44 protein-coding genes and 1 pseudogene (2 of these 45 only partly in view) are annotated in these 57,671 nt (G+C 73.6%); 28 read left to right on the top strand and 17 right to left on the bottom strand.

The annotated features are described in order from the left end of the window. A protein-coding gene (locus RQM47_RS03985; RefSeq protein WP_311661281.1) for a YceI family protein crosses the window boundary here: on the top strand, window positions 1-614 show its 3' portion. 58 nt of this gene lie to the left of the window's left edge; the window shows 614 of its 672 coding nt (coding positions 59-672); its start codon lies off the left edge, out of view; it ends in the stop codon at window positions 612-614. A gap of 163 nt (window positions 615-777) precedes the next feature. After that, window positions 778-1,338, top strand: a complete 561-nt coding sequence (locus RQM47_RS03980; protein ID WP_311661279.1) for a hypothetical protein — start codon at window positions 778-780, stop codon at window positions 1,336-1,338. Here the strand turns inward: RQM47_RS03980 and RQM47_RS03975 are convergent. After that, the gene (locus RQM47_RS03975; RefSeq protein WP_314007480.1) at window positions 1,335-1,532 is read right to left on the bottom strand and encodes a DUF2256 domain-containing protein; all 198 of its coding nucleotides are present in this window, start codon (window positions 1,530-1,532) and stop codon (window positions 1,335-1,337) included. The two genes, RQM47_RS03980 and RQM47_RS03975, sit on opposite strands and share 4 nt — an antisense overlap. A 196-nt stretch (window positions 1,533-1,728) precedes the next feature. Between RQM47_RS03975 and RQM47_RS03970 the strand changes: the two genes are divergently transcribed. Genes RQM47_RS03970 through RQM47_RS03960 form a run of 3 tightly spaced genes read left to right on the top strand, consistent with a single transcriptional unit; the run spans window position 1,729 to window position 3,852 of the window. After that, the gene (locus RQM47_RS03970) at window positions 1,729-2,418 is read left to right on the top strand and encodes an esterase (protein WP_311661276.1); all 690 of its coding nucleotides are present in this window, start codon (window positions 1,729-1,731) and stop codon (window positions 2,416-2,418) included. Beyond that, entirely contained in the window at window positions 2,419-3,435 is a 1,017-nt protein-coding gene (gluQRS, locus tag RQM47_RS03965) for a tRNA glutamyl-Q(34) synthetase GluQRS (protein ID WP_311661275.1), read from the top strand. Between the two features lie 12 nt (window positions 3,436-3,447). Further along, window positions 3,448-3,852 carry a hypothetical protein gene (locus tag RQM47_RS03960; protein ID WP_311661274.1) on the top strand — a complete coding sequence of 135 codons (405 nt, stop codon included), beginning with the start codon at window positions 3,448-3,450 and terminating at the stop codon, window positions 3,850-3,852. Window positions 3,853-3,937: 85 nt separating this feature from the next. On the opposite strand, the gene RQM47_RS03955 is transcribed toward RQM47_RS03960, so the two are convergent. From RQM47_RS03955 to RQM47_RS03920, 8 genes and pseudogenes are all read right to left on the bottom strand, one after another. Beyond that, window positions 3,938-5,701, bottom strand: a complete 1,764-nt coding sequence (locus RQM47_RS03955) for a GWxTD domain-containing protein (protein WP_311661272.1) — start codon at window positions 5,699-5,701, stop codon at window positions 3,938-3,940. 90 nt (window positions 5,702-5,791) lie between these two features. Then, window positions 5,792-6,100 (bottom strand): annotated as a pseudogene (locus RQM47_RS03950) (DUF6196 family protein); the annotation flags it as partial. Window positions 6,101-6,139: 39 nt separating this feature from the next. Then, a complete protein-coding gene (murF, locus tag RQM47_RS03945; protein ID WP_311661270.1) occupies window positions 6,140-7,444 on the bottom strand; it encodes a UDP-N-acetylmuramoyl-tripeptide--D-alanyl-D-alanine ligase in 1,305 nt (434 codons plus the stop codon). Between the two features lie 152 nt (window positions 7,445-7,596). Then, window positions 7,597-8,685 carry a D-alanine--D-alanine ligase family protein gene (locus RQM47_RS03940; RefSeq protein WP_311661269.1) on the bottom strand — a complete coding sequence of 363 codons (1,089 nt, stop codon included), beginning with the start codon at window positions 8,683-8,685 and terminating at the stop codon, window positions 7,597-7,599. Window positions 8,686-8,743: 58 nt separating this feature from the next. Next, on the bottom strand, window positions 8,744-9,397 hold the full coding sequence (locus tag RQM47_RS03935; protein ID WP_311661268.1) for an outer membrane beta-barrel protein: 654 nt from the start codon (window positions 9,395-9,397) through the stop codon (window positions 8,744-8,746). A 230-nt stretch (window positions 9,398-9,627) separates the two neighbouring features. After that, the gene (locus tag RQM47_RS03930) at window positions 9,628-10,467 is read right to left on the bottom strand and encodes an RNA polymerase sigma factor RpoD/SigA (RefSeq protein WP_311661267.1); all 840 of its coding nucleotides are present in this window, start codon (window positions 10,465-10,467) and stop codon (window positions 9,628-9,630) included. 315 nt (window positions 10,468-10,782) lie between these two features. After that, window positions 10,783-11,979, bottom strand: coding sequence for a trans-sulfuration enzyme family protein (locus tag RQM47_RS03925; RefSeq protein WP_311661266.1), 1,197 nt, complete (start codon window positions 11,977-11,979; stop codon window positions 10,783-10,785). A gap of 194 nt (window positions 11,980-12,173) precedes the next feature. Then, window positions 12,174-12,998, bottom strand: a complete 825-nt coding sequence (locus tag RQM47_RS03920; protein WP_311661264.1) for a type II CAAX prenyl endopeptidase Rce1 family protein — start codon at window positions 12,996-12,998, stop codon at window positions 12,174-12,176. Window positions 12,999-13,314: 316 nt separating this feature from the next. Here RQM47_RS03920 and RQM47_RS03915 point away from each other — a divergent pair, with 316 nt between their 5' ends. The 22 genes from RQM47_RS03915 to RQM47_RS03810 all read left to right on the top strand — a co-directional run bounded on the left by RQM47_RS03915 (window position 13,315) and on the right by RQM47_RS03810 (window position 45,198). Continuing rightward, on the top strand, window positions 13,315-15,237 hold the full coding sequence (locus RQM47_RS03915; protein ID WP_314007475.1) for a glycoside hydrolase family 13 protein: 1,923 nt from the start codon (window positions 13,315-13,317) through the stop codon (window positions 15,235-15,237). 218 nt (window positions 15,238-15,455) lie between these two features. After that, the gene (locus RQM47_RS03910; RefSeq protein ID WP_314007472.1) at window positions 15,456-17,084 is read left to right on the top strand and encodes an alpha-amylase family glycosyl hydrolase; all 1,629 of its coding nucleotides are present in this window, start codon (window positions 15,456-15,458) and stop codon (window positions 17,082-17,084) included. A 115-nt stretch (window positions 17,085-17,199) separates the two neighbouring features. Then, window positions 17,200-17,646 carry a TonB-dependent receptor plug domain-containing protein gene (locus RQM47_RS03905; protein ID WP_311661259.1) on the top strand — a complete coding sequence of 149 codons (447 nt, stop codon included), beginning with the start codon at window positions 17,200-17,202 and terminating at the stop codon, window positions 17,644-17,646. A 443-nt stretch (window positions 17,647-18,089) separates the two neighbouring features. Then, a complete protein-coding gene (locus RQM47_RS03900; protein WP_314007469.1) occupies window positions 18,090-21,341 on the top strand; it encodes a TonB-dependent receptor in 3,252 nt (1,083 codons plus the stop codon). A gap of 53 nt (window positions 21,342-21,394) precedes the next feature. Then, window positions 21,395-22,996, top strand: a complete 1,602-nt coding sequence (locus tag RQM47_RS03895; RefSeq protein WP_314007467.1) for a RagB/SusD family nutrient uptake outer membrane protein — start codon at window positions 21,395-21,397, stop codon at window positions 22,994-22,996. Window positions 22,997-23,150: 154 nt separating this feature from the next. Beyond that, entirely contained in the window at window positions 23,151-26,567 is a 3,417-nt protein-coding gene (locus tag RQM47_RS03890; RefSeq protein ID WP_314007462.1) for a VCBS repeat-containing protein, read from the top strand. Window positions 26,568-26,890: 323 nt separating this feature from the next. After that, on the top strand, window positions 26,891-27,295 hold the full coding sequence (locus tag RQM47_RS03885; RefSeq protein ID WP_311661253.1) for a GIY-YIG nuclease family protein: 405 nt from the start codon (window positions 26,891-26,893) through the stop codon (window positions 27,293-27,295). An 81-nt stretch (window positions 27,296-27,376) separates the two neighbouring features. Continuing rightward, window positions 27,377-30,775, top strand: a complete 3,399-nt coding sequence (locus tag RQM47_RS03880; RefSeq protein ID WP_314007460.1) for a VCBS repeat-containing protein — start codon at window positions 27,377-27,379, stop codon at window positions 30,773-30,775. Window positions 30,776-30,933: 158 nt separating this feature from the next. Further along, on the top strand, window positions 30,934-32,319 hold the full coding sequence (locus RQM47_RS03875; RefSeq protein ID WP_314007457.1) for a vanadium-dependent haloperoxidase: 1,386 nt from the start codon (window positions 30,934-30,936) through the stop codon (window positions 32,317-32,319). A gap of 39 nt (window positions 32,320-32,358) precedes the next feature. Next, window positions 32,359-32,778, top strand: a complete 420-nt coding sequence (locus tag RQM47_RS03870) for a hypothetical protein (protein WP_314007454.1) — start codon at window positions 32,359-32,361, stop codon at window positions 32,776-32,778. 100 nt (window positions 32,779-32,878) lie between these two features. After that, window positions 32,879-33,592 carry a DUF1080 domain-containing protein gene (locus tag RQM47_RS03865; protein ID WP_314007451.1) on the top strand — a complete coding sequence of 238 codons (714 nt, stop codon included), beginning with the start codon at window positions 32,879-32,881 and terminating at the stop codon, window positions 33,590-33,592. A gap of 142 nt (window positions 33,593-33,734) precedes the next feature. Then, complete coding sequence (locus RQM47_RS03860) at window positions 33,735-35,051, top strand: MFS transporter (RefSeq protein WP_314007448.1); 1,317 nt, start codon at window positions 33,735-33,737, stop codon at window positions 35,049-35,051. A gap of 84 nt (window positions 35,052-35,135) precedes the next feature. Next, complete coding sequence (locus tag RQM47_RS03855; RefSeq protein ID WP_314007445.1) at window positions 35,136-35,900, top strand: gluconate 2-dehydrogenase subunit 3 family protein; 765 nt, start codon at window positions 35,136-35,138, stop codon at window positions 35,898-35,900. A 97-nt stretch (window positions 35,901-35,997) separates the two neighbouring features. Further along, window positions 35,998-37,773: a GMC family oxidoreductase gene (locus RQM47_RS03850; RefSeq protein ID WP_314007442.1), complete on the top strand. Its 1,776-nt coding sequence runs from the start codon at window positions 35,998-36,000 to the stop codon at window positions 37,771-37,773. 121 nt (window positions 37,774-37,894) lie between these two features. After that, window positions 37,895-39,343 carry a Gfo/Idh/MocA family oxidoreductase gene (locus RQM47_RS03845; protein ID WP_314007440.1) on the top strand — a complete coding sequence of 483 codons (1,449 nt, stop codon included), beginning with the start codon at window positions 37,895-37,897 and terminating at the stop codon, window positions 39,341-39,343. Window positions 39,344-39,441: 98 nt separating this feature from the next. After that, complete coding sequence (locus tag RQM47_RS03840; protein WP_314007439.1) at window positions 39,442-40,329, top strand: sugar phosphate isomerase/epimerase; 888 nt, start codon at window positions 39,442-39,444, stop codon at window positions 40,327-40,329. Between the two features lie 42 nt (window positions 40,330-40,371). Then, window positions 40,372-41,238, top strand: a complete 867-nt coding sequence (locus tag RQM47_RS03835) for a hydroxypyruvate isomerase family protein (RefSeq protein WP_314007437.1) — start codon at window positions 40,372-40,374, stop codon at window positions 41,236-41,238. After that, window positions 41,226-41,969: a ThuA domain-containing protein gene (locus tag RQM47_RS03830; protein WP_314007435.1), complete on the top strand. Its 744-nt coding sequence runs from the start codon at window positions 41,226-41,228 to the stop codon at window positions 41,967-41,969. Before RQM47_RS03835 ends, RQM47_RS03830 begins: the two co-directional genes overlap by 13 nt. A gap of 148 nt (window positions 41,970-42,117) precedes the next feature. Further along, entirely contained in the window at window positions 42,118-43,308 is a 1,191-nt protein-coding gene (locus tag RQM47_RS03825; protein WP_314007432.1) for a Gfo/Idh/MocA family oxidoreductase, read from the top strand. A gap of 82 nt (window positions 43,309-43,390) precedes the next feature. Further along, entirely contained in the window at window positions 43,391-44,413 is a 1,023-nt protein-coding gene (locus RQM47_RS03820) for a sugar phosphate isomerase/epimerase family protein (protein ID WP_314007429.1), read from the top strand. A 49-nt stretch (window positions 44,414-44,462) separates the two neighbouring features. After that, window positions 44,463-44,792 (top strand): high-potential iron-sulfur protein, encoded by a 330-nt coding sequence (locus RQM47_RS03815; RefSeq protein ID WP_314007428.1) that lies wholly within the window; start codon window positions 44,463-44,465, stop codon window positions 44,790-44,792. A gap of 16 nt (window positions 44,793-44,808) precedes the next feature. Beyond that, the gene (locus tag RQM47_RS03810) at window positions 44,809-45,198 is read left to right on the top strand and encodes a VOC family protein (protein WP_311661230.1); all 390 of its coding nucleotides are present in this window, start codon (window positions 44,809-44,811) and stop codon (window positions 45,196-45,198) included. Window positions 45,199-45,288: 90 nt separating this feature from the next. On the opposite strand, the gene RQM47_RS03805 is transcribed toward RQM47_RS03810, so the two are convergent. The 5 genes from RQM47_RS03805 to RQM47_RS03785 all read right to left on the bottom strand — a co-directional run bounded on the left by RQM47_RS03805 (window position 45,289) and on the right by RQM47_RS03785 (window position 51,006). Further along, on the bottom strand, window positions 45,289-45,783 hold the full coding sequence (locus RQM47_RS03805; RefSeq protein ID WP_314007423.1) for a nucleoside deaminase: 495 nt from the start codon (window positions 45,781-45,783) through the stop codon (window positions 45,289-45,291). Window positions 45,784-45,856: 73 nt separating this feature from the next. Further along, window positions 45,857-46,585, bottom strand: a complete 729-nt coding sequence (locus RQM47_RS03800) for a hypothetical protein (protein ID WP_314007422.1) — start codon at window positions 46,583-46,585, stop codon at window positions 45,857-45,859. Between the two features lie 330 nt (window positions 46,586-46,915). Beyond that, window positions 46,916-48,508 (bottom strand): GNAT family N-acetyltransferase, encoded by a 1,593-nt coding sequence (locus RQM47_RS03795; RefSeq protein ID WP_314007420.1) that lies wholly within the window; start codon window positions 48,506-48,508, stop codon window positions 46,916-46,918. A 191-nt stretch (window positions 48,509-48,699) separates the two neighbouring features. After that, on the bottom strand, window positions 48,700-49,599 hold the full coding sequence (locus RQM47_RS03790; RefSeq protein WP_314007416.1) for an alpha/beta fold hydrolase: 900 nt from the start codon (window positions 49,597-49,599) through the stop codon (window positions 48,700-48,702). A 123-nt stretch (window positions 49,600-49,722) separates the two neighbouring features. Further along, window positions 49,723-51,006: a cation:proton antiporter gene (locus tag RQM47_RS03785; RefSeq protein ID WP_314007413.1), complete on the bottom strand. Its 1,284-nt coding sequence runs from the start codon at window positions 51,004-51,006 to the stop codon at window positions 49,723-49,725. Window positions 51,007-51,322: 316 nt separating this feature from the next. On the opposite strand from RQM47_RS03785, the gene RQM47_RS03780 reads away from it, so the two are divergent. Beyond that, window positions 51,323-54,064, top strand: a complete 2,742-nt coding sequence (locus RQM47_RS03780; protein ID WP_311661225.1) for a choice-of-anchor Q domain-containing protein — start codon at window positions 51,323-51,325, stop codon at window positions 54,062-54,064. Window positions 54,065-54,142: 78 nt separating this feature from the next. On the opposite strand, the gene RQM47_RS03775 is transcribed toward RQM47_RS03780, so the two are convergent. The 3 genes from RQM47_RS03775 to RQM47_RS03765 all read right to left on the bottom strand — a co-directional run. Continuing rightward, window positions 54,143-54,730 carry an ATP-binding protein gene (locus tag RQM47_RS03775; protein ID WP_311661224.1) on the bottom strand — a complete coding sequence of 196 codons (588 nt, stop codon included), beginning with the start codon at window positions 54,728-54,730 and terminating at the stop codon, window positions 54,143-54,145. After that, window positions 54,708-55,283 carry a nicotinamide riboside transporter PnuC gene (pnuC, locus tag RQM47_RS03770; protein ID WP_311661222.1) on the bottom strand — a complete coding sequence of 192 codons (576 nt, stop codon included), beginning with the start codon at window positions 55,281-55,283 and terminating at the stop codon, window positions 54,708-54,710. Before pnuC ends, RQM47_RS03775 begins: the two co-directional genes overlap by 23 nt. Before the next feature lie 151 nt (window positions 55,284-55,434). Next, window positions 55,435-57,671: the 3' portion of a TonB-dependent receptor gene (locus tag RQM47_RS03765; RefSeq protein ID WP_311661220.1), read on the bottom strand. The gene runs 520 nt beyond the window's last position; only the last 2,237 of its 2,757 coding nucleotides appear in the window; its start codon lies beyond the right edge, outside the window — the gene reads right to left on this strand; the stop codon is at window positions 55,435-55,437.

Raw genomic sequence — 57,671 nt, 5'->3', positions numbered from 1 at the left:
GCGACGTGGGCGACGCGCCCGTCGCCGAGACGACGGCGGTCGAGACCGCGACCACCGGCCCGATCACCTTTACCGGGTCCGCCCTCCCCATCTCGGCCACCGACAGCACGGTCCAGTGGACCGGGGCCAAGCTCACCGGCAACCACCTCGGCGGCTTCCGCACCGTCACGGGCGACGTCTACGTCGACGACGGCCAGGTGACGGGCGCCGACATCGAGATCGACATGACGACGGTCTACAGCGACGACGACCGGCTCACGGAGCACCTGTCGAGCGCCGACTTTTTCGAGGTCGAGACGTACCCCGTGGCCCAGTTCCAGTCGTCCTCGATCCGCCCGGTCACGGCGGCCGACTCGCTCCTGCCCGAGGCCGCGACGCACGTGGTGACGGGGCAGCTCACGATGCGCGACCAGACCAACCAGATCTCGTTCCCCGCCGTCATCGAGCGCACGGACGACGGCGCGACCGTCGAGGCGTCGTTCCTCATCGACCGGACCAAGTGGGGCATCACGTACCCGGGGATGCAGGACGACCTCATCAACGACCAGGTCCGGCTCGAGCTCAACGTGGCCACGGGCGACGCGGTCGCCGACGGGCCGGAGCTCGCGAGCTGACGGCTGGACGGCGGAGCGGGCCGCCCCGCTCCACGCGCCTCGTGGGGCGGCTCCGCACGGGGCCGCCCTTTTTTCGTGGCGGTTTCCGCCGCAGAGGGGTTTCGTGATGAAGGGGAACGCCGCGCGCCCTACCTTCGAGGCGTCCAGCACGCAGGTGCCTTGCATGAGCCGTCGCCAACTGACCCACAAGCAGCACGCGTTCCTCGCCTACCTCCGCGACCACGTCGAGACGCGCGAGGTGTGGCCGACGTACCGCGAGATCGTCGACCACTTCGGGTACCGCTCGCCGAACTCGGTGACGCAGAACCTCCGGGCGCTCGCGCGCAAGGGCTACCTCCACCGCGGCCGGGACGGGTACGCGCTCGCCGAGCCCGGCGACGGCGTCCACGTGCGGGGGACGTTCCTGGGCGGCCGCGTCGAGCCGGCCGCCGGGCGGCTCTCGCTCGGCGCGCTCCTCGGCGACCTCTCGGGTCTCCACGCGATCCGGCTCGACGGCGAGGCCGCCCGGACGGCCGAGCTGGGCGAGGCGCACTACGTGTTCGTCAGCGAGGAGGAGGCGGCGGAGGGCGGGGCGGTCGTCGTCACCGACGGGAGCCGCCTGTCCGTCGGCCGCGTGGGCGCTGGCGGCGACGTGGCGTGCGACGACGCCGAGGTCCGCGAGGTGCTCGGGAGCTACGTCGGCCACGCGGGGCCGTACGGGCTCGTGCGCCACGTGCCGGCCTAGGCGCCCGGTGGCCCAGGCTGGGCCGCCCCGCCCCGCCCGTCGCCGCGCCGCCCCGCCGATCCCTTGGCCCGCCGGCACCGCTCGGAGCAGTAGCGGACGGACTTCCAGTCGCGCGCCCACTTCCGGCGCCACGCGAACGGGCGCCCGCACACGGCGCAGGTCTTGGTGGGGAGCGTGGGCTTGTGGTGGGCCATCGGCGGAGGGCGGAGGGCGGAGGGCGGAGGGCGGAGGGCGGAGGGCGGAGGGCGGAAAGATGCGCCACCCCGCCCGCAACGCGCGAGGGCGGGGTGGTACAACGGGCGGGGTGGCTCCGTGCCCACCGGGCGGGGCGGCCGGCCGGTGGCGGCGGGCGGAGCGTAACCTTTCGCGACCTGCTCCCCCGCCCCGCCCATGACCGTCCGCCAGATCGCCGCCGTGAAGACCGCCCGGTACGCCGTGCTGGGGCCGGAGGACGGGCCGGTGGACGAGGTGTGGATGGCGTGCCACGGCTACGGCCAGCTCGCGACGTACTTCGCCCGCCACTTCGAGGGCGCGCTCCGGCCCGGCCGGCTCGTCGTCGTGCCCGAGGCGCTCAGCCGGTTCTACGTGACCGAAGGCGGCCGGCGCGTGGGCGAGCGCGTCGGGGCGAGCTGGATGACGCGCGAGGACCGCGAGGCCGAGATCGCCGACACCGTCCGCTACCTCGACGACGTGTTCGTGGCCGCCTGCGCCCGCGCCGACGCCGACCCGCGGGCGGTCCGCCTGGGCGGCATGGGCTTTAGCCAGGGGACCTCGACGGTCGTCCGGTGGCTGGCCTACAGCCCGCTCATTCAGAGCCGCGAGCGGCGGGCGGGGCGGCTCGTGCTGTGGGGCGGGGCGCTCCCGCACGACCTCGACCTGGGCGAGCACGCGCCGTGGCTCAACGCGGCCGACCTCCGGCTCGTGGCCGGCGACCGCGACTCGTTCGCCACACCCGGCCGCATTTTGAAGGAGGAGCGGCGCCTCACCGACGCCGGCGTCGCCTACGAGTCCACGTCGTTCTCCGGCGGCCACCGGCTCCACGACCGCCTGCTGGCCGACGTTATGCAGCCGATCGAGTAGATGCCAGACCGCCCCGCCCCGCCCTCCGACCCACGCTCGGCCGACGCCGCCCCGCCCGTCGGGCGCTTCGCACCGAGCCCGACGGGCGACCTCCACGTCGGCAGCGCGCTCGCGGCGCTCGCGGCGTGGGCGAGCGTGCGCGGGCGGGGCGGCCGGTTCGTCTGGCGCGTCGAGGACCTGGACGGGCCGCGCGCCGTGGCCGGCGCCGCCGAGCGCCAGACGGAGGACGCGCGGTGGCTGGGGCTGGACTGGGACGAGGGGCCGGGCGTGGGCGGCCCGCACGCGCCGTACTGGCAGTCCGAGCGGGGCGGGCTCTACGAGTCGGCGCTCGCGCGGCTCGCACGGGCGGGGCGGCTGTTCCCGTGCGCCGTCTCGCGGAGCGATCTCCGCGACCTCGCGAGCGCCCCGCACGGCGGGCCGGGCCTGCCGCCGTTCCCGCCGGCCCTCCGCCCCGCCCCGCCCGCGGACGGCTGGTTCGAGGACCCCGAGGCCCGCGCCGACCGCGCCCTCCGGTTCCGAGTCGACGGCGGGCCGGTCTCGTTCGACGACCGCGTCGTGGGCTTCGTCGAGGAGGACGTGCGGCAGACGACGGGCGACTTCGTGCTCCAGCGCCGCGACGGCGTAACGGCCTACCAACTCGCCGTCGTCGTGGACGACCTGGCGATGGGAGTGACCGAGGTCGTCCGCGGCCGCGACCTCCTGGACTCGACGGCCCGTCAGATCCTGCTCGCGCGGGCGCTGGGCGGGGCGGAGCCCGTCTACGCTCACGTTCCCCTCGCCGTCGGGGCGGACGGCGAGAAGCTCTCGAAGCGGGACGAGGGCCTCACGGTCCGTGCTCTCCGCGAAGCCGGCGTGGCGCCCGAGGCGCTCGTCGGCTGGCTGGCCGAGGCGCTCGGGCAGCCGGGGGCGGGGCGGCGCGCGGCGGCCGACGTCGCGGCCTCGTTCGACCTGTCCCGCGTGCGGCCCGAGCCGGTCACCGTCCCTGCCCGTCTCGCCGCACACCTCCGCGCGCGCTAGCCGCCCCGCCCGATGACGCTCCGCCTCCCCCTGCTCGCGCTCGCGCTCCTCGCCGGCCCCGCCTCGGCGCAGATGCTCCCGTCGGGGACGTGGACGGGCACGCTGGAGCACGGCGGCGACGCCCACCCCGCCCAGGCCGAGATCGAGCGGTGCACGGGCGGCTTCACGGTCGCCCTCGACGTGGCGGGGCGGCGGGCCGACGTCACCGAGGACGGCGCGGCGACGTGGGAGGGCGGCCGGCTCCGGTTCGAGACGTCGCGCGCGCGGTGGCCGGGCCTGCTGCTCCCCCGGGCGCTCGCGTGCAGCCTGGAGCAGGACACCGAGACGGGCGCGCTCGCCGGCGTCTGCCGGGCGGGGCGGACGACGTACCGGCTCCGCCTCGCGCCGCCGGCCAGCGGCTCGTTCGGCTGCAAGTAGGTCCGGGCGGGGTGCGTCGCCGCCCCGCCCCCAGCGCCGCTGCGAGACCGCCTCCTCTGGGGAGCGGGGCAGTCTGGGCGACGCGTCACCCCCCGGTGCTGGCGTAGGGGCGGGCGACCTGGAACGAGAGCGACCACTCGCCGGAGCGGCCCGTGACGAGGTCGCGGAGCACGCCGGACAGCTCGACCACGTCGCCGGGGCGAACGTCGCCCGGCGTTGGGAGCACGATGAACTCGCGGCCCGTCGACGACGACGTGCCCGAGACCGTCGCGCTCAGGCTGACGAGCTCGCGGCGCCCGTCGCGGACGGCCCAGACCGACCGCTCGACCTCGTACCGCGACCGGCCGCCCTCCGTGCCCAGGTCGTACGCCTCGACGGCGACGCCGACCGTAGCGCCGGCCACGAGGGCGGCGTACGGGTACCGCCACGCCTCGCGGGCCGCCCCGCCCGCTCCGAGCGCACGCGCCGCGCCGGAGGGGACGAGGTGCGGGAGCGGGTCGCTCACGACGAGCCCGCCCGGCCCGGCGGCCAGCGGCGCGAGCGGGCCGGCGTGCCAGACGGCGTGGCGGAGCATGGCCCCGTCGCGGTCGAGGACATCGGCCTGGACGGCGACATCGGGGCGGGCGCCGGCGGACGCGAGCGTCGCCGTGGCGACCGGCGTCGTCCGCCCCGCCCCCACCGCCTTCGGCGGAACCGCCGCCACGCGGTCGGCGGGCGGGGCGGGGCGGCCCCCGACCACGCGGAGCCGGGCCGTCGAGCGGACCACCCGGGCTACGTCTCCCAAGCCGTCGAAGGCGCCGGGCTCAGGCGCCCACGCGAGCTCAACCCGGAGACTGCCGTCGGCGCCCCGGAACCGGGCGGACCGGACAGCGAGCGGGAACGCACCAGGGAGCGGGAGCGGCGGCCCGGCCGAGGGCACGAGGTCGCGGGCGGCGACGGCCCGGCGGTGCTCAGACCGGACGAAGTCGAAGAACCCGGGGCCTATGACGCCGCCCGTCCTCCCGCCGATGAACCGCTCCCCAACCCCGAAGCCGCTCGCGAAGCGAGCGGCTCTAGACCCCGCCGCGAGCGCTCCGTTGGTGTACTCGAGGAGCGCGTCGTGGAGCTCGTTCTGGACCCGACTGTAGGCCGGGTCGTAGAGCACGAGCGTCCTGACGAAGTCGTCGAGGGCGAGGGCTGCGAGCGCGGACCACTCCGCGCTCCCCGAGCCGACCTTGGGGTAGTACAGGCCGGGGGGGAGGAGGTCGAGCGGGAACGCCTCCCGCCACCCTCCCCCGTCTTCGACGAACAGGAAGGTCGCACCGCTCGCGTAGGTCCACAGCGCGTTGGTGGGAACGAACGCGGTCAACTCCGAGATCGATGCGTCGAGCGTGTTGGACCGGAGCCACCGGGTCTGATCCGGCTCCCCGAATCGGACGTAGACGGCGCCGCGGTCGTCGTACCCCGCCCCGCCCGCGGTGCTCTCGGGCGGCGTAGGAAACCGAGCCTCGGCCTCGGCCACGCGGCGGAGGTGCTCGACGAGCCGCTCGTTGGCCTCCGTCACCGGCAGCGGGTCCTGCCCGTTCCACCACGCCACGAGGGCGACGCCGGCGCCGGGACGGAGCGAGCCGGGCGCCCCGCCGAGGCTGTCCCGGAGCGAGTCGGGCAGGACCGGCCACGCCTGCGCGACGAGCCGCCGGACGTCGGGCTTGGCGCCCGGCCCCGCCGTCACGAGCCGGTCGAGGTAGGCGTCGGCCTCGGCGCTCGCCTGCCCGTCGATGACCTGGGCGACGGGCAGGGCGGGGCGGAACGAGCCGCACCCCGCCAGACCGAGGACGATGAGCGCGGCGGCGAGGGCGGGGCGGCGCATGACGGGCGGGGGTAGCGTGCTGGACGAGCCGCGACAACGTCGGGGCAGGTAACGGTTTCCGCAATCCACCCGCCTCGCCCGTGATGCTCTCTACGCTTCGCCGCGGAGCGCGCGGACGGCCGCGAGCACGGCCGGCCCCTCGGCGAGCGGGCAGCCCCAGTAGTCGAAGATCCCGCCCCGCCCTCCGTTCTGGCCGCACACGACGAACACGCCCGTCCCCAGCTCGCGCTTGAGGTGGGAGGCGAGCCACCCGACGAACCCGCTGTTGTCGACGCCGGCCGGGAAGTGGAACCGGAAGACGGCGAACGGCTCGGCCGCCCCGCCCTCGGCCGGCACGAGCTGGCTCCACACCTCGTCGTCGCCGACGACCGCGAGCGCGCCTGGGTGGACGGCGGGCGGGGCGGAATTCGAGGGCGGGGCGGGCTCGTCGCCCCCGCGCTACTCCGTCTGCTGCCAGCTCACCGACTGCCGCGCGAGCACGTCGGCCGGGTCCACGTCGGGGTCGAGGAGCGCCGCCGCGACCCGCTCCATCCGCGCGCCCTGCGAGCCCTTGACGAGGACCGCGTCGCCCGCGCCCGGCGCGAACGGCCGCCCCGCCCGCAGGGCGTCGGCGAGGTCGGTCGACGTGGCGAAGGTCAGGACCGCCCCGCCCGGACCCGCCGAGTTCAGGAGCTCGGCGGCTCGGCCCATGATCTCGCCCACGGCCACGACGAGGTCGGCGTGCTCGCGTGCCGCGTCGAGCACGACCACGTGCTGCTCGACCTCGTCCGCCCCCAGCTCGAGCATGTCGCCCAGGAGCGCGACGTGGCGCGTCGCGTCGAGGTCGCGGAGCACGCCGAGCGCCGAGCGCGTGGCCCCGGGCGAGGCGTTGTAGGTGTCGTCGATGATCGTGCTCCCGCCCCGCCCCGGGAGCCGGACGAGCCGGCCCTTTTCGGGCTGGATCTGCGCGAGCCCGCGGTTGATGGCCGCGTCGTCGAGCCCCAGCGCGCGGCCGACGGCGGCGGCGGCGAGCGCCGTCGAGAGCGCGTGCTCGCCCAGGAGCGGGAGCGTCGCCGTCACGATGTCCGGGCCGACGTCGGCGTCTGGGGCTGCTCCGTAGAGGAGGACGCGGGCGGCCAGCCCGTCGGCCATCGCGCGGACGCGGGCGTCGTCGGCGTTGAGGACGGCCGTCCCCTCCGGCCCCAGCGCGCGCACGATCGCGCCCTTTTCGCGCGCTACGCCCTCCAGGCTCCCCAGCGTCTCCAGGTGGACGCCCTGAACGGCCGTCACGACCGAGACCGTCGGCGGGAAGAGCCGGCACAGCTCGGCGATGTCGCCGGGGATCCGGGCGCCCATCTCCAAGACGGCCACGGAGTCGGCTGCGAACGTCCGATTGAGGACCGTGAGCGCGAGCCCGAGCGGCGTGTTCAGGTTGCCCTCGGCGGCCACGACCTCGAACCGCTCGCGGAGCACGGCAATCGCGGCGTTCTTCGTCGTCGTCTTCCCCACCGAGCCCGTGATGCCGACGACGGCCGCCCCGCTCTCAGCCATCTTCTGGTGGGCGAGCGACGTCAGGTGGTCCAGCGCGCTCTCGACGCGGACCACCTCGACGCCCTCCGGCACGTCCACGTCGCGCTCGACGACGACGGCGGCCGCCCCGCCCGCGACGGCCTGCGGCACGAAGTCGTGCCCGTCGAACCGCTCGCCGCGGATCGCCACGTAGGTGTCGCCGGGCTGGAGCGTGCGCGTGTCGGTGGAGTACATCGGGTTATGGGTTACGGGTGATGAGTGACGGGCGGGGCGGCTGAGTTTGCCGCCCCGCCCTCAGGGCCGAGGGAGCACAAAGCGGGCGCTCCTGTCGGGCGGGGCGGTGCGTGAGGAAGTCTTCTTGCTCATCACTCGTCACCCGTCACCCGTCACCCGCCCCCCCACGTCGTCACCAGGGCGGCGTCGCGGCGGTGGCGCTCCAGCGCGAGGCGGACGAGCCGGTCGGCGAGCGCGGGCGGGGCGAGCCCGGTCCGCTCCCACATCACGGGGTACATGCTCCGTTCGGTGAAGCCGGGGATCGTGTTGACCTCGTTGACGAGGACGCGGCCGTCGTCGGCCACGAAAAAGTCGACGCGCGCGAGCCCCTCGCAGCCCAGCGCCGCGTACGCCTCGACGGCTAGGGCGCGGACGCGCTCGGCCACGTCGGGCGCGAGGTCGGCCGGCACCTCCATCCGCGCGGCGGCGGCGTCGACGTACTTGGCCTCGTAGTCGTAGAACGCGGCCGTCGACACGATCTCGCCCGGGACCGACGCCCGCGGCTCCTCGTTGCCCAGGACCGCGACCTCGATCTCGCGGCCCACGACGGCCTCCTCGACGAGCGCCTTGCGGTCGTACCGGAACGCCGCGTCGAGGGCGGGGCGGAGCCCATCCTCGGCCTCCACCTTCGCCACGCCCACCGACGACCCCGAGCCCGCCGGCTTCACGAAGAGCATCGGCCCGAGCCGCCCCGCCAGGTCCGCGAACGACGGGGCGGGGCGGCCCGCCCGGACCGTCACCGACGCGGCGACGGGGACGCCGGCGGCGGCGAGCAGCCGCTTGGCCGCGTCCTTGTCCATGCACACGGCCGAGGCCAGCACGTCCGGCCCGACGTACGGGAGCCCGAGCGTCTGGAGCAGCCCCTGCACGCGGCCGTCCTCGCCGTTGACGCCGTGGAGCATGGGGAACACGACGTCGACCTCGACGGGGTCGAGCGCCCCGCCCGCGCCCTCGGCGAGCAGGCGGCCCGTCGCGTCGGCGGCGAACAGGAGCGGCCGCCCCGCCCCGCCCGCGCCAGGCTCGTCCGCCAGGTCGCCGTCGGGCTCGACCGTCCACCGCCCCGCCCGGCTGATGCGGAGGGGGACGACTGTGTGGCCAGCCTCGCCGAGCGCCCGGCGCACGTTCCGCGCCGAGCGGACGGAGACCTCGTGCTCCGGCGAACGGCCCCCGAACAACAGACCAACACGAAGAGACTCACTCACAGGCGGACGGGCGGGGTGGGGAGCGGAAAGCTACACGCGCGGCCCGCCGCCCCGCCCGCTAGAAGTAGACGCTGACGCCGGCCTGCGCGCCCCGCGAGACGAGGGAGACCCCGAACTCGTTCGCGCTCTCGTTCAGCCCCTGTGGGTCCTCCGGCCCAGCCTCCCGCTCCAGGCTCCGGTAGGTGTAGGTCGCGTCGAGCGAGGCGCCGTACTCGGCGTTCAGCGAGATGGCCGAGGAGACCGGCCACTCGACGCCGATCACGCCGGCCGCTCCCAACCCCACGCCCGCGAACGACTGCTCGGCGCTCTGCTCGCCCCGGTCCGCCTCGAACCGGCTAAACTGGAACGACGCGCTGGGGCCGAGCCCGTAGTAGAGGTAGATCGGCGTCCGGGAGCGCGCGTACCGCAGAAAGAGGAGGTCGGCGCCGAGATTCACCCGCTGGCTCTCCTGATCGCCGAACGCCTCCCCGCCCCCGTCGCTGATGCTCAGGCCCGCGCCGACGGTGAGGCCAAGCCGCAGGGCGCGCTCCGCGCTCGACTGCCACTTGATCCCCAGCGCGCCCCCGTCGAGCCCGGTGAGCCCCGAGTCCAGGTTGGCGCTGAACAGCAGCGCGCGGGCGCCGGCCACGACGGGCGTGTCGTCGTCCTGGGCAAACGCGAGCGGGGCGGCGAGGGCGACGAGAAGGACGGCGGCGGAGCGAAACGGGAGCATGAGCAGGCGGTCGGTGGGGGAATGGGAGAGAGCCGCCCCGCCCCGCCCGGAAGTCACGCGGCGAGCGGCGCAAGCTTAAGGAGATGCCGCCGGGCGCGTGCGGGGCCGCCTCCACCCCCGCCTCCTGGACGACCTGCGGGCGGGGTGGCCGCCCCGCCCGCACGCAACGAGGCCCGGCCGAACAGCGTCGGCCGGGCCTCGGAACGAGTGCCTGGGGGCGGGGTGGCGCCCTAGTTCAGGTGCGCCGCCAGCTCCTCGCGGCGGTGCTTCTGGCGGAGCTTGCGGAGCGCCTTCTCCTTGATCTGGCGCACGCGCTCGCGGGTTAGGCCGAACCGCTGGCCGACCTCGACGAGCGTGAGCGGCTGCTCGTGCCCGATCCCGAAGTAGAGCCGCGTGATCTCGGCCTCGCGCGGGTGCAGCGTCGAGAGCGCCCGCTCGATGTCGATGTTCAGGCTCTCGTTCGTGAGGTCCTCGTCCGGCTGCTCGAAGTTGTCGTCGGCGAGGACGTCGAGGAGGCTGTTGCCGTCGTCGTCGTCGAACGGGGCGTCCATCGAGAGGCTGTGGCGGCTGTGCTGGAGGCCCTCGACCACCTTCTCCTCCTTCAGGTCGAGCTCGCGCGCGATCTCGTCGGGCGTCGGCTGGCGGCCGAGCTCCTGGGCGAGCCGGGCCGACGCCTTCCGCATCTTGGAGAGCGTGCCCACGCGGTTGAGCGGGAGCCGGACCGTGCGGACCTGGTCGCTCAGCGCCTTCAGGATCGACTGGCGCACCCACCAGACGGCGTACGAGATGAACTTGAACCCGCGCGTCTCGTCGAAGCGCTGGGCCGCCTTGACGAGCCCGTAGTTCCCCTCCGAGATGAGGTCGGAGAGCGAGAGGCCCTGGCCCTGGTACTTTTTGGCGACGGAGACCACGAAGCGGAGGTTGGCCCGCACCAGCTTGTGCAGCGCGAGCTGGTCGCCCTGCTTGATCTTCTGGGCGAGCTCGACCTCTTCTTCGGGCTTGAGGAGCGGGACCTGACCAATCTCTTGGAGATACTGGTCCAGCATCCGCTGACTGCGGGGGACGTACATCGGCGGCGTAGGGATGGGGGGGTGGGGGCGACGTCGGCCTCGGGAGGCGGCTCGGACGGCCCTCCAGGGGTCCGAGCGGAGTCGCAAACGGGAGTCGGGGATTACCCTGGCCCGCAATACAGCGGACCCGGATCGTAGTCGGCCCAGCGGGCGCGGGTTCCGTGCCACTCAGGTTTTCTCGTGGCCTCCGTGCAGGCGCAGGCTGAGCGTCGGAGCTTGTCTAACGGTCTGGGGTGGCCCTCCGTCTCTGCGCCCCCCGCTCTTCGCCCCGCATTAACTGGGCGGGGTGGGACCCGACGACGACGCGGCGCCCGCCTATTCCGCCGCCCCGCCCAGCGCCTGCCGGACGTCGTCCCACAGGTCGGCCTCGGCTTCGAGCCCCACCGAAACGCGGACGAGCCCCGACGCGACGCCCCCCGCCCCGCCCGCCGCGCGCTGCGTGAGCCCGGCCGGGTGCTGCGCGAGCGTGTCCGTCGAGCCCAGGCTGACGGCCGGCGTGGCCAGGCGGAGCCGGCCGAGAAAGGCCGCGGCCGCCGCGAACGCGCCCGGCCCGTCCGCCTCGCCGTCCGGCCCCAGGACCTCGAACGAGAGCATCGGCCCCGGCCCGCTCATCTGCCGCCCCGCCCCCACGAGGCCGCTGTCGACCAAGCTCGGGTGGTACACGCGGCCCACGGCGGCGTGGCGGGCGAGGCGCGCGGCGAGCGCCGTCGCCGTCGCCTGCGCGCGCTCGACGCGGAGCGGGAGCGTCGGGAGCCCGCGGTGCAGCAGGTACGCGCCGTCGGGGTGGAGCACGGCGCCGGTCAGGATGCGGACCGTGCGGAGCCGGGCGGCCCACGCCTCGGAGCACCCGACGACGCCGGCGAGCACGTCGCCGTGGCCGCCGATAAACTTGGTCGCGCTGTGCCACACGAGCGCGGCGCCCTGCGCGAGCGGGTGCTGGAGGACGGGCGTCCCGAACGTCGAGTCGACGCACACGGGCGCGGCGCCGGCCGCCTCGACCACGGCCGCCACGTCGACCAGGTCGAGCGTCGGGTTGACGGGCGTCTCGACGCACACGAGCGCCGTGTCGTCGCGGACCGCGCCCGCCACCCCGCCCGCGTCGGTCCACGTGACGTCGAGCCCCAGGAGGCCCGACGACAGCAGGCGGTCGGTCGTGCCGTACGTCGGGCGCACGCCGACGACGTGGTTTTTGCCCTCCTCGCGGGCGGCCAGGAGCGTGGCCGTGATCGCCGCCATGCCGGACGCGAACGCGACGGCCGCCTCGGCGCCCTCGACCTCGGCGTAGCCAGCCTCGAACCGGGCGACGGTCGGGCTCCAGAGGCGCGAGTACACCGCCCCGCCCGCCTCGGCCGGTCCCGCCCCGCCCATCAGGGCGTCGAGGCTGGCGACGGCGTCGTCGAGCCGCTCGAACGGGTACGTCGTCGAGAGGTCGATGGGGAGCGCGTGGACGCCGAGGGCGCGGAGGTCGCTCCGCCCGGCGTGGACGGCGACGCTGTCGGGGTCGAGGGGCATGGCAGGACTGGGGACTGGGGACTGGGGACTGGGGACTGGGGACTGGGGACTGGGGACTGGGGACTGGGGACTGGGGACTGGGGACTGGGGACTGGGGACTGGGGACTGGGGACTGAAAATGCGCTGGGCGGGGCGGGGAAGCTCGCCGACTGCCATTTCCTCGTTCCTCTTTCCCATTTCCCCCTCCCGCCCCCTCACCCGAACGAGCCCGTCACGACGAGCACGTCGTAGAGCGCGTGCGTCCAGGCGGCGAGCGCGAAGCCGCGGACGAGGAACACGGCGTTCAGCGCGAGCCCGAACAGGAACCGGAACGCGAACACGTCCAGCGTGAACGGGTCGCCCAGCGGGCCGACGTGGTGGACGAGGCTAAACACGGCGGCGCCCACGACCGCCGCGAGCGCGTAGGCCCGCCGCCGCTCGACGCCAACCGCGCGGTGGACGAGCCAGAACAGGCCGCTGACCAGGACTACGCGGAACACGAGCTCCTCGTAGAGCCCGGCCCCGATCGACAGCGCAAGCTGGAGCCCCAGCCCGAGCTCCGCCATCTGCGCGAGCGCGAGGTCGGGGAGCCACGCCGGCCACGCCCCGAACAAGGCGCCGACGACGCCGCCCACGAGAAACGCGAGCACGACGGCGTAGGCCAGCGACTCGGCCACGAGGAGCGCGAAGTAGCGCGGCACGAGCGGCGGGTGCCGGCCCCGGTCGCGCCAGAACACGACGAGCCCGACGGCCACGACCGCCGCGCCGAGCGCCATCCACCCCGCCCCGCCCAGCGCGGCGAGGAGCGTCTTGAGCCACACGTCGGCGCCTACGCGGATCTGGCCGGGGCCGCGGTTGGCGAGCAGCACGCCGACCTCGTAGAGCACGAACAGCGGGAGCGCAGCGAGGAAGCCGTACGTCGGCGTCCGCGTGACGGCGAGGTATCCGCTCGGGCGGGGCGGCGGGGCCGCCGGAGCGGGCGCGGCGGTGGGTTCCGTCTGGGCGGCGAGTCGGGCGAGTTGGTCGGCGGGGGACGACACGGGCGGACCCCAAGGCGGGGCGGCGGGACCGCTCGGGTACGCGGCGGGCGGGGCGGAGATGCGCGAGCAGCACGCGCGCCACCCCGCCCACGGCACGGGCGGGGCGGATTCGTAGGGACACCATGCATGGTGTCCGCATCGGGGGCACCGTACGCCCGCCCCGCCCGCATCGAACACGACACGTCATGTTCCTACGACGGCTCGACGTCAGGCGGGGCGGCGACCGGTGAGGCCGCCTCGCACGTTCTCCCGAGAAAGCGCTTCCACCCCGCCCCGCCCGCTCGTTTATTGGAGCCCCGCCCCGTTCCCGGCCCCTATGCACCTGCTGACTCCGCTGACCGTCCGGCTCCGCCTCGCCCTCGCCCTCCTCCTGCTCGCCCCGCTCGGCGCCCGCGCGCAGGCCATCGACCGCGTCGAGCCGGCGTCGTGGTGGGTGGGCATGGAGCACCCGGAGCTCCAGGTGCTCGTCTACGGCGACGACATCGGCCGGGCGCGCGTCGAGATGGACCCGTACCCGGGCGTCCGGCTCGACGGCGCGACGGCGGTCGAGAGCCCGAACTACCTGTTCCTCGCGCTCACCGTCGGCGAGGAGGCGCGGCCGGGCGCGCTCACGTTCCGGTTCCGCCACCCCGACGGCGACCTCGTCCGCACCTACGAGCTGAAGGCGCGCGAGCCGATGGGGCCGGACGGGCGGGGCGGGGCGGCCGGGTTCACGAGCGCCGACGTCATCTACCTCATGATGCCCGACCGCTTCGCCAACGGCGACGTCACCAACGACTCGGTCGCGGGGCTCCTGGAGGGCGCCGACCGGAGCGACCCCAATGCCCGCCACGGCGGCGACTTCGCGGGCGTGGCCGAGCGCCTGGGCTACCTCGACGCCCTCGGCCTGACGGCGCTCTGGTTCACGCCCGTCTTCGAGAACGACATGACGCCCGAGTACGGGGCCTACCACGGCTACGCGGCGACCGACATGTACAAGGTGGACCCCCGCTTCGGGACCAACGAGGAGTTCGTGGACCTCGTGGCCGCCGCCCACGACCGCGGCCTCAAGGTCATCATGGACATGATCCACAACCACGTCGGCGACCGCCACTGGTGGATGGCTGACCCGCCGACCGCCGACTGGGTCCACAGCTACGAGCGGTACGGGCAGACGAACTACGCCGTAGCGACGGCCGTCGACCCGTACGCGTCCGAGGTCGACCACAGCGGGCTCGTCGACGGGTGGTTCGTGGCCGAGATGCCCGACCTCAACCAGGACAACGAGCTGCTGGCGCAGTACCTGCTCCAGAACACGGTCTGGTGGATCGAGACGGCCCGGATCGACGGCATCCGCATGGACACCTACCCGTTCCCGGACAAGGACTACATGGCCCGGTGGGCCGAGCACGTGCTGGCCGAGTACCCCGACTTCAACATCGTGGGCGAGGCGTGGATGTACACGGTCCCGCACGAGGCGTACTGGCAGCGCGGGTTCGAGGCCGCGAGCGGCGACGGCTACGACTCGCACATCCCGTCGGTCACCGACTTCCCGCTGATGTACGCCTTCCGCGACGCCGTGGCGCCGGAGAACGGCGAGGACGGGCCGGAGCGGCTCTACCTCGCGCTCTCCCAGGACCTCCTCTACCCCGAGCCCGAGCGGCTCGTCACGTTCCTCGACAACCACGACACGGTCCGCTTCCTGAGCCGCGTGGACGAGGACGACGCCGCGCTCAAGATGGCCTACGCCGTGCTCATGACCACGCGCGGCATCCCGCAGGTGTACTACGGGACCGAGCTGGGCCTGGCCAACCTGGACCCCGCGCTGGGCGACGGCTCCAAGCGGGCCGACATGATGGGCGGCTGGCCCGGCGACGAGCGCGACGCCTTTACGCGGGCGGGGCGGACCGACCGCGAAAACGAGATCCTCGACTACGTCACCGCGCTCACGACGTGGCGCCGGACGGCTGACGTGGTCCACCACGGCCAGCTCACGCACTTCATCCCCCGCGACGGCGTCTACGTCTACGTCCGCCACCCCGCCCCCGACGCGGACGGCCCGGGCGGGGCGGCCGGCGGCTCGGTGATGGTGGCCGTCAACGCGGCGGCCGAGGCGCGGACGCTGGACATGGCCCGCTTCGCCGAGCGGCTCGACGGCTACACGACCGCGCGCGACGTGGTGACGCGCCGGTCCGCCCCGCTCGGCGCCACGCTGGACGTGCCGGCGCGGACGGCGCTCGTGCTGGAGCTCTCGCGCTAGAACACCTTCGGGGTACGGGGTACTCGGTACGGGGTACTCGGTACGGGGTACTCGGTACGGGGTACTCGGTACGGGGTACTCGGTACGGGGTACTCGGTACGGGGTACGGCCCTGGGTGGGCGTCCCGGGTCGCGTACCCGGTGCCTCGTACCCGGTACCTCGCACCCTGTACCCTCCTGCCCTCCGCTCCCGCCGCCCCGCCCCTTTCCCCTCTCCCCATGTCCCACCCCTGGTGGCAGACCCGCGTGGTCTACCAGATCTACCCCCGCTCCTTCCAGGACGCCAACGGCGACGGCATCGGCGACCTCGCGGGCGTCACCGAGCGGCTGCCCTACGTGGCCGAGACGCTCGGGATCGGGGCCGTCTGGCTCAGCCCGTTCTACCCCTCGCCCCAGGCCGACTTCGGCTACGACGTCTCGGACTACCGCGACGTGGACCCCCAGTTCGGCACGCTCGACGACTTCGACGCCCTCGCCGCGCGGTGCCACGAGCTGGACCTCAAGCTCATCGTCGACTTCGTCCCCAACCACTCCTCCGACCAGCACGCGTGGTTCCAGGAGAGCCGGGCGGGGCGGGAGAGCGCGAAGCGCGACTGGTACGTCTGGAGCGACCCGAAGCCGGACGGCTCGCCCCCGAACAACTGGCTGAGCCACTTTGGCGGCCCGGCCTGGACGCTCGACGAGGCGACGGGCCAGATGTACCTCCACAGCTTCCTCCACGAACAGCCCGACCTCAACTGGCGGAACCCCGAAGTCGAGGCCGAGATGCTCGACACGCTCCGGTTCTGGATGGACCGCGGCGTCGACGGCTTCCGCATCGACGTGGCCCACTCGATCCTGAAGGACCCCCAGATGCGCGACAACCCGCCGCGCACCGCCCCGCCCGAGGGCGCGTTCAAGTCGCTGGGCGAGTACGACACGCAGCTCCACGTCCACGACAAAGCGCACGCCGACGTCCACGACGCGTTCGCCCGCATCCGCCGGACGGTCGACGGCCACTCGGACGCCGAGCGCGTGGCGATCGGGGAGATCCACGAGTTCGACCTCGACCGCTGGGCCTCGTTCTACGGCAAACCGACGGGCGACGGGCACCTGAGCGGGCTCCACATGCCGTTCAACTTCGGCCTCCTCAACGTCGAGTGGACGGCCGCCGACGTCCGCGCGCACGTCGACGCCGTCGAGGCCGCGCTGCCGGACGGCGCCTGGCCGAACTACGTGCTGGGCAACCACGACGAGCCCCGGCTCGCGACGCGGCTGGGGCCGGAGAGCGTGCGCCTGGCCGGGCTCCTCCTGCTCACGCTCCGCGGCACGCCCACGCTGTACTACGGCGACGAGTTGGGGATGCCCGACGTGGACGTCCCGCTCGACCAGCGGAAGGACCCGTGGGCCGAGCGGAGCGGGGACCCTACGCTGAGCCGCGACGGCTGCCGCACGCCGATGGCCTGGGACGGCTCGCCGTCGGCCGGCTTCTCGACCGCCCCGCCCGACGCGCTGTGGCTCCCGCTCCACGCGTCGCACGACCGGGTCAACGTGGAGGCCGAGTTGGCGGACCCCGACTCGCACCTCGCCTTCTACCGCCGCGCGCTCGCCGTCCGTCGCGAGACGCCCGCGCTCCAGACCGGCGCCTACTCCGGGCTCGACGGCGTGCCCGACGGCGTGTTCGGCTTCACGCGCGGCGACGACGCGCTCGTCCTCCTGCACTTCGGGGGCGGGGCGGTCCACGTCGACCTCCCCGCCCGCTTCCGCGACGGCCGCGTCGCGCTCTCGACCGACGGCCGCGACGGGGGCGGGGCGGCGGGCGCGTCGCTCGCGCTGCCGGCGTGGGGCGGGGTGGTCGTCGTGCGGTAGCCCACCCGGCCCGCACCACCAAGGGGCGGGGCGGCCGCGAGTAAGTGCCGGGCACGACATACCTTGCGCGCGGGGCGGGGCGGCCTACCTTGACCGCCACCCCGCCCCCGCTGCCATGCCGCTGGTCTCGCGCCTCCGCCCCGCCCTCGTGCTGGCCGCCGTCCTCGCCGGCTGTGGCTCGTCGGAGGGCGTGCGCGAGGCGCCCGACCCCAACGTAGTCGAGGGCGACGAGATCGAGCGCCGCGACATCGCCCGGGTCGAGGAGATGCTGCGCGGCCAGGTCGCGGGTGTCGACGTGCGCCAGGGCGAGGGCGGCCTGATTGTCCGCATCCGGGGCGCCGAGGACTTCGGCCTCAGCGGGGGCGACCCGCTCTTCGTCATCGACGGACTCCCGATCGCGCAGGGCATGCGCGGCGTGCTGGTCGGCATCAACCCGCGCGACGTCCAGTCGATCCGTGTCCTCAAGAACGCGTCCGACACCGCGCTCTACGGCTCGCGCGGGGCCAACGGCGTCATCCTCATCACGACGATGCGGCCCTCGGCTCCCAGCGACGACCAGTAGAGCGGGCGGGGCGGCACGCACAGAGCGTGAGGGCGGGGCGGATGCGGGACGCCCCTACGCGGCGGACCGCCTGCGTAGGAAGGACGGACCGTCTGGAACGTCACTCCGGGAAACCACGACGCCCCTGCCGTCTCGCACGAGGCCGGAAGCGCTCCCGAAGGACGCCTCGTTTATGGGGGAGGCCTGCCGCCCGAGAGGCCCCGGCCGCACCGCTGGCTCCCCCCGGGCAGGTGAAGGGGGAGCGGAGACGAGCCCGGACGCTCCACGCTAAAAGGAGGGAGTTATTTGGTATAAAGGGCACGTCGAAGTGCCCTGTGCGGCGGGCCGGATCGGGCTCTGATCGCGTGGAAGCGCTTGCGGGAGGGGGAGCCGGAGCCTACTTTCACCGAGAAGCGAAAGCGCTTTCACTGGCTCCGCACTCCCCCACCCCGCCCCTCACCGAGATGAGTCGATCCGCTACTCTGCTCGGGCTCGTAGCCCTCCTGCTGGCGCTCGCCGCCCCGCCCGCCGCGGCCCAGTCGCAAACTGTCACCGGCGTGGTGACCGACGCCACCTCCGGCGACCCGCTCCCGTTCGTCAACATCATCATCCAGGGGACGACGCGCGGCGTCGCGACCGACGTCGACGGGAACTACTCGATCGAGGTCCCCGGCCCCGACGCCGTCCTCCTGTACCGCTTCCTCGGCTACGTCGAGCAGGCGATCACGGTGGGCTCGCAGAGCGTGATCAACGTGGGCCTGGAGGAGGACTCGAACGTCCTCGACGACATCGTCGTCGTCGGCTACGGGACGCAGCGCCGCGGCGACGTCACGGCGTCGGTCGCGACCGTCGACATCGACGACGCCAACCAGGCCGTCGCGACCGCCCCGACCGACCTCATCGAGGGCCGCGTGGCCGGCGTCAACGTGGTCGAGACGAGCGGCGAGCCGGGCGCGGGCGTGTCCATCCGCATCCGCGGCGGGACCTCGATCGCGGCCTCGAACGAGCCGCTCTACGTCGTCGACGGCATCCCGATCTCGGGCGCGAACGTGACGCCGGGCGGGTCGGGCGAGGTCGGGACGAGCCCGCCGCGGAACCCGCTCACGCTCCTCAACCCGAACGACATCGAGTCCATCACGATCCTCAAGGACGCGAGCGCGACGGCCATCTACGGCTCGCGCGGAGCCAACGGCGTCGTCCTCATCACGACCAAGTCCGGCGTCGCCGGCCAGGTCACGATCGACTACGAGGGAACGACCTCGTTCGCGACCGCGGCTCAGACGTTCGACGTCCTCTCGGCCGACCAATTCCGCGGCTTCGTCCAGAACGCCGTCGCCGACCGAGTCATCGGGTACGACGACAGGGGCAACTTGATCGACATCGTGGGCGGCTCGACGCCCGTCCCCGCCCCAACCCGGGAGAACCCCGACCGCGTGGTCTTCCCGAACGGGACGGCCGACGTGATCGACAACCTGGGCGGCGCGAACACCGACTTCAACGACGCCGTCTTCCGCACGGCCGTCTCCCAGTCGCACAACCTCTCCTTCGGGGGCGGCTCGGCCGGGTCGCAGTACCGGGCCAGCCTGAGCTACCTCAACCAGGAGGGCGTCGTGATCTCGTCCGGGCTGGAGCGCATTACGGGCCGGCTCAACGCCGAGACCCAGTTCCTCGACGACCGGCTCCGATTCGGGCTCAACCTCACGAGCGCGCTCACGAACGACGACTTTACGCCGGCCAACGCGACGGGCGGCTTCCGCGGCGGCATCTTCCAGAACGTCATCGACTTCCGCCCCGACCTCCCCGTCACGGTCGCCGACGGCGCCGACGGCGCGGCCCCGCAGTACACGGAGATCGCCGGCCAGCGCGACATCCGCAACCCCGTCGGCCTCGCCGAGCAGCTCGACGAGACAGGCCGGACTACGCGGACGCTGGGGAACGTGACGGCAGCGCTTGACCTCGTCGAGGGGCTCACGGCCCAGCTCAACCTGGGCGGCGACCGCTCGGTCGGCACACGCCGCGCGTTCTACCCGAACGCGAGCCCGGTGGGGGCCGAGTTCGGCGGGGCGGCCTTCCAGCAGACCCTGAACCAGACGTCGGTCACGCTCCAGACCTACCTCACCTACACGCGAGCGTTCGGCCAGAACAACCTCGACCTCCTCGGCGGCTACGAGTACTCCGACTTCGACCGGGACGAGAACGCGGTCCAGGGCGTCGGCTTCACGACCGACTTTACCGAGGACAACGACATCCGGGCGGCCGAGGACCTCCCGGTGGTCGGCGGCAACTACGGGCCGGGCAACTTCTCGACGCGGTCGGAGAACCTGCTCGCCTCGTTCTTTACGCGCGCCAACTACAACTTCGACCAGAAGTACTACCTCACCGGCTCGCTCCGCTACGACGGGTCCAGCCGCTTTTCCGAGGACAACCGCTACGCGCTCTTCCCCGCGGTCTCGGGCGCGTGGCGGATCTCGGAGGAGTCGTTCCTCGCGGGGAACTCGACGGTCTCCGACCTCCGCCTCCGCGCCGGCTACGGCGTGGTCGGCAACCAGGACATCGGGGACTACCTGTACCTCCCGCTCCTCGGGTACTCGGCGTCCAACTCGGCCGTCATCGACGGCGAGGTCCTGAGGGGGTACGCCCCGTTCCAGCTCGTCAACCCGGACCTCCAGTGGGAGCAGAAGGAGGAGTTCACGGTCGGCCTCGACTACCGCGTCCTCGGGGACCGGGTGTTCGGGTCGATCGAGTTTTTCCGCAACACGACGAACGACCTCCTCCTGCCGGTGACGATCCCGCAGCCGGCGGCCGTCTCGACGCAGATCCAGAACATCGGGTCGCTCCGGAACACGGGCGTCGACATCTCGCTCGACGCGTTCCTCCTGGAGACGGAGCGGAACTCGGTCTCGCTCGGCGTCACGTTCAGCACCGTGCAGAACGAGATCCTCGAGCTCGGCGGCCGTGACCAGCTCTTTACGGGCCGGGTCAGCGGGCGCGGCCAGTCCGACATCAACGCGCTCCTGCTCACGCCGGGCGAGGAGTTCCCGGTCATCTACGGGCCGGAGTTCACGGGCCGCTTCGTGCCCGAGGGCACCCTCGACGACGACGGGAACGACATCGGCGGCCTCCCCCTCTTCAACGACTACGAGGCCGAAGACCTGGACGGCGACGGCCTCATCGGACCGCTCGAGCGCACGCTCGTCGGCGAGACGCGGTCGCCGGGATCGGACGACCGCGTCAAGATCGGGAGCGCGCGGCCGGACTTCACGTACGGCATCCGGCTCAACGGCGAGTTCGGCGACTTCGCCGTCCGCGCGTTCTTCCGCGGCGAGCAGGGCCGGGACCTGTTCAACAACACGGCGCTCGTCTACGAGACGCAGAGCGCGGGCCTCCAGGGCCGCAACTTTATCGCCGGCGACTTCAGCCCGGACGAGTCCCGCCGCGCCGCGCCGATCTTCTCGTCGCGCTACGTCGAGGACGCCTCGTTCTTCCGGCTCGACCAGCTCACGCTGGAGTACGGCGTCGGCCGGTTTATCCCCCAGCTCCGCTCGGCGCGGCTGTTCCTGACGGGGAACAACCTGTTCGTGATCACGCCCTACAGCGGGCTCGACCCCGAGGTCAACACGAACGCCGCGGTGGGCCAGATCAACGCGATCGGGATCGACTACCTGAACTACCCGCGCGCCCGGACCTTCTCGATCGGCGTCAACCTCGGCCTTTAACCCTTGCTGCGTGGGCGGGGTGGTCTCGACCGCCCCGCCCCGCCCCTGCTCCTATGACTTTGCCATTCACCAAGCGGACCCGCCTCGCCGTCGGCGCGGCGCTCGTGGCGGCGCCGGCGTTCGGTCTCGCCGCCTGCACCGACCTCTCGGTCGACCCGTTCAGCTCCGTCAACCTGGAGAACTTCTACCAAACCGACGCCGAGGTTCTCGCCGCCGTGTCGCCGGTGTACTCCCAGCTCCGCGCGACGCTCTGGGAGTACCACAACCTCAGCGAGGTGTCGTCTGACGAGACGATCGTCCCGACTCGCGGGTCCGACTGGGCCGACGGCGGCCGGTGGCTGAACATGCACCGCCAGGACTGGTCGCCTACGCTGACCGATCTCAACGGGGCGTGGGTCCAGTCGTTTACCGGCATCGCGCGGGCGAACAGCGTCCTCTCGGACCTCACGGCGGTCGACGCCCCCAACGAGGACCAGATCGTGGCGGAGATCCGCGCGCTCCGGGCGTTCTACTACTACACGCTCCTGGACCTGTTCGGGAACGTGCCGATCCTGGCGCCGCCGCCGAACTCGGACCCCTCGGAGTACCTCGTGGACCCCGACAACCCGCCCGTGCAGCGCTCGCGCGCCGAGGTCTTCGACTTTATCGTGGCGGAGCTCGAGGCCTCGCGCGAGGCGCTCCCCGTGGCCGGCGCCGGCAACGGCGGCCGGTTTAGCCAGGGGGCCGTCGACGCCATCCTGGCCAACATGTACCTCAACGCCCCCGTCTTTACCGGGACGGTGACGGCCGGCGGGCTCCAGCGTGGCTCCGCCCGCTGGGCCGACGCCGAAGCCCTGGCGTCGCGCGTCATCGACAGCGGGACTTACAGCCTGGTCCAGGGCGAAGAGGAGTGGTTCGAGATGTTCTCGGCCGAGAACGAGAACAACCCCGAGCACATCTTCGTCGTCCAGCACCTCGCCGAGCAGGGGTTCGGAATGAGCTTCCCCAACCGGGGCCTCCACTACAACTCGTTCGACGGCGGCGGCTGGAACGGCTTCGCCACGATCGCCGAGACGTACAACGCGTTCGACCAGAGCGACCCGCGGATCGGCATCTTCGCTCGGGGCCAAGCCATCGACTACGACACCGGCGAGTCGATCGAGAACCGGAACGGCGACCCGCTCATCTTCACGATCGACTTCCCGGGCGGCGTCGACAACACGGACGAGGGCGGCGGCGTCCGCATCGTCAAGTTCGCGCCGGACCCGGCGCTGACGGCGGCGATCAACGGCAACCACGGCAACGACTACCCCTACTTCCGCCTCGGCGAGATGTACCTCATCCGGGCCGAGGCCCGGTTCGAGCAGGGGAACGCGGCCGGCGCGCTCGCCGACATCAACGCGATCCGCACCCGCGTCGGCGCCCCGCTCCTGACCTCGGTCGACCGCCAGGCGATCCTCAACGAGCGGCTCTTCGAGCTGACGAACGAGACCCGCCGCCGGCAGGACCTGATCCGCGCCGACGAGTCGATCCCCGAGTTCGGCGGCGGGGGCAACCTGTTCACGCGGGCGTGGTCGTTCAAGAGCGCGAGCCAGCCGTACCGCGTGCTGTTCCCGATCCCGCAGCAGCAGATCGACGCCTCCGACGGGACGCTGACGCAGAACGCGGGCTACTAAACCGCCCCGCCCCGCTCGGTCCGACGCGCCCCGCCCCCGCCGGCGGGGCGCGTTCCGTTTGGGACCGCCCCGCCCGCCCCGCCCGCTCCACACGACGGGGGCGGGGCGGGCGTTCGGGCCGGTGGGGCCGCCGCCGCCGCTCTCGATCCGCCCCATGCCCCTCCGACCGCCCCGCCCCGCCCTCCTGCTCGCCGCCGCCGTCGCGCTCGCCGCGTGCTCGGGCGGGGCGGAGGACCCGCTGTTCACGTCGCTGCCGGCGTCGGAGACCGGGCTGGCCTTCGAGAACCGCGTCGAGGAGACGCAGGCGCTCAACGTGTTCACGTTCCGCCACGTCTACAACGGGGGCGGGGTGGGGATCGGGGACCTCGACGGCGACGGGCGGCCGGACGTATACCTCACGGCCAACCTCGGCCCCAACCGGCTCTTCCTCAACCGGACCGAGCCGGGCGCCGACGGCCAGCCCGGTCCGCTCCGCTTCGTGGACGTGACCGACACGGCCGGCGTGGCGGGGCGGGGCGGCTGGAGCACCGGCGTCTCGGTCGCCGACGTGGACGGCGACGGCGACCTCGACCTCTACGTCTCGAACGCGGGCGACCCCGACGGCGGCCGCCGCGCCAACGAGCTGTTCGTCAACCTCGGGCCGGGGCCGGACGGCGTGCCGCGCTTCGAGGACCGGGCCGCGGCGTGGGGCGTGGCCGACGAGGGGACCTCGACGCAGGGCGCCTTTTTCGACTACGACGCCGACGGCGACCTCGACCTCTACGTGCTCAACAACTCGTTCCGGCCCGTGACCTCGTTCGGGCTCAAGAACACGCGCGCGCAGCGGGCCGAGCGCGACGCCGACCGGCTCTACCGGAACGAGGCCGCCCCGGGCGAGGCGCCCCGCTTCGAGGACGTCAGCGAGGCGGCCGGCATCTACGGCTCCGACATCGGCTTCGGCCTGGGCGTCACGCTGGGCGACGTGGACGACGACGGGCGCCTCGACGTCTACGTGTCGAACGACTTTTTCGAGCGCGACTACCTCTACCGCAACCGCGGCGACGGCACGTTCGACGAGGTGCTCGAGGCGTCGATGCCCGTCATCAGCCAGTCGTCGATGGGCGCCGACATGGCCGACCTCACGGGCGACGGGCTCCCCGAGGTGTTCGTCGTCGACATGCTGCCGTCGAGCGACGACCGGCTCAAGCAGTCGACGTCGTACGAGGGCTACAACCTGTACCGGGCCAAGGTGGGGCAGGGGTTCCACCACCAGCTCATGCGCAACACGCTCCAGCGCAACAACGCCGACGGCGGGGCGGGGCGGGCGCCGACGTTCGCGGACGTGGCCTCGGTGGCTGGCGTGGCCGAGACCGACTGGAGCTGGGCGCCGCTCTTCGCCGACCTCGACCTCGACGGGTGGCCCGACCTGTTCGTCGCCAACGGCGTGCTCCGCGACGTGACCGACCAGGACTACATCGCCTTCCTGGCCGACGCCCAGACGCGCGAGTCGGTCACGAGCGGGGGCGGCGTCGACTTTCTCGCGCTCACGCGCGAGATGCCCTCCACCCCGCTCGAAAACGTCGCCTTCCGCAACCTGGGCGCCTCCGCCGAGGGCGGGGCGGTGGCCTTCGAGCGGGCGCCCGAGTGGGGGCTCGGCGAGGCCGGCTTCTCGAACGGCTCGGCGGCCGCCGACCTCGACGGCGACGGCGACCTCGACCTCGTCGTCAACAACGTGAACGCGCCGGCCAGCGTCTACCTCAGCCACGCGGCCGAGCGGTTCCCGGACCGCCGGGCGCTCACGATCTCGTTGGAAGGCGAGGGCGCCAACACGCAGGGCGTCGGCGCCAAAGTCGTCGTGTGGAGCGGGGGCCGGATGCAGACGCGCGAGGCCGTCGGGGTCCACGGGTTCCAGTCGAGCGTGGCCGCCCCGCTCCACGTCGGCCTGGGCGGGGCAGCGCGTGTAGACTCGGTCGTCGTGCGGTGGCCGGACGGCCGCGTGCAGGCGCTGGCCGACGTGCCGGCCGGGCACCTGGTGCTCCGCCAGGCCGAGGCCGGGCCGCCCCGCCCGCTCGTGTTCCGGCCGGGCGGGGCGGCCCTCTTCCGCGACGTGACGGCCGAGAGCGGGCTCACATGGCGCCACGCCGAGAACCCGTACGTCGACTTCGACCGCGAGCTGCTCATGCCGTGGACCGAGTCGGACGCCGGCCCGGCCGTGGCCGTGGGCGACCTCGACGGCGACGGCCTGGACGACCTGTTCCTGGGCGGGGCGGCCGGGCAGCCGGGCGCCGTCTGGCTCCAGCGCGGCGGGCGCTTCCAGGCCACGGACCACCCCGCCCTCGACGCCGACGCGGCGGCCGAGGACGTGGGCGCCGCGCTCCTCGACGCCGACGGCGACGGCGACCTCGACGTGTACGTGGGCTCGGGCGGCTACGAGCCCGACGCCGCCGCGCCCGTCCTCCGCGACCGGCTCTACCTCAACGACGGGGCGGGGCGGCTGGTCGCGGCGCCCGCCGGCGCGCTCCCCACGACGGCCGAGGCGGTCGGCCCGGTCGTGGCGGCCGACTGGGACGGCGACGGCGACACCGACCTGTTCGTCGGCGGCCGCGTGGTGCCGGGCGCCTACGGCGTCACGCCGCGGAGCGCGCTCCTGCGCAACGACGGCCGCCCCGGCGCCCCCCGCTTCGTCGACGTCACGCGGGGCGCGGCGCCCGGGCTGGACGAGGCCGGGCTCGTCACCGGCGCCGCCTGGGGCGACCTCGACGGCGACGGCGACGCGGACCTCGTGACGGTCGGCCAGTGGGCGCCGGTCACGGTCTGGACCAACGACGGCGGCCGCTTCTCCCCCGCCCCGCTCGACGGGACCACCGGCCTGTGGGGCGGGGTGGCGCTCGCGGACGGCGACGGCGACGGCGACCTCGACGTGGTGGCCGCGAACTGGGGGCGGAACAGCCGGCTCCGCGCGAGCCCCGAGGAGCCGCTGCGCCTGCTCGTGGGCGACTTCGACCAGAACGGGCAGACCGAGCCGCTGCTCTCGGTCTACGACCGGGGCCGGAGCCTCCCGTTCGCGCTCCGCGGCGAGCTCACGAAGCAGCTCCCCATGCTCAAGCGCGACCGCCTCGCCCACCGCGACTACGTGGGCCAGTCGGTCGAGGACCTCCTGACGCCGGCCCAGCGCGCGAACGCCGTCGAGCGCGAGGCCGTCCAGCTGGCGTCCGTCTACGCCGAGAACCGCGGGGGCGGGGCGTGGGCCGTCCGCCCGCTCCCGTTCGAGGCGCAGCTCGCGCCCATGGCCGCCGTCCTCGCAGGCGACGTCGACGGCGACGGCCGCCTCGACCTCCTGCTCGCCGGCAACCGCGACGGGCTCAAACCCGACCTCGGCCGTCAGGCGGCGTCGGCCGGCGTGCTCCTGCGCGGCGACGGGCGGGGCGGGTTCGCGGCCGTGCCCGGCAGCGGGTTCCGCGTGCCGGGCCAGACGCGCGGGCTCGTCCGCGTCGAGACGCCGGGCGGCCCGCTCGTGGTGGCGGTCCGCACCGACGACGCGCCGCTCGTGTTTGCCACCCCGCCCGCGGTGGGCGGGGCGGGGCGGCGGTGACGGCGGCCGCGTGGCGGCGGGTGGGGTGGTACCCTCCCGTTCCTCCAAGTCATCCCCGCGCAGGCCGCAAGGCTGTTAGGTTCTCCTGTGGCAACGTCCCATCCACTCCGTCATTCCCGCGCAGGCGGGAATCCAGGGGCGAGGGCGGGGCGCGGGTCACCCGCAGGACGGCTTCGGACGAGCACCGCCCCCGGTGTCGAGCCCCCTCGCGCCGCCCAGAACGACGGGCTCGGGGGGCGCGTTACAATGCAACGGTCTTGCCACGCAGGCGGGGATTCGGAGATCGAGCCGCACCCCGCCCACGGCACCTCCCCACCCCGCCCGTGCCACGCCCCGGCTACGTCTACCTCCTCGCCAGCCGCCGCAACGGGACGCTCTACGTCGGCGTCACGAGCGACCTCGTCCGCCGCGTCGCCGAGCATCGGGGCGGGGCGGTCGCGGGGTTCACCGCCGACTACGCCGTCCACCGGCTCGTCTACGTCGAAGCACACGCCGACGTGCAGGACGCGATCCGGCGCGAGAAGCAGATCAAGAAGTGGCGGCGGGCGTGGAAGCTCCGGCTCATCGAGGAGAGCAACTCGGCGTGGCGGGACCTCTACGCAGACTGGTGCGAGGCGCTCACGAGGAGCCGCCCCGCCCCGCGGAACAGGCCGAGCCCCGTTCATGAAAGAGGAGCCACTCCAACGATGAAGCTCACCCCTCCTGGATTCCCGCCTGCGCGGGAATGACGGGTTGGGGTGCAGTGCGTTCAGGCCGAGCCTCCCCATGTGCCCTCTTCCGCCCGCCCCGCCCTGCCGCCTCGTCGTCCTGTGACCGCCCCGCCCCGCCCGCTCGCCCTGCTCGCCGCGCTCGTGCTCGCCGCCTGCGGGGGCGGGGCGGAGGACCCGCTGTTCGTGTCGCTCGACCCGGCCGAGACCGGCGTGGCGTTCGAGAACGCGCTCGCCGAAGGCCCCGGCTTCAACATCCTCTCCTACCTCTACTACTACAACGGGGGCGGGGTGGCAGCGGGCGACGTCGACGGCGACGGGCTCCCCGACCTCTACTTCACGTCGAACGAGGGGCCGAACGCGCTCTACCTCAACCGGACCGCGCCGGGCGGGCCGATCCGCTTCGAGGACGTGACGGACGCGGCCGGCGTGGCGGGCACGAGCGACTGGACGACCGGGGCGACGATGGCCGACGTCGACGGCGACGGCCAGCTCGACCTCTACGTCTCGGCTGTCGGCGCGTACCGCGGGCAGCGCGGGCGGAACGAGCTGTTCCTGAACGAGGGCGCCGGCCCCGACGGCGTCCCGCGCTTCCGCGAGGCGGCGGCCGAGGTGGGCCTGGACTTCGAGGGGTTCGGCACGCAGGCGGCGTTTTTCGACTACGACCGCGACGGCGACCTCGACGTGTACCTCCTCAACCACGCCGTCCACACCGACCGGACGTACGCCCGCCCCGCCCTCACGCGCCAGCGCGACGAGCGGAGCGGCGACCGGCTCTACCGGAACGACGCGGACCAGGGCGGGGCGGTCCGCTTTACCGAGGTGACCGAGGAGGCCGGCATCCTGAGCGGGATCTCGGGCTACGGCCTCTCGGTGGTCCCCACGGACGCCGACGGCGACGGGTGGCCCGACCTCTACGTGGGCAACGACTTCCACGAGCACGACTTCCTCTACCTCAACAACCGCGACGGCACGTTCCGCGAGGCGTCGCAGACGGCGTTCGCGCACACGTCGCGGTTCTCGATGGGCGCCGACGCCGCCGACCTCGACGGCGACGGCCGCCCCGAGCTCGTGGTCCTCGACATGGCCCCGCGCCGCGAGGCCGTCCGCGCCGTCTCGGCCGGCGACGACACGTACGACGTGGCCGAGCTCAAGCGCGAGATGGGCTACGGCGCCCAGATCGCCCGGAACAGCGTCCAGCTCAACCGCGGGCTCGGGCCAGACGGCACGCCCCGCTTCTCGGACGTGGCCGCGCTCGCGGGCGTCGAGGCGACCGACTGGAGCTGGTCCGCGCTCCTCGCCGACCTCGACCTCGACGGCCGCCGCGACCTCTACGTGACGAACGGGATCTGGCGCCGGCCCAACGACCTCGACTACGTCAACTACGTCTCGAGCGACGTCGTGCAGCAGGACCTCGCCGACGGCGCGAGCGACGAGAATCAGGCGCTCCTCGCCAAGATGCCGCAGGTGTCGATCCCGAACGAGGCGTTCCGCAACCTGGGCGACCTCCGCTTCGAGGACGTCGGCGCCGCCTGGGGGCTCGACCAGGAGGGGTTCTCGAACGGGGCCGCGACCGCCGACCTGGACAACGACGGCGACCTCGACCTGGTCGTCAACAACCTGGGCGGCCCGGCCTCGGTCTACCAGAACACGGCGGCCGAGCGGGGCGGGACCTCGCTCCGCATCACGCTCGTCGGCGAGGGCGCCAACACGGGCGGCGTAGGCGCGCGCGTGACGGTCGAGACGGCGGCCGGGCCGCAGACGGCCGAGGCGTTCCCCACGCGCGGCTACCTCTCATCGGTCGACCCGCGTCTCGTGTTCGGCCTGGGCGCAGCAGCGCGGGCGGGGCGGGTGCAGGTCACATGGCCCGACGGCCGCGTGCAGACGCTGGCGGACGTGCCCGCCGGCGCCCTCACGCTCCGCCAGGCCGACGCCGCCCCGCCCGACGACGCGGCCGCCCCGCCCCGCCCCGCCCGGCTCTTCGAGGACGTGACGGCCCGGAGCGGGCTCGGCTGGCGCCACGTCGAGAACGTGTTCGTCGACTTCAACCGCGAGCGGCTCATGCCGCACAAGCTCTCGACCGAGGGGCCGGCGCTCGCCGTCGGCGACGCGGACGGCGACGGCCTCGACGACGTGTTCGTGGGCGGCGCGCGCGGACAGGCCAGCGTTCTTTTCGTTCAGACCGCGAGCGGATTCCGGCAGACAGAAAACGGACCGTGGGAAGCGGACAAAGAAGGCGAGGACGTGGCCGCCACGTTCTTCGACGCCGACGGCGACGGCGACCTCGACCTCTACGTGGGCACGGCCGGCAACGAGTTCCGCGGCACCAACGAAGCCCTCCGCGACCGGCTCTACCTGAACGACGGGCGGGGCGGGTTCGAGCGCGCGCCGCGCGGCGCGCTCCCCGACCTCTTCGCCCACACCGGCGCCGTCGCGGCGGCGGACTGGGACGGCGACGGCGACACCGACCTCTTTGTCGGCGGCCGCGTCGTGCCGCGGGCGTACGGCCGCCCCGCGCAGAGCGCGCTCCTGGAGAACGACGGGGCGGGGCGGTTCCGCAACGTGACCGAGGCGAAGGCGCCCGGCCTCGCGCGTGTCGGCATGGTGTCGCGGGCGGCGTGGGTGGACCTCGACGGCGACGGCCGCGACGACCTCGTGGTCGTGGGCGAGTGGATGGCGCCGACCGTCTTCCGCAACGCGGGCCGCGCGCTGGAGGCCGCCGACGTCGGCCTGGGCGGGGCGACCGGCCGGTGGACGGCGCTCGCCGCGGCCGACCTCGACGGCGACGGCGACGCCGACCTCGCGCTGGGCAACCTGGGCCTCAACTCGCGCCTCCGCGCTACGCCCGACCACCCCGCCCGCCTGCTCCTCGCCGACTTCGACGGGAACGGCCAGGAGGACGCCCTCCTCACGACCTGGCGCGACGGGGCCGACTACCCCGTCGCGACGGTCCCGCTCCTCCAAAAGCAGTTCCCCGAGCTCCGCCAGCGGTTCCCCACCGCGACGGCGTTCGGCGCGCGGACAGCCGAGGACCTGTTCGGCCGCCGTGCCCGCAACGCCGACCGGCTGGAGGCGACCACGTTCGCGAGCGTCGTCGCCTGGAACGACGGGTCGGGGCGGTTCCGGCTGGCGCCGCTCCCTCGGCTCGCCCAGACCGAGCCGCTCTACGCCGCCCTCGCCGGCGACGTCGACGGCGACGGACGGGCCGACCTCGTGCTCGGCGGCGGACTCCTGGGCGTGCGCCCCGACGAGGGCCGCTACGACGCCGGACTCGGCCTGCTCTTGCTGGGCGGCGGCGGGCGGGGCGGACCCGACGCGCGCGGCTCGGCGGGCGGCTTCCGGGCGGCCGGGCTCGACGCCGGCCTCGCGCTCGACGGCGAGGTCCGCAACCTCGTGTTCGTCCGCCGGCCGGACGGGTCGCGGTGGCTCCTAGCGGCGGCCTCGGACGGGCCGCTCCAGGTGCTCCGCGTGGGCGGGGCGGCGGCCGTCGCGCGGCGGTAGAGCGGGCGCCACCCCGCCCGGGCACCTCAGCCCTTCTCGGTGGAGCGCGTTCGGGCGGGGCGGACGCCGAGGAAAGCCAGGGCGGGGCGGCGGAACGACTTGCGCGTGGGAGCGCTTTCATGGATCTTGTCGCGACGTGTGAGACCAGTGTGCGCCCCATGCCCCGACTCCGCCCCGCCCTCCTCGTCGCCGCCCTCGCGCTCGCCGCGTGCGCCGAGCCGGCGCTGGAGGACGTGTCGCCGGCCGCCGCCGACCCCGAGCTCCTGCACGGCTTGGTGCAGACGACGACGGAGACGATGACGCACGACATCTTCAGCCCGCCCCAGGCCGGCCGCGTCTACGCCTACCAGGCCGTCGCCGCCTACGAGGCGCTGGCGGCCGTGACGGAGGAGCGGGCGTCGCTGGCCGGCCAGCTCCGCGGGCTGGACGCCCCGCCCGCCCCGCCCGCCGAGCCGGTCCACGGGCCGGCCGCCGCGCTCTCGGCCGCGCTCGCCGTCGCCGAGGCGCTCACGTTCTCGGACGAGGCCGTCGCCGCGTACGGCGACGAGGTCGAGGCGAGGCTAGAGGAGGCCGGCGTCCGCGGCGCGCTCGCCGAGCGGTCGGCGGCCTACGGCGAGGCCGTCGCGCAGCACGTGCTGGCGTGGGCCAAGGACGACCAGTACGCCCAGACGCGGAGCGCCCCGGCCTACACCGTCACCGACGAGCCCGGCACGTGGCGGCCCACGCCGCCGGCCTACCTCGACGCCATCGAGCCCAGTTGGGGCCGGCTCCGCCCATTCGTGCTCGACTCGGCCGCCCAGTTCAAGCCGCCCCGCCCCCACGCGTACTCGCTGGCGCCCGGGAGCGCGTTCCGCCGCGAGGTCGACGAGGTGTACGAGGTCGGGGTTGGGCTGACCGACGAGCAGCGCGAGATCGCCTCGTTCTGGGACTGCAACCCGTACACGATGCACACGCGCGGCCACGCCATGTTCGCGACCAAGAAGCTGACGCCGGGCGGACACTGGATGGGCATCGCGGCCATCGCGAGCCGCCAAGCGGGCGACGACTTTGCGGGTGCCGCCGAGGCCTACGCGCGGACCGCGCTCGCGCTCTCGGACGCCTTTATCAGCGTGTGGGACGAAAAGTACCGGAGCCGGCTCATCCGCCCGGAGACCGTCATCAACGAGCACATCGACGAGGCGTGGGCGCCGCTCTTGCAGACGCCCCCGTTCCCCGAGTACTCGTCGGGCCACAGCGTGGTCTCGGCCGCCGCCGCCGAGGCGCTCACCGCCCTCTACGGTGAGCCGTTCGCGTTCGACGACACGACCGAGGTGACCTACGGTCTCCCGGTCCGCTCGTTCGCGTCGTTCCGCGCGGCGGCCGAGGAGGCCGCCATCAGCCGGCTCTACGGGGGCATCCACTACCGGATGGCCGCCGAGCACGGCGTTGAGCAGGGCCGCGGCGTCGGCCGCCTCCACGTCGACCGGCTCCAGACGCGGCCCGCCGCCGTCGCCGAGGCGCGGGGCACGCGCTCCGGCACCGGGGCGGGGCGGTCGGCGGAGTAGCTTCGGCGGCCGCCCCCACCCCGCCCTCTGGGCTCGCTCATGCCCCGCCGCCTGCTCGTCGTCCTCGCCCTTCTCGCCCCGCTCGCGCTCGCCGCGTGCGACGCCAGCGGGCCGGACCCTGTCGGCATCACGGGCACGTGGGAGGGCGTCATCAAGGACATGAACGACCCGTCGGTCGAGTACCCGGTGACGTTCCGGCTCACGGACACAGGCACCCGCGTGACGGGGTCGGGCGAGTACGCGCTCCCGGCCGAGCGCGTCGAGTTCACGGTCGTCGACGGCTCGTTCTTCCAGTCGACCGCCACCCTCGATCTCCGGTTCGCGCTCCCCCCGTTCACCGGGACGGTCGTGGCGACGTTGACGGAGACCGACCCCGGTCGCCTGCAGGGGACGTTCTCCGGGCGCGGCGGCGGCAACGGCGTCCTCGACATTGAGCTCGTCGCCCGGCGCGTGAGCTGACCGCCCCGCCCGCGCCCTGCTGCGTGGGCGGGGTGGAAGGGCTTTCACCGGGGCGGGGCGGCGGTTACATTGCCCCCGCCCTTCACGCTCCGTTAACCGCGTGCCGCCCCGCCCCGCCCTCCTCCTGACGCTGCTGCTCGCCGCCTGCGGCGCCCCGCCCGCGACCACGGGCGGGGCGGAAACGACGGGCGGGACGGAGACCGGGTGGGTCGCCCTGTTCGACGGCGAGACTCTCGACGGCTGGCGCGGCTACAACCGCGACGACGTGCCGGCGGCGTGGTCGGTCGCCGACGGCGAGATCCGCTTCGACCCGGCCGCCGAGGACCGCGGCGACCTCATGGCGGACGGCGCCTACGACGACTTCGAGCTCGAGCTCGAGTGGCAGCTCGCCGCGTGCGGCAACAGCGGCGTTTTTTACCGCGGCGAGGAGGGGCCTGCGCTCGACGCCCCGTGGCGGACGGCGCTGGAGTACCAGCTCCTCGACGACGCCTGCAACCCGGACGGCGCCTACCCCTCGCACCGGGCCGGCGCCCTCTACGACCTCTACGTCCCGGCCGACAGCGTCGCCCGCCCCGCCCAGTGGAACCGGACGCGCATCGTGGCTGACGGCCCGCGCATTGAGCACTGGCTCAACGGCGAGCGCGTGGTCGCGGCCGAGCAGGGCTCGCCCGGGTGGGACTCCCGCGTGGCCGCCTCCAAGTTCCGCGACGCCGACGCCTTCCCCGCCTACGGCACGCGCAGGGGCGGGGTGGTGGGCATCCAGGACCACGGCGACGCGCTCCGCGTCCGCGCCGTCCGCATCCGCGCCCTCTAGTGCAGCGTCGAGCCACACGTGACGAGTCGGCGGGTGTTGCGTCTGGCGTGTTGCGTCGGCCTCGGACACGCAATACGGACCACGCAACACGAGCGATTGACCCCGTCGGAACCTCGTTGAACGACCACCATCCCCTGTAGCCATGAACGGAACCGCCCCGCCCACGGCCGTCAAGGCGCGCCTCAGCGCCATGATGTTCCTGGAGTTCTTTGTCTGGGGCGCCTGGTACACGACGGTCGCCGTCTACATGGCGGCCGAGGGGCTCGGCGACCTCACGCACTGGCCGTACACCGTGAACCCGGTGGCCGCCATCGTCGCCCCGTTCTTCCTCGGGCTCGTGGCCGACCGCTACTTCGCGGCGCAGAAGGTGTTCGGCGTGCTCCACCTCGTGGGTGGGGCGCTCATGCTGCTCGCGCCCAGCCTGATCCAGAACCCGACGCTGTTTATCCTGGTGCTCCTGGGCTACAACCTGTGCTACATGCCCACGCTGGGGCTCTCGAACACGATCGCGTTCGAGCAGCTGGAGGACCAGGAAAAGGAGTTCCCCATCATCCGCGTGTTCGGGACGGTCGGGTGGATCGTGGCCGGCCTCGCCATCTCGTTCATCCTGAGCCCGGTGCTGGGCGTGACGGCCGAGGCGACGGCGTGGCCGCTCTACCTGACCGGCATCGGGAGCCTCGTGCTCGGCGTGTTCTCGTTCACGCTCCCCGACACCCCGCCCGCCGCCGCCGGCCAGCCCGTCTCGGTCCGGTCCATCGCCGGCGTCGACGCGTTTAAGCAGCTGGGGAGCCGGTCGTTCTACGTGTTTCTCGGGGCGGCGCTGCTCCTGTGCATCCCGCTCGCGGCGTACTACAACTTTACGCAGCTCTTCCTGGAGGCGACCGGCTTCGAGAACATCGCGGCCACGCAGTCGCTCGGGCAGGTGTCCGAGGTGCTGTTCATGCTCCTCATGCCGCTCCTGTTCGTCCGCTGGGGCGTCAAGTGGATGCTGGCGGCGGGCATGGTGGCGTGGGTGGTCCGCTACGCGCTCTTCGCGCTCGCCGCGCCGGAGTCGGTGACGTGGATGATCGTGGGCGGCATCGCGCTCCACGGCATCTGCTACGACTTCTTCTTCGTGACGGGCCAGATCTACGTCGAGAAAAAGTCGACGCCGGCCGTACGAGGGCAGGCGCAGGGGCTGTTCGTGCTCGTGACCTACGGGGTCGGCATGCTTATCGGCGCGCAGGTGGCCGGGGCGGTCTACAACGGGTTCCTCTCGGGCCGCGAGGTCCTCCCGCTCGCCGAGTGGACCCAGTTCTGGTGGATCCCGGCCGGCTTCGCGGCCATCGTCCTCGTCCTCTTCGTCGCCTTCTTCCACGACCGCGTCGACCGCTCGGCGGTCACCGTCACGCCCGAGGGCGACGCCCCCGACGCCTCGCTCACGCCGGCGTCCGAGGCCGGCGTCCCCGTCGTCTCCTGAGGGCGGGGTGGGCTCGGAGGGCGGGGTGGCCGCCCCCGCCCGTTCGTCCCCGCCCCGCCCGTTCGTCCCCGCCCCGCCCCCGCCATGCACGACGCCCTCTCGAACACGATCAGCCGCCGCTCGGCGCTCCGCCGGCTCTCGCTCGTCCTGGGCGGGGTGGCCACCGCCCCGCTCGCGTCCGGGCTCCTCGGCGGGTGCCGCACGCCGGCCGCCGGCGAGGCCTACGCCTACCAGACGCTGGCCGAGCCGCAGCAGCGGACGCTCGCTGCGCTCGTCGACCAGATCCTCCCGGCCACCGACACGCCCGGGGCGGCCGACGTCGGCGTGCCGCAGTTCGTCGACCTCATGCTGACGGACTGGTACGCGCCGGACGAGCGCGACGGGTTCCTCGCCGGGCTCGCCGACGTCGACGGACGGGCCGAGGGCGGCTCGTTCGCGGCGCTCGACGGCGAGGCGCAGGCGCGGCTCGTGGCCCAGATGGACGCCGAGACCTACCCGCCCGCCCCGCCCGAGGAGCCCGTCGACGGCGACGTGGCCGGGGCCGCTCAGGAGGGGACGTACAACGCCGAGGAGGAGCGCGAGCGCGAGGTGGCCGGCATGCAGGGCGAGCTCGGCGAGGCGATGAACGACGAGGCGGGCGACCAGCGCGAGCTCCAGACCGGCGAGGGCCAGGCGCACGCCGGCGCCTCCGACGACGCCCCGCCCTTTTTCCGCCAGCTCAAGGAGCTCACGCTCGCCGGCTACTACACGTCCGAGGCCGGGGCGACGGAGGAGCTCCAGTGGCTCGCCGTCCCGGGCCGCTACGACGCCGACGTCCCGCTCTCCGACGTCGGCCGCGCCTGGGCCTGACGAGTTTGGGGTTGGAGGGTTCGGAGTTCAGGGTTTTGCCTCCCCGGACTCCGACCTCTGAACCCTGAACTCACCCACTCTGAACCACCCCGCCCCCATGCAGCACGACGCACACGGCGCCCACGGCGCCCCCTTTATCGAGAAGATCCGGACGGTCCAGGTGCAGTCCGGGGCCGAGCCCTACGACGCGATCGTGATCGGGTCCGGGATCTCGGGCGGCTGGGCCGCCAAGGAGCTGACCGAGAAGGGGCTCAAGACGCTGGTCCTCGAGCGCGGCCGGAACGTCGAGCACGGGGCCGGCTACGTCACCGAGCACCGGGCGCCGTGGGAGACCCCGTTCCGCGGGCGGGGCGACCGCCGCCACGCCGAGGACCGCCAGTTCCGCCAGATGAAGGCCGGCCCGTTCAACGAGAACACGGCCCACTGGTACGTCGACGACGTGGACCACCCGTACGAGACGGGCGCCGACGACGCCCCCGACGAGTTCCTCTGGGTGAGGGGCTACCACCTCGGCGGCCGGTCGGTCATGTGGGGCCGCCAGACGTACCGGCTCGCGCCCATAGACTTCACGGCCAACGAGCGCGAGGGGCGCGGCACGCGCTGGCCCATCACCTACGCCGACGTCGAGCCGTGGTACTCGTACGTCGAGCCGTTCGTGGGCATCACGGGCGAGCCGCGCGGGTTCCGCCAGCTCCCCGACTCGGAGTTCCTGCCGGCCATGCCCATGACGGCCGTCGAGACCCACGTGAAGGACTCGATCGCCCGCGACTTCGACGGCCGCGCCATGACGATCGGGCGGGCCGCCATCCTCACGCAGCCGCTGGGCGGCCGCGCGGCGTGCCACTACTGCGGGCCGTGCGACCGGGGCTGCTCGGCCGGCGCCTACTTCTGCTCGCTCTCGTCGACGCTCCCCGCCGCCCAGGCCACGGGCAACCTCACCGTCCGGCCCGACTCCATCGTCCACTCGCTGATCTACGACGAGGACACGGACCGCGTCCGCGGCGTGCGCGTCATCGACCGCGAGACGAAGGAGCCGCTGGAGTTCTACGCCAAGGTGGTGTTCCTGAACGCGAGCGCGCTGGGCTCGGCCCAGATCCTCATGCAGACGACGACGCCGCGCTTCCCGGACGGGCTGGGCAACCAGTCGGGCCTGCTCGGCAAGGGGATCATGGACCATCACTTCAAGTGCGGGGCGAACGGCGAGGTCCCGGGCTTCGAGGACCGCTACACGTTCGGGAGCCGGCCCAACGGCATCTACATCCCGCGCTTCCAGAACCTCCCCTGGGAGCCGTCCTCGGGCCGCGACTTCGTGCGCGGCTACGGCTACCAGGGCGGGTCGGGCCGGGCGGGGTGGGGCCGCGGGGCCGGCCAGCCCGGCGTGGGCGTCGCGCTCAAGGAGTCGCTCCAGGAGCCGGGCCAGTGGTCGTTCACGATGTACCCGTTCGGCGAGACGCTGGCCTACGACGACAACCGGATCGAGCTGACCGACGAGGTCGACGCCTGGGGCATCCCGGTCCCCCGCGTCGTCGGGTCGATCCGCGACAACGAGTACCGGATGCGCGAGGGGATGAAGAACGACGGGGCCGAGATGCTCGAGGCCGCCGGCGCCACGAACGTGCAGACGTTCGACCAGCCGTACCGGCTCGGCGAGGGCATCCACGAGATGGGGACGGCGCGGATGAGCGCGACGCCCGAGACCGGGTGCGTGGACGAGTTCAACCGGGTCCACGAAGTCCCCAACCTCTACGTCACCGACGGCGCCTTTATGACGTCGGCCGGGTGCCAGAACCCGTCGCTGACCTACATGGCCATGACGGCCCGCGCCGTCGACCACGCCGTCAACGCCGTCAACCGGGGAGACCTGCGTGTGTGACGAGTGACGGGCTACGGGTGATGGGCAAAGGCCTCCACCCCGCCCGCCCGCTCGTCTGGAGCGACCCCACCCCGCCCACAGGTCCTGCTCGTCACTCATTACCCGTCACACGTTACCCGCCATGAACCGTCGAGACTTTGCCCGCACCGCGGCGTTCGCCGCCGCCGCCCCGCTCGTCGTCCCGCGCCACGTGCTGGGCGGGGCGGGCCACGTCGCCCCGAGCGACGCCGTCGTGGTCGGCGTGATCGGGGCCGGCGGGATGGGCGCCTCGAACGCCGCCGCCCTCGCCGTCCGCGACGACGTCCGCATCGCGGCGCTCGCCGACGTGGACATGGGCCGCGTGGCCGAGGCCGTCGAGGGCCGGCTCGCGTCGGACGACCCGGGCGTGCAGCGGGCGGGGCGGGCGCTCCGCGACGCCTACGCCGGGGCCGCGACGTACGCCGACTTCCGCGAGATGCTGGAGCGAGAGAGCGGGCTGGACGCCGTCGTGGTCGCCACGCCGGACCACATGCACGCGCTCGCCGCGCTCGACGCGATGGGGCGGGGCCTCCACGTCTACTGCCAGAAGCCGCTGACGTACACGGTCGAGGAGAGCCGCCTCCTGCGTGACGCCGCCACGTCGAGCGGGGTGGTGACGCAGATGGGCAACCAGGGCCACTCGGGCGACGACGGCCGCCGCGTGGTCGAGGTCGTCCGCGCCGGCGTGCTGGGGCCGGTCCACGAGGTGCTCTCGTGGACGAACCGGCCGAACGGGTGGTGGCCGCAGGGCGTCCCGCTGCCCGCGCCGGCGCCCGCCCCGCCCGGCCTCCCGTGGGACCTGTACCTGGGGCCGAACGAGGAGCAGCCGTACCGGCCGGGCATCCACCCGTTCGGGTGGCGCGGGTTCGTGGGCTTCGGCGTGGGCTCGTTAGGCGACATGGGCGCGCACCTCGTCGACTTCCCCGTGTGGGCGCTCGATCTGGGCCGCCCCGCCCGCGTCGAGACGCGGCACACGCCGTGGGGCGGCGGCGCCGACGACAAGGGGACGTACCCGCTCGCCACGATCACCGACTGGACGTTCCCCGCGGCCGGCCCGCAGGCGGGCGCGGCGGACCCGGGCGGGGAGGTCCGCATGACGTGGTACGACGGCGGGCTCCTGCCGCCGACGCCCGAGAGCGCGCCCGAGGGGTTCACGGTCGACCCGAACGGCGGCGTGATCTTCGTGGGCGAACGCGGGCTGCTCGTCCACGAGACGTACGGGCGCAACCCGCGCTTCCTCCCCGCCCAGCGGGGCGGCGACACGGCGGCGCTGGAGGCGGCCGCGGCCGCCGTGCCGCAGATGCTCCCGCGCGTCGAGGGCGACATGGGCGGCCACGAGGCCAACTGGGTCCGCGCCATCCAGGGGACGGAGCCGATCTCGTGCCCGTTCGACTACGGCGCGCACCTCAACGAGATCATGCTCCTCGGCATCGCGGCCATGAACGCCGGCAAGCCCATCACGGTGGACCCGGGCGGGGCGGTCACGAACGTGCCCGACTCGGACGCGCTCCTCTCTCGCCGCTACCGGGCGGGGTGGGAGTTGGGCGGGTGATGAGTATCGGGTGATGGCTAAAGAGCAAGAGGCCTCCCCCGCCCCGCCCCGCGTCTCCGCCCCGCCCTTTGCTCGTCCCTTATAACCCGTTACCCGCCATGCATCGCCGCCGCTTTCTCCAGTCGTCCGCCGCCGCCGTGGGCGGGGTGGTCCTCGGGCCGACCGCGCTGCGCGCGGCGGAGGCCGCTCGCCGGGCCGGCGTGCCCGACGTGCTCGGGATCCAGCTGTACACGCTCCGCGACGTGCTCCCGGGCGACGTCAACGGAGTGCTCGAGATGCTGGGCCGGTACGGCTACGGCGAGGTCGAGACGGCCGGCTACGCCGACCGCGAGCCGGCCGTGTTCATGGCCGCGCTCGACGCGCACGGCCTCGCGGCGCCGAGCGCGCACCAGATGGTGGCCGAGGTGGTCGAGGGCGCGGAGAGCATGGCGGACGCCGGGCTGCCCACGTTCGACGCGGCCCTGGAGACCGTCGCGGCGGTCGGCCACGACTACCTCGTGATCCCGTGGCTCCCGCCCGACGCGCGGCCCGACCGCGACGGCTACCTCGCGCTCGCCGACCTCCTCAACGGCCTCGGCGAGCGGGCGCGGGGCGCCGGCGTGCAGCTGGGCTACCACAACCACGACTTCGAGTTCGACACGTTCGGCGGCGACCGCCCGGCCTACTTCGACTTTGTCGAGCGCCTCGACCCGGACCTCGTCGTCCTGGAGCTCGACCTGTACTGGGCGCACGTGGCCGGCTACGACCCGGTCGAGATCTTCGAGCGCTACCCTGGGCGGTTCCCGCTGTGGCACGTCAAGGACGGGGCCGGGTCGGACATGACGCAGACGGCCGTCGGCGCGGGAGTGATCGACTGGCCCCGGATCTTCGCCGCGAGCGGGGCGGCCGGGCTGCGGCACGCGTTCGTCGAGGCCGACACGCCGCCGGCCGGCTCGCTCGCCTTCGCCGAGGGGAGCATCGACTATCTCGCGTCGCTCCGGGACTAGCCGCCCCGCCCGCGAGCCCCCCGCCCCCCACCCCGCCCGAGCATGCGCCGCCGCGACTTTGTCCGCACCGCCGGGGCCGCGCTCCCGCTGGCGGCTCTCCCCGCTGGTTTGCAGCCCGCCCCGCCCGTGGCGGCCGAGCGGGAGGCGTCGTTCCGGCACTCGGTCTGCCAGTGGCCGTTCGGCATGTGGTCGCTGGACGAGCTGTGCGCCGTCGCGGCCGACCTGGGCATCGCGTCCGTCGAGCTCGTCCAGCCCTCTAGCGCGCCGACGCTCGCGCGCCACGGGCTCACGTGCGCCATGACGGCGCAGCCCGCCAGCGTGCCCGACCCGCTCCGCCAGGGCTGGAACCGGGCCGAGCACCACGAGTGGCTCGTGCCGGCCTACCGCGAGCAGCTCGAAGCGGCGGCGGGGGCGGGGTGGTCCCAGCTCATCTGCTTCTCGGGCAACCGCGACGGCCTGGACGACGCGGCCGGGCTGGAGACGATGGCGCAGGGGCTCGAGCAGATCCTCCCGCTCGCCGAGCGCCTGGGCGTCACCGTCTGCCTGGAGCTGTTCAACTCCAAGGTCGACCACCCGGACTACCAGGCCGACTCGACGGCGTGGGGCGTCGCGCTCGTGGAGCGGCTGGGGTCGCCGCGGTTCCGGCTGCTCTACGACATCTACCACATGCAGATCATGGAGGGCGACGTGATCCGCACGCTGACCGACCACCTCGACGCCATCGCCCACGTCCACACGGCCGGCGTACCGGGGCGGCACGAGATCGACGAGTCGCAGGAGCTGTTCTACCCGGCGATTGTGCGCGCGCTCGACGCGGCCGGCTACAGCGGCTACGTGGCCCAGGAGTTCCTCCCGACCGGCGATCCCCGCCCCGCCCTCGCCGACGCCGTCCGCCGATGCACCGTCTAGCCCTCGCCCTCGCTGTCCTCGCCGCCGGCTGCGCGACGACGGAGCCGGAGCCCGCGCCGGAGCCGACTGCGGAGCCGCGCGTGCTCGTGTTCACAAAGACGGCCGGTTACCGCCACGCCTCGATCCCCGACGGCGTCGCCGCGCTCCGCGCGCTGGGCGAGGCGCGCGGCTTCGAGGTCGACGCCACCGAGGACAGCCTCGCGTTCGCGCCCGAGCGGCTGGCGCCCTACGCCGCCGTCGTCTTCCTCAACACCACGGGCGACGTGCTGGGGCCGGGCGGGGAGGCCGCGCTCCGAGCGTACGTCGAGGGCGGCGGCGGCTGGGTCGGCGTGCACGCGGCAAGCGACACCGAGTACGCGTGGCCGTGGTACGGGCGCCTCGTCGGGGCCTACTTCGAGAGCCACCCCGCCGTCCAAGAGGCCGCGCTCGCGGTCGCCGACGCCGACCACCCCGCCACGCGCGCCCTCCCCGCCCGCTGGGTGCGGACCGACGAGTGGTACACCTTCCGCGCCCCGCCCGAGAACGTCCGCGTGCTCCTCCGCCTCGACGGGGCCAGCTACGAGGGCGGGGCGGCGGGCACTCCACCGGCGGCGTGGGCGCACGAGGTCAGGCAAGGCCGCTCGGCGTACACGGCGCTCGGGCACACGTCCGAGAGCTACGCCGAGCCGCTGTTCCTGGCGCACCTGGGCGGGGCGGTCTGCTGGGCCGCCCGCCTCGACTGCGCACGCTAGACCGCCCCACCCGGGCGGGGCGGCAAGCAACGTCCCACGCGCCGCCCTGCCGTCTGCATCTTGCCCCGCCCCGCCCCGCCCCCGACCGCTCTGGGCGGGGCGGACGCGCTGACCGACCGATCCACCGATTCACTGACCCACTGACCCCGTGTCTCGTTCTCGTCCCCTCCGCATCGGCATGGTCGGCGGCGGCCCCGGCGCCTTTATCGGCGACGTCCACCGCCGGGCGATCCGGCTCGACGGCCTCGCCACGCTCGTCGCCGGCGTGTTCTCCTCGGACCCTCAGAAGTCGAAGGCGCACGCGGCCGAGTTGGGCGTCGAGCGGGCGTATGGGTCGTACGAGGAGATGGCCGAGGCCGAGGCCGCCCGCGACGACGGCATCGACGTGGTCTCGATCGTGACGCCGAACTGGCTCCACGCGCCGGTCGCCCACGCCTTCATCGCGCGCGGCATCTCGGTGATCTGCGACAAGCCGATGACGACGACGCTGGCCGACGCCGAGGCGCTCGTCCGGGCCGTCCGAGAGGCGGGCGTCGTGTTCGCGCTCACGCACAACTACACGGGCTACCCGCTCGTGAAGCAGGCCCGCGCGCTCGTCGCCGACGGCGTGATCGGCGAGGTCCGCAAGGTGGTCGCCGAGTACAGCCAGGGCTGGCTGGCGACGGCCGTCGAGCGCGAGGGCTCGAAGCAGGCCGCGTGGCGGACGGACCCCGAGAAGGCCGGGGCCGGCGCGCTGGGCGACATCGGGAGCCATGCCGAGAACCTGGCCGCCTACGTGACGGGGCTCCGCCTCGACCGGCTCTGCGCCGACGTCCGCACGTTCGTGCCGGGCCGGGCCATCGACGACGACGCCAACGTGCTCCTGCGATACGAGGGCGGGGCGGCTCAGCAGGGCGGGGCGCAGACCGCCGGGGCGGGCGGCGTCCTCCACTGCTCGCAGATCGCGGCCGGCGTCGAGAACGACCTCCGCCTCCGCGTGTCCGGCACCGAGGGCACGCTGATCTGGCGCCAGGAGGAGCCCAACGCGCTCCGGCTGCTCCCCCGCGAGGGCCAGGAGCGCGTCTACCGCCGCGGCCACGACGACCTCGCCCCGGCGGCCCGCCACGCGACGCGGCTGCCTCCGGGCCACCCCGAGGCCTTTTTCGAGGCGTTCGCCAACGTCTACGCGGGCGCCCTCCGCACGATCGCCGCCCGCCGCGACGGCCGCGAGCCTGACCCGCTCGACCTCGACTTCCCGACGGTCGAGGACGGCGCGCGCGGCGTCCACTTTATCCAGACCGCGCTCGAGAGCGGCCGCCGCGAGGCTTGGGTCGACGCGAGCTACACGCCGCCCACCTAGCACCGCCCCGCCCGCCGCCCCGCCCGCAGACTGGGGCGGGGTGGCCGTCGGCCCCCGCCCCGCCCGTTTCCCACGCCCCGCCATGCCCCGCCCCGTCACCCTCTTTACCGGCCAGTGGGCCGACATGCCGATCGCCGAGCTCGCGCCGAAGGCGGCGTCGTGGGGCTACGACGGCCTCGAACTGGCGACCTGGGGCGACCACCTCGACGTGGGCCGCGTGCTCGACGAGGACGGCTACGCCGAGCGCCAGATGGCGCTCCTGGAGGAGAACGGGCTGGGCGTGTGGGCCATCTCGTGCCACCTCGTCGGGCAGGCCGTCGCGGACGCCATCATCGACGGGCGCCACAAGGCCATCGTGCCCGCCCACGTCTGGGGCGACGGCGACGCGGAGGGCGTCCGGCAGCGGGCGGCGGCCGAGGTGGTCCGCACGGCCGAGGCGGCGGCAAAGCTCGGGCTCGACGTCGTGACCGGCTTTACGGGCTCGCCCATCTGGCACCTGTTCTACTCGTGGCCCCCGAACCTCCCCGAGGACGTCGAGGCTGGCTTCCAGGAGACCGCCCGCCGGTGGACGCCCGTCCTCGACCGCTTCCAGGAGCTCGGCGTCCGGTTCGCGCTCGAAGTCCACCCGTCGGAGATCGCGTTCGACGGGCCGAGCTGGGAGCGCGCGCTCGACGCGATGGATGGGCACCCCGCCTTCGGGATCAACTTCGACCCCAGCCACTTCGGCTACCAGAACGCCGACTACGTCCGGTTCCTCCGCGACCACGCCGACCGCGTGTTCCACGTCCATATGAAGGACGTCTGGTGGAGCAGCGTGCGGACCGAGGCCGGCATCCTGGGCGGCCACACCGAGTTCGGCGACGCCCGCCGGAGCTGGGACTTCCGCAGCCTCGGGCGGGGCAAGATCGACTTCGAGGCCATCGTCCGCGAGCTGAACCGCGTGGGCTACGACGGCCCGCTCTCGGTCGAGTGGGAGGACGCGGGAATGGACCGTGAGCACGGCGCGGCCGAGGCCGCCGCGTTCGTCCGCCGTGTCGACTTCCCGCCGTCGGACGTCGTGTTCGACGCCCAGTTCGCGAAGGCCAGCGAGGCGGGCACCCCGTAGCCGCCGCGGGGTACACCCCGCCTCCTCCCCCACCCCGCTCACACCGACCATGTCCGACGCCGTCTCCCGCCGCCGCTTTCTCGCCGCCACCGCCGGCGCCTTCGCCCTCAGCCCGGTCCTCGCCGCCTGCGGCGGGGGCGACGAGGGCGGGGTGGTCGCCGCCAACTGCGAGGGCTACGGCGCCCTCACGGCGGCGGAGCTCCAGCAGCGCGCGGCGCTGAACTACGTCGACGTGACGCCGATCCCGGGCGAGATGTGCAGCAACTGCGCGTTCTACGAGGCCCCCGCGGGCGGGGCGGCGTGCGGCGGCTGCCAGCTGTTCGCCGGCCCGGTGGCGCCGGGCGGCTACTGCACCGGGTGGGCCGCCGCCACCGCCTGAGCCACCCCGCCCCGTGCTGCGCCTGCTCGGAGTCCACCACGTCGCCGTCATCGCGTCCGACTACGCCCGGTCGCGGCGGTTCTATACCGAGACGCTCGGGCTCCCCGTCCTCGCCGAGACGTACCGGGCCGCGCGCGGCTCGCACAAGCTGGACCTGGGGCTCCCCGACGGCACGCAGATCGAGCTGTTCACCTTCCCCGGCGCGCCACCCCGCCCGTCGCGGCCCGAAGCGCAGGGGCTGCGGCACCTCGCGTTCGCCGTCGACGACCTGGACGCGGCGGTCGCCCACCTGGAGGCGGACGGCGTCGAGGTCGAGGCCGTCCGCCGAGACGAGGGGACGGGCCGGCGGTTCACGTTTTTCGCCGACCCCGACGGGCTCCCGCTCGAGCTCTACGAGGTGCCGTAGCGCGCGGGATGGGCGGGGCGGCACCCGACCACCCCGCCCGCGCGCCCAGCGCCCGCCCCGCTCGTCCGCCCCGCTCGGGGCGGGGCGGCCTCAGCCGCCCTCGTGGGACCGCCGGTGGAGCTCGCGGACCTCGTCCTCGAACTCGGGCACCGGCCCCACGACCTCGACGTCGGGGGCCACGTCCCCGATCGGGAGCAGGCGCAGGGGCGGGGCGGGCGCCCCGAACGCCTCCAGCCACTCCGCGAGCTGCGCGGCCGAGGTCGCGTAGACGATCCGCCCCAGACCGACCCACGCGTGCGCAGCCGAGCACATCGGGCAGTGCTCGCCCGAGGTGTAGACGGTGGCCGCCGCCCGGTCGTCGGGGTCGACCTCGTCGGCGGCCCAGCGCGCGAGCGCGAACTCGGGGTGGCGCGTCGCGTCGCCCGAGTCCACGCGGTTGCGGGCCTCAGCGAGCACCTCGCCCGAGGCGCTGACGAGGACGGAGCCGAACGGCTCGTCGCCGTGGGCCAGGGCGTCGGCCGCCAGCTCCACGCAGCGGCGGAGGTGCGCGCGGTCGGCGTCGGTCAGCGCGGGCGGGGCGGGCATGGGAGTGGTGGGTTGGAGCGGGCGGGGCGGTCGGCGTCTTCTAGTCGCAGGCCACCACGCTTCGAGACGCGTCTCACGCCGCGTCTGCGTTGAACGCCTCGTAAGCGACGAAGTCGAAGAGGTTGACTGTGACGAGCTCGCGGACTGGGATCACGATCTCGAAGTCCTGATCTAGCAACCCGTACAGCGGAGACTCGACGTTCTCGGCTTGCTGCCGGACCTCCTCATAGAGCGTTGTGAACTCGACTTGCTGGTCGTCTTCGTCTCTGTAGCCGCTGGCAACGGGAAGAACCCGGAGGTAACGTCGCTCTACGTCTGGGGGCAGAGACCGTGTTACGAAACCGACGTACACCTTCCCGCTGCTCAGGGTCGCCATCACGAGCATCTTGTGTTCGAGCGAACGGAAGAGGAGGAGCTCTAACTCGTCGCCTGCCACATCGAGTGCGCGCCTAGCCCAGTACCGCTCGTTGTTCCAACCGTCGAACCGCAGCCCCACAACCTGGGGAACGCTGTTCAAGAGGAGCGGGGCAATAGCACCGAGCCCGAGCGCTGCCACGGCTTTGCCGGAGTGCACAAAGGGAACGGCACGGTGCCAGACGGTCGCGGCACTCCGCCCCGCTCCCGTCGCGTAGAGAGCAGCCACCAGCAGCGTCGCTACCGCGAGGAGGGCCGTAGCCGCCAAGGCAACCCACAGGACAAACCGATAGCCGTCTTGGCGAGCCAAGAAGAACCGCGTCCGGTTCCAGAACCGCAGAGACAAGTAGCCGCCGAGAGCTGGGAGCAGGAGAAGGTTAAATGGCACGGGCTACTGACCTCGATGCACCTATGGCCGTTCGTCTCCCTGCCGAAGCGTGGCCTCGTTCCCCACCCGCTGCCTTTCCTTCATGCGGTTTAGGACGCGCCGAGCCGCCTTCAACTGCCGTTTGACCTCCGGTTGCTCCCGGAGGTCCGCGTACTCCACGTAGGGGACGCCCTTGCGGTCAAACTTGACGTACGAAGGAGTATTCATGAGGGCGGGGGCAGAAGAGGCCAACGTACGACGCAAGAACGAAGCCTGTTCGGCTGTCGCCTGGTTCGAGGCGCCCGCCGTTCTTCCCGAGTGACTGGACCTGTCCCGCCCGGATGGCGCCTCTCATCCCGTCGGCACGTGGTCGGTGCGGACGGGGTCGGGCATCGGGGGCGGGGCGGTCGGCGTCTTCTCGACGATCTCGTAGAGGTCGGGCCGGCGGTCGGTCCAGGGGCGGACGGTCCCGACGAGCCGGTTCCGGCGCGTGAGCTCGAGGTCGACGTCGGCGATGACGAGGGCCTCGACGTTCGGCTCGCACTCGGCGGCCACGCCGTCGCGCGCGAACGGGAAGTCGGACGGCGTGAAGACGCCGCTCTGGGCGTAGTTCACGTCCATGTTGTCGACGTCGGGGATGAGGCCCGTCACGCCGGCCGTCACCACGTACATCTGGTTCTCGATGGCCCGGGCCTGCGCGCACAGCCGCACGCGGAGGTAGCCCTGGCGGTTGTCGGTGCAGAACGGGACGAACAGGATCTGAGCGCCCTTGGCCGCCGCGATCCGCGCGACTTCGGGGAACTCGACGTCGTAGCAGATCGAGATGGCCACGCGCCCGCGGTCGGTGTCGAACACGCGGACGCCCGACCCCGGCCGGACGCCCCACCAGCGGCGCTCGTTGGGCGTCACGTGGAGCTTCTCCTGCTTCTCGATGGACCCGTCGCGGCGGAACAGGTAGGCCACGTTGTAGACGCCGTCGTCCTCCTCGGCGTACGTGCTCCCGCCGATCACGTTGACGTTGTACTTCAGCGCGAGGTCGTGGAACAGGTCGAGGTAGTCCGGCGCGAGCGCGGCCAGCTGGCGGACGGCCGCGCCGCGCCGCGCGCGCGGGAGGTACGAGAGGAGCTGGAGCGTAAAGATCTCCGGGAAGAGGACGAAGTCGGCTCGGTAGCCGGCCGCGGCGTCGACGAAGAACTCGACCTGGCGCGCGAAGTCGTCGAACGACTCGATCGTGCGGACCGGGTACTGGACGGCGGCCACGCGGACCGGGAACGTGCTCCGCGTGCGCTCGGCGGGGTCGGGCGCGTAGTGGAGGTTGACCCACTCCATCATCACGCCGTAGCCCTCGGACTCGGCGTCGTCCGGGAGGTAACCTGGGACGACGCGCTTGATGGCGAAGCCGTTGGCGAGCTGGAACGTGAGGACGGGCTCGACGAGGTCGCGGGCCTGAACGCGCTCGACGTACTCCTGCGCCGTCATCTCGTCGGAGACGCGGTGGTAGCCGGGGAGCCGGCCGCCGATCACGATGCGCTTGAGGTTGAGGCGCCGGACGAGCGCCTTCCGCTCCTCGTAAAGCCGGCGCCCGATGCGCATCCCGCGGTACGTCGGGTCGACGACGACCTCGATGCCGTAGAGCGAGTCGCCGTCGGGGTCGTGGTTCTCGGCCAGGTCGTCACCGGCCACGTCGTCGTAAACGTGGCCCGCGCCGTACTCGTCGACGTCGACGACGAGGCTGAACGACGAGGCCACGAGCCGGCCGTCGACCTCGACGCCGAGCTGGCCCTCGGGGAACGCGGCGACGATCTCGGCAAGCTCCTCAGGCGTCCACGTGGTCATGCCGGGGAAGGCGACGTCGTGGAGGCGGACGATGGCCTCGTGGTCGGCCGGCGTGAGGGGGCGGACGCGGAGCGTCGTCTGGAAGTCGTCGAGGTCGATCTCGGGCACGGGCGAGCGCGGGGGCGGGGTGGGGAGCCCGTTGAACCGCCCCGCCCCGCCCGTGTGCCGCGGGCGGGGTGGAGCGCGGGAGGAGACGGAGGTCCGCCCCGCCCGTCGCGGCGCCACCCGCCCACCGGGCGGCAACGCCGCCCGCCGGTTGTGCTCGGGGCGGGGCGGCGGCAACGGGACCGCCCCGCCCGCTACGCGCCGACCGTTTCGAGCCAGGCGAGGTAGGCGGCCGCCGTCCCCTCGGGGTCCTCCAGCATGGGGACGTGGCCGAGGCCGGGCATGACGTGGGCGCGGGCGTTGGGCATGGCCGCGGCGATCGTGGCGGCCCCCGATGGGTGGAGCACGCGGTCCGCCCCGCCCCACGTCACGAGCGTGGGCACGTCGAGGCCGGCCAGGAGCTCCTCGGTCGTCGGGCCGTCGCGGAGCTCGTCGGCGAGCGCGTCGAACAGGCGGCGGTAGCGGTCGTAGTGGAGGGCGCCCTCGGCGGCGAGCACGCGGAGGGCGGGGCGGGGGAGGTCGGGCGGCTCGGACATGGTGAACGCGACGACGTCGGCGTACTCCTCGGGCGTCCGCGAAAAGAGCGGGGGCGGCTCGCCGGCCTCGGTCCGCTCGATCATCTCGCTGAGCGCCTCGCCGCGCGCGCCGGCCGGGTCGATGAGCCAGAGCGTCCGCACGGCGTCGGGGTGGGCCGCGGCGAGCTCGGCCGCCACGCGGCCGCCCATCGACGAGCCGGCCAGGTGGAACGGCCCCAGCTCCAGCGTCTCGGCCAGCTCGTAGACGGCCGCGGTCAGGCCCGCGAGCGACGTGTCGGCGTCGTGCTCGCTCTCGCCGTAGCCCGGGAGGTCGGGGACCACGATCCGGAACCGCCCGCCCAGCCGCTCGGCGAGCGGCGGCCAGTGGTCCTTCGACGCGCCGATGCCGTGGACGAGCACGAGCGGCGCGCCCGCCCCGCCCGAGTCCAGGTACACCACGTCGAGGCCGGACGGCAGCCGCGCCTCGCGGCGCGAGAGGCCGGCCCGGCGCCGAGCGAGCGCCCGCGCGCGGCGGACGGCGTAGGCGACGGGGTCAAGCTTTCGGAGCAGGTCGAGCATCGGGCGGGGTGGGAAGAAGAGGAGACGAGGCGGGGAGGAGCCGTCCGCCCCGCCCCCGGTGCGCGCGGGCGGGGTGGCGGGGCCTCGCGGGGCCGCCCCGCCCGCACGTCGCCCGCCCCGCCCTCAGAGGCGGACCTCCGCGCTGCGCTCGCTCTCCGGGACGGCCTTCGCGTCGTGGCGGTCGAGCCAACGCATGATGGGCTGGGCCGTCATGCCGTGGAGGACGATGGAGGCCAGGATCGTGAACGAGGCCGTCGCCCAGAGCACGTCGGCGCCCTCGAACGTGGCGTGCGTCTGGCCGTAGGCGAGGTAGTAGAGCGTGCCCATCCCGCGGACGCCGAGGAACGCGACCGCCCCCCGCCCCGCCCACGGGAGCGCCGACCGGAACATCCCGGCCATGCCCGCCAGCGGGCGGACGACGAGGAGCACGGCGAGCCCGAGGATCGCGGCCGGCCACGTGAGGGCGTCGAGCACGCCGCTGGCGAGGAGCCCCCCGAACCCGAGCAGCATCGCGATGAGCACCACGCGCTCGACCTGGTCCGCAAAGTGGTGCGAGGCCGCGTGGTACTCGCTGTCGGCCTCGCGCTGGCGGGCCGCGACGGCGCCCACGAACACGGCCAGGAATCCGTAGCCGGCGACGATCTCGGCGAGCCCGTAGGCCGCCAGGAGCGTCCCCATCACCACGAGCCCCTCGTTCGTGTCGTCGTCGGTGTCGTCGCCGGTCTCCTCCGACTGCTCGAACACGTACCACCCGCCGACCCGCCCGACGGCGAACCCGACGGCGACGCCGGCCGCGACCCGCCACAGGAGGTCGACGGCCGCCCACTCGGCCAGCCACGGGCCGAGCCCGGTCGCGCCGGCCGCCGCGATGGCGAGGTAGGTGAACGGGAAGGCGAGCCCGTCGTTGGCGCCGGCCTCGACGGTCAGGTCGAACCGGACGTCGTCGCGCTCGCTCTCGCCCGGCGGCCCGACCTGGACGTTCCGCGCCAGCACCGGGTCGGTCGGGCTGAGCGCGGCGCCGAGCAGGATGGCCGAGGCCGGGGCTAGCCCGAGCCCCCACCACCCCGCCACGGCCACGGCCGCGACCGACAGCGGCATCGTCACCGCGAGGAGCGGCCACACCTGCCCCCACGCCGGGACCGAGAACCGCCGGTCAATGGCGAGCCCGGCCCCCACGAGCGACACGATCACGATAAACTCCGTCAGCACCTCGGCCGCGAACGTGTGGGACTCGTTCCCGACCGGGTCGAGCACGGGGAGCCCGAGCGGGAGCGAGAACAGGATCCACCCGAGCGCGACGTACACCATCGGCAGCGAGATGGGGACCCGCCGCAGCGGCCGTTCGAGCGCGGCGGCCCCCCAGAGGCCGAGGCCGAGGGCCGTAATAGCGAGGATGCGGGGCGTCACGGGCGGGGTGGGTCTGGAAAGCGCCCCAGAGGCGAGGCAGCGGGCACAGACGCCGCGCCGTCGTCGGGGGTCCGCGGGCGGGGCGGCCCACCCCGCCCCGCCCATGTCGTTCGGCGCCCTCCGGCGGGGCGGCCGCGGTGTTCGTGAGGGCGGCCGAACGGGGATCCAGAAAAGCGCGTGCGCCTGTCCAGGGAGCAGAGGGCTCGCGGGGGAAACCCTGAATCAAGCGTTTGCGGTCGCGATACCTTTCCCTCATCTCTACTCTGTTTGCACGCATCCGCCCGCACGGGGCGACGGCTCCCTCCCTCCCCACGTTATGACTCCGTTTGCTTCTCCCCCAGCGGGCGCCCCTCGGCGCGCCCGCCGCCCCGCGCTCTCCCTCCTGACGAGCCTCGCTCTGGGCGGCGTGCTCGCGCTCGGTCCGGCGGCCCACGCTGAGGACGCCCGCCCCGCCCAGGCGTCGATCGTCGTCACCACGGGCGAGGACGAGGACAACGCCGACGGCGACTGCTCACTCCGCGAGGCGGTCCGCGCGGCCAACACGAACGCGGCCGTCGATGGCTGCGCGGCCGGCTCCGCCGACGGCGACCGGATCACGTTCTCCGAGGGTTACGAGATCGGGCTCCAGCTCGGCCAGATCGAGATCACCGACGACGTCGAGATCGACGCCTCGGGCGTCGGCCAGGTCACGGTCGACGCGAACCGCTCCAGCCGGATCTTCCGCGTCGACGCCACGGGCGTGGCGTTCACGGACCTCGTGCTCCGGAACGGGAGCGCAGACGAGGGCGGGGCGGTCCGTCTCGAAGCCGGGAGCGAGGCCACGTTCACGAACGGCGGCGTCTTCGGCAGCGTGGCCGACACGAACGGCGGTGGCATCTACGTCGCCGAGAACGCGTCGCTCACGATCACGTCGTCCGACGACCGCGAGGCGCGGCTCAGCGGGAACACGGCCTTCGGCGGCGACGCCGGAATGGGCGGCGGCGGCGTCTGGAGCGCCGGCTCGACCACGATCTCGGACGGCGTCGTCATCGAGGGGAACGGGGCCGTCGGGTCCTCGGGCTCCGGCGGCGGCGTGCTCAACAGCGGCGGCACGCTCACGGTCACCCGGGCGACGATCACGAACAACCGGGCCAACCGGGCCGGCGGCGGCATCGAGGACTTCGGCGACGACGACGGCGACACCGACGTCACGCTCACCGAGACGACGCTGGCCGGCAACCGGATCGTGGACGCCAACCCCGGCAACGGCGGCGGCCTCCACTCGGGCGGCGGCGACGTGGTCGTCTCGAGCTCGGTGGTCACGGGCAACGCGGCCGTCGAGGGCGGCGGCCTGTGGACGAGCGGCACGCTCTCGCTCAGCGAGACCCGGGTGGCCGGCAACACGGGCTACGGCGACGCGGCCGACAACGGCGGCGGCGGCGTCTACAACGAGGGCGGCACGGTCGACGCCTCGGACTCCGTCATCGAGGGGAACCGGGCGGTCGGCGAGTCCGGCTCCGGCGGCGGCCTCTTGAGCACGGGCGGGGCGGTCACGGTCGAGGGCGGTTTTGTCCGGGGCAACCAAGCCAACCGGGCCGGCGGCGGCATCGAGCTCGCCGGCGGGACGCTCTCGCTCTCGACGGTCTCGGTCCGCGACAACCGGATCGAGGACGCCAACCCCGGCAACGGCGGCGGCCTCCACGTGGGCGGGTCGGGCTCGGCGACGGTCTCGCGGAGCACGTTCGCAGGCAACGAGGCCGTCCAGGGCGGCGGGCTGTGGATCAGCGGCCCCGGCGCGCTCGACCTCGACAACTCGACGGTCAGCGGGAACCGGGCGCAGGCGCTCGGCGGCGGCGTCTACGACGACAGCGGCGCCGACATCATGCTCCGCAGCGTGACCGTGGCCAACAACTCGGCCGGCACCGACGGCGGCGGCCTCGCCCAGGGCTCGGTCGCCGACCTCCGCACGTTCTCGCTCCAGAACACGCTGGTCGGCAACAACTCGGCCGACGGGCAGGGCGACGACTGCTTCGGGACCTTCCAGTGGAACGGGTTCAACCTGATCGAAGACACGAGCGGCTGCACGCTCATGGGCGACACAGAGACGAACGTGGCGGGCGAAGACCCGCGGCTCGGCCCGCTCGCCGACAACGGCGGCCCGACCCAGACGCACGCGCTCCTGGAGGACAGCCCGGCCCTCGGCGCCGGCCAGTCAACGTTCGACGTGGACCAGCGGGGCGAGCCCCGCGACAACGACGACGACATCGGCGCGTTCGAGTCGGGCGACGACGGGAATGGCGGCGGCGGCGACATGGTCGCGTGCACGACCGACGCCCCGCTGTCCTTCGACGTCGACGGCGACGGCTCAGGCGTCATGGCCGACGACTTCGACGCGGACGGCGACGACCCCGCGTTCGGCGAGTTCGCCGGCGTCCGCAACGAGGCGGGCGAGGACTCGGTCGACCTCTCGACGTGCTCGTTCGTGACGTTCAACCCGTTCTCCGAGACCGTGATCTACTCGGCCGTCACGGACGGCTCAGTCGACGCCGGCGAGGTGTACACGCTCGCGACGATGGGCGGCGACCAGTCGCTCCCGTCCGACGTGCTCTTCGACGGCCCGGGCGCCTTCGCGCTCGTAACGGGCACGGCCTCGGACGGCGACCCGCTCCGCTCCGTGCTCGACCGCGTGGTCGCCGCCGTCGTCTACGGCCGCGACGGCGAGGTGGTCGGCTCGGTCGGGGGCGGCTCGACGGAGGCCGAGATGCAGGCGTTCCTGAGCGCGTTCGGCGGCCAGGCCACGTCGGCCGAGGGGACGGGCGAGGTCGACCTGTCGGTGGTCGCGTGGCCGAACCCGACGGCGGGCCAGGCGACCGTCGCCTTTGGGCTCGCCGAGGGCGGGGCGGCGCGCGTGGCCGTCTACGACGCGCTCGGCCGCGAGGTCGTGGTCGCCGCCGACCGCTCGTTCGCCCAGGGTCGCCACGAGGTGCCCCTGGGGGCCTCGCTCCCGGCCGGCGTCTACATCGTCCGCGTCGCGACAGAGGGCGGGGTTCAGACGGCCCGGCTGACCGTCGCCCGCTAGCGCGACCGGACCACCCCGCCCCGCGTCCGTGGCGGGGTGGCAGTCCTTCAGAAACGACGCGACACTCTCGGTTTGCAGTCAGCGGCCGGTGCCTCCAGGGCGCCGGCCGCTCGGCGTTGGGGCCGCCTGCGTGGGCGGGGCGGCCCCGATGGCGCGGAGGGCCGCCTCGACGCGCGCCTCGACCGCCCCGCCCACCGCGCGGTACGGGATGCCGCGGACGGCGAGGTCGTTGCGGACGGCCCCGTCCATGAACCGCCGCGCGTCCTCGGACGCGCGCCAGCCGTCGGCCTCGAACGGGACGTCGGGGTCGCACACGAGCACGTGCGCGTAGCGGGCGCGGCAGCGGTCGGCCGCCGCGCGGACCTCGGGCGGGCATGCCCGGTGGAAAACGTAGGCGTAGTACTGCGTCGTGAGCGCGTTCGTGTCGACGACGACGAACCGCCGCGCCCGCCGCAGGGCCTCCTCCTCCAGCGCGAGGTGGCGCCGCACGATCTCGACGTAGTCGGCCAGCGGGAGGTCGCCGCCCCGCTCCTCCCAGAGCGTCCGCCCGGCCTCCTCGACGTAGGGCTCGGCGAGGCGCTCGGCGAGCGCCCGCGCGAGCGTGGTCTTCCCGGTCGACTCGGCGCCGAGGACGACGACCAGCTCAGGCGAGGGCGGGGCGGGCATCGGCGTAGGTCCGCCGCCACGCGACGAGTCCCTGGACGGAGAGGACGAGGAGGACGACGTAGACGGCCGACGTGAGGAGGAGCCCCTTGGCCGCGTAGACCGCTACGGCGACGACGTCGACCGCGATCCAGATCGGCCAGTGGTCGAGCTTCCGCCGCATCATGAGGAGCTGCGCGACCACGCTCCCGCCCAGGATGAACGAGTCGGCGTAGGGGAGCGCGGCGTTGGTGAACCGGCCGAAGAGCGTGCCCGCGGCCAGCGTGCCCACGACGACCGCGAGCACCGCCCCGCCCCGCCCGCGCGCGCTGAGCGCGGTGATGGGGAGCTCGCCGCCGCCCGCCCCGCCCCAGAGCCACGCGCGCCACCCGACGACGGCCGTCCCAAAAAAGAACGCCTGGAGGACGACGTCGGCGTAGAGCCGCGCCCCGTAGAACATCACGCCGTAGAGCACGACGCCGATCATGGCCGTCCACCACGTGTGGACGCTGTTCCGCCGGGCGAGGTACACCGACGCCAGGACGAACACGTTGCCGGCGACTTCGAGCGCGGTCATGCCCCCAAGCTACCGCCCCGCCCGACGGTCCGGGCGGGCAACGCTCAGCGGGCGGGGCGGCCCAGGGCGGGGCGGCCCAGGGCGGGGCGGCCCAGGGCGGGGCGGCCCAGGGCGGGGCGGCCCAGGGCGGGGCGGCCCAGGGCGGGGCGGCTCAGGGCGTGTAGCGGAGCCCGACGTACAGGATCCGCTCGTTGACGGCCGCGCCGTAGGCCGTCAGGTTCTGGCTGCCCGTCAGGTTCGTGCCGCCGGCCAGGACCGTCACGCCGAACGACGGGAGCCCGTACGAGGCCTGCGCGTCGAGCGTGACGTGGCTCTCGATGACGCCCTCGGCGAACGGCATCTCGAACAGGTAGTCGTCGACCCAGCGGAGGTTGGCGCCGTAGCCCAGCGCCTCGGTGATCTGCCCGCTGGCGCCGACGTTGAACTTGTGCTCGGGCGTGTTGAACCCGAGGATGAGGTCGTCGACCTCCTCGATGTCGGCCCAGGCGTAGTTGCCGGCGAGCACGAGCGCGGTGTCGAACGCGTACTCGAGCCCGAGTTGGACGCCTTGCGATGTCACGGACTGGTCGGCGTTGAGCCACGTTTGGATCGCCCGCGTCCGGTTGGCGAATCCCGCGTCGCTCGGGGCGGGCGGGGCGGCGAACTCGCGGGCGTCGGGGGCGCCGCCGGACTCGCGGCCGAGGAACCGGCGGGTCCCGATAAAGTCGTCGTAGACGCTCCGGTAGTAGCTGACGTCGGCGAACAGCTTGCCGCCGAGGATCCCCTTGTAGCCCACCTCGAACGAGGTCATCCGCTCGAGCCGGAGCGGGTCGATGGTGCCGGTCGGCTGCCCGAACTCGGTCGGGTTGAGCGAGGCCGTCTCGAACCCGGCCGCCGTGTTGCCGACGAGCAGCAGCCGCCCGACATCGAGGTAGATGAACTGGTCGAGCTGGGCCGGCTGCCGGAACGCCTGCGAAAAGCTCGCCCGGACGTTGTGCCGGCGCTCGACGCCGAACGAGTACACGCCCGAGACGCGGGGCGAGAACCGGGCGTCGAAGTTGCGGAACCCGTCGACGCGGCCGACCGCCGAGAGCTTGAGCGCGTCGTCGAGAAAGGCCCGCTGGAGCTGGAGGTAGCCGCCGTACTCGTCGTTGGCGATCCCGTCTCGGACGTCGCGGACGCCGGCGGCCGGGTCCGAGAGCGGCGAGTTGGGGCCGTCGGCGTAGAGCGTCCCGTTCGAGCGCAGCCGCGTCAGGCGCACGCTCCCGCCGACGGCCGCGTCCAGCTCGCCGGGCAGGGCGAAGCGGTACTGGGCGTCGGTGTGGTAGATCTGACCGTCGCTCTCGAAGCGGGGGCTCTGGCCGGGCGTCGTCGAGGCGAGCGTGGCGTCGCGGATGGTCTCGAAGCGCGCGTCCCCGATCGTCGGGTAGATCCCCGCCGTCGCGGCGGCCGCGGCGACGTAGGCGTCCTCGACCGAGGCGCCTGTCAGGCGCGCCTGGGCAAAGGCGCCGGCGTAGGTCTGCGCGTAGGCCGTCGCGTAGTTGCGCCCGGCCGGGTCCGCTGTGCCGTCGGGGCGGACGTAGGGCTGGAGGTTCATGAACGAGCCCAGGAAGCCCAGGTCGTACGTGTCGCCCTGCTCCGAGTCGATCACGTAGGCCCGCGCCGTCCACGCCTCGCCCTCGGCCGTGAGCGCGGCGGTCGAGCCGCCGATGCCGTCGAATGCGTAGCGGTTCGAGCTCTGGTAGATCCCGTTGCCGCTGCCGGTGCGGAGCGCGAGCGTGGCCTTGACGGCGTCGGTGACGAGGTAGGAGGCCGTCGCGGCGAACCGGAGCGAGCGCGCACGGTAGTCGGTCAGCACGAGGTCGCTCTCGGTAAAGCCCGGCGTGAACACGGCGCCCTCCAGCCCCAGCTGCCCGAGCGTCGTGCCCGCGGCGTTGATGACCGTGGCGGGCGTGAGCGCGACGGCCTCGCCGTAGCGGTTGACGACGTCGGCGCCGCGGGGGTCGAGCGGGGAGCGCACCGAGCCGTCGGGCTCGAAGTTGTCGGCGATCGTGGTGAGCGTCGAGAAGTTGGTCGCGACAAAGTCGTCGGCCTCGAAGAACGACCCGACCAGCTTGTACGCGAAGCGGTCGCTGACCTTCTGGGCGAACCGGCCCTGGAACTCGACCATCCCGCGGCCGCCGGTGCGGACCTGGGCCGACGGCCCGGTGTGGAGGAACGGGCTGAGCGTCTGGAACTGGACGACGCCGTTGAACGCGTTCGCGCCGTAGAGCGCGGAGTTGGCGCCGTAGACGATCTCGACGCCCTCGATGTCGATCTCCGGCACGCCGGTCAGGTTGCCGGCGTAGAGCGAGAGCACGGGGTCCAGAAAGTCGACGCCGTCGACGAGCTGGATGACGCGCTCGGCCT

The sequence above is a fragment of the Rubrivirga sp. S365 genome (assembly GCF_032248475.1).
GTDB classification, from domain to species: Bacteria; Bacteroidota; Rhodothermia; order Rhodothermales; family Rubricoccaceae; genus Rubrivirga; species Rubrivirga litoralis.
Note: the sequence above shows the minus strand (reverse complement) of the source record. Positions and strands in the feature narration are given on the sequence as shown.

Excerpts from the sequence above, each read along its gene's own strand:
- RQM47_RS03980 (WP_311661279.1), top strand. The coding sequence starts at position 778 with ATGAGCCGTCGCCAACTGACCCACAAGCAGCACGCGTTCCTCGCCTAC.
- RQM47_RS03975 (WP_314007480.1), bottom strand. The coding sequence starts at position 1,532 with ATGGCCCACCACAAGCCCACGCTCCCCACCAAGACCTGCGCCGTGTGC.
- RQM47_RS03970 (WP_311661276.1), top strand. The coding sequence starts at position 1,729 with ATGACCGTCCGCCAGATCGCCGCCGTGAAGACCGCCCGGTACGCCGTG.
- gluQRS (WP_311661275.1), top strand. The coding sequence starts at position 2,419 with ATGCCAGACCGCCCCGCCCCGCCCTCCGACCCACGCTCGGCCGACGCC.
- RQM47_RS03960 (WP_311661274.1), top strand. The coding sequence starts at position 3,448 with ATGACGCTCCGCCTCCCCCTGCTCGCGCTCGCGCTCCTCGCCGGCCCC.
- RQM47_RS03955 (WP_311661272.1), bottom strand. The coding sequence starts at position 5,701 with ATGCGCCGCCCCGCCCTCGCCGCCGCGCTCATCGTCCTCGGTCTGGCG.
- murF (WP_311661270.1), bottom strand. The coding sequence starts at position 7,444 with ATGTACTCCACCGACACGCGCACGCTCCAGCCCGGCGACACCTACGTG.
- RQM47_RS03935 (WP_311661268.1), bottom strand. The coding sequence starts at position 9,397 with ATGCTCCCGTTTCGCTCCGCCGCCGTCCTTCTCGTCGCCCTCGCCGCC.
- RQM47_RS03930 (WP_311661267.1), bottom strand. The coding sequence starts at position 10,467 with ATGTACGTCCCCCGCAGTCAGCGGATGCTGGACCAGTATCTCCAAGAG.
- RQM47_RS03925 (WP_311661266.1), bottom strand. The coding sequence starts at position 11,979 with ATGCCCCTCGACCCCGACAGCGTCGCCGTCCACGCCGGGCGGAGCGAC.
- RQM47_RS03915 (WP_314007475.1), top strand. The coding sequence starts at position 13,315 with ATGCACCTGCTGACTCCGCTGACCGTCCGGCTCCGCCTCGCCCTCGCC.
- RQM47_RS03910 (WP_314007472.1), top strand. The coding sequence starts at position 15,456 with ATGTCCCACCCCTGGTGGCAGACCCGCGTGGTCTACCAGATCTACCCC.
- RQM47_RS03905 (WP_311661259.1), top strand. The coding sequence starts at position 17,200 with ATGCCGCTGGTCTCGCGCCTCCGCCCCGCCCTCGTGCTGGCCGCCGTC.
- RQM47_RS03900 (WP_314007469.1), top strand. The coding sequence starts at position 18,090 with ATGAGTCGATCCGCTACTCTGCTCGGGCTCGTAGCCCTCCTGCTGGCG.
- RQM47_RS03895 (WP_314007467.1), top strand. The coding sequence starts at position 21,395 with ATGACTTTGCCATTCACCAAGCGGACCCGCCTCGCCGTCGGCGCGGCG.
- RQM47_RS03890 (WP_314007462.1), top strand. The coding sequence starts at position 23,151 with ATGCCCCTCCGACCGCCCCGCCCCGCCCTCCTGCTCGCCGCCGCCGTC.
- RQM47_RS03875 (WP_314007457.1), top strand. The coding sequence starts at position 30,934 with ATGCCCCGACTCCGCCCCGCCCTCCTCGTCGCCGCCCTCGCGCTCGCC.
- RQM47_RS03870 (WP_314007454.1), top strand. The coding sequence starts at position 32,359 with ATGCCCCGCCGCCTGCTCGTCGTCCTCGCCCTTCTCGCCCCGCTCGCG.
- RQM47_RS03860 (WP_314007448.1), top strand. The coding sequence starts at position 33,735 with ATGAACGGAACCGCCCCGCCCACGGCCGTCAAGGCGCGCCTCAGCGCC.
- RQM47_RS03855 (WP_314007445.1), top strand. The coding sequence starts at position 35,136 with ATGCACGACGCCCTCTCGAACACGATCAGCCGCCGCTCGGCGCTCCGC.
- RQM47_RS03850 (WP_314007442.1), top strand. The coding sequence starts at position 35,998 with ATGCAGCACGACGCACACGGCGCCCACGGCGCCCCCTTTATCGAGAAG.
- RQM47_RS03845 (WP_314007440.1), top strand. The coding sequence starts at position 37,895 with ATGAACCGTCGAGACTTTGCCCGCACCGCGGCGTTCGCCGCCGCCGCC.
- RQM47_RS03840 (WP_314007439.1), top strand. The coding sequence starts at position 39,442 with ATGCATCGCCGCCGCTTTCTCCAGTCGTCCGCCGCCGCCGTGGGCGGG.
- RQM47_RS03835 (WP_314007437.1), top strand. The coding sequence starts at position 40,372 with ATGCGCCGCCGCGACTTTGTCCGCACCGCCGGGGCCGCGCTCCCGCTG.
- RQM47_RS03830 (WP_314007435.1), top strand. The coding sequence starts at position 41,226 with ATGCACCGTCTAGCCCTCGCCCTCGCTGTCCTCGCCGCCGGCTGCGCG.
- RQM47_RS03820 (WP_314007429.1), top strand. The coding sequence starts at position 43,391 with ATGCCCCGCCCCGTCACCCTCTTTACCGGCCAGTGGGCCGACATGCCG.
- RQM47_RS03815 (WP_314007428.1), top strand. The coding sequence starts at position 44,463 with ATGTCCGACGCCGTCTCCCGCCGCCGCTTTCTCGCCGCCACCGCCGGC.
- RQM47_RS03805 (WP_314007423.1), bottom strand. The coding sequence starts at position 45,783 with ATGCCCGCCCCGCCCGCGCTGACCGACGCCGACCGCGCGCACCTCCGC.
- RQM47_RS03790 (WP_314007416.1), bottom strand. The coding sequence starts at position 49,599 with ATGCTCGACCTGCTCCGAAAGCTTGACCCCGTCGCCTACGCCGTCCGC.
- RQM47_RS03780 (WP_311661225.1), top strand. The coding sequence starts at position 51,323 with ATGACTCCGTTTGCTTCTCCCCCAGCGGGCGCCCCTCGGCGCGCCCGC.
- RQM47_RS03775 (WP_311661224.1), bottom strand. The coding sequence starts at position 54,730 with ATGCCCGCCCCGCCCTCGCCTGAGCTGGTCGTCGTCCTCGGCGCCGAG.
- pnuC (WP_311661222.1), bottom strand. The coding sequence starts at position 55,283 with ATGACCGCGCTCGAAGTCGCCGGCAACGTGTTCGTCCTGGCGTCGGTG.